At 65.1% G+C, this 57671-nt stretch carries 47 protein-coding genes and 2 tRNA genes (2 of these 49 cut by a window edge); 18 read left to right on the top strand and 31 right to left on the bottom strand.

Translation table 11 applies throughout. The features are described 5' to 3' along the window. The 6 genes from SOM61_RS07620 to SOM61_RS07595 form a co-directional block, all read right to left on the bottom strand. Positions 1-759, bottom strand: partial view of a DUF4118 domain-containing protein gene (locus tag SOM61_RS07620; protein ID WP_320473518.1) — the 5' end (the start) only. It extends 1950 nt beyond the left edge of the window; only the first 759 of its 2709 coding nucleotides appear in the window; its start codon is at positions 757-759; the stop codon falls past the left edge of the window. 3 nt (positions 760-762) lie between these two features. After that, positions 763-1347, bottom strand: coding sequence for a potassium-transporting ATPase subunit KdpC (gene kdpC, locus SOM61_RS07615; protein WP_320473517.1), 585 nt, complete (start codon positions 1345-1347; stop codon positions 763-765). Between the two features lie 9 nt (positions 1348-1356). Continuing rightward, entirely contained in the window at positions 1357-3456 is a 2100-nt protein-coding gene (gene kdpB / locus SOM61_RS07610) for a potassium-transporting ATPase subunit KdpB (RefSeq protein WP_320473516.1), read from the bottom strand. A 1-nt stretch (position 3457) separates the two neighbouring features. Then, positions 3458-5212, bottom strand: coding sequence for a potassium-transporting ATPase subunit KdpA (gene kdpA / locus SOM61_RS07605; RefSeq protein WP_320473515.1), 1755 nt, complete (start codon positions 5210-5212; stop codon positions 3458-3460). Further along, positions 5212-5301, bottom strand: a complete 90-nt coding sequence (gene kdpF, locus SOM61_RS07600; protein WP_320473514.1) for a K(+)-transporting ATPase subunit F — start codon at positions 5299-5301, stop codon at positions 5212-5214. Before kdpF ends, kdpA begins: the two co-directional genes overlap by 1 nt. A 209-nt stretch (positions 5302-5510) precedes the next feature. After that, positions 5511-6266, bottom strand: coding sequence for a TorF family putative porin (locus SOM61_RS07595; RefSeq protein ID WP_320473513.1), 756 nt, complete (start codon positions 6264-6266; stop codon positions 5511-5513). A 232-nt stretch (positions 6267-6498) separates the two neighbouring features. Between SOM61_RS07595 and SOM61_RS07590 the strand changes: the two genes are divergently transcribed. Beyond that, complete coding sequence (locus SOM61_RS07590) at positions 6499-8853, top strand: DUF4214 domain-containing protein (RefSeq protein WP_320473512.1); 2355 nt, start codon at positions 6499-6501, stop codon at positions 8851-8853. Between the two features lie 54 nt (positions 8854-8907). Here the strand turns inward: SOM61_RS07590 and rfaD are convergent, their stop codons facing one another. From rfaD to SOM61_RS07575, 3 genes are read right to left on the bottom strand one after another with little or no spacing between them, the layout of a single operon-like run. Beyond that, positions 8908-9918: an ADP-glyceromanno-heptose 6-epimerase gene (rfaD, locus tag SOM61_RS07585; protein WP_320473788.1), complete on the bottom strand. Its 1011-nt coding sequence runs from the start codon at positions 9916-9918 to the stop codon at positions 8908-8910. 28 nt (positions 9919-9946) lie between these two features. After that, on the bottom strand, positions 9947-10969 hold the full coding sequence (waaF, locus tag SOM61_RS07580) for a lipopolysaccharide heptosyltransferase II (RefSeq protein ID WP_320473511.1): 1023 nt from the start codon (positions 10967-10969) through the stop codon (positions 9947-9949). Between the two features lie 51 nt (positions 10970-11020). Further along, the gene (locus SOM61_RS07575) at positions 11021-12634 is read right to left on the bottom strand and encodes an ABC-F family ATP-binding cassette domain-containing protein (protein WP_320473510.1); all 1614 of its coding nucleotides are present in this window, start codon (positions 12632-12634) and stop codon (positions 11021-11023) included. A 187-nt stretch (positions 12635-12821) separates the two neighbouring features. On the opposite strand from SOM61_RS07575, the gene SOM61_RS07570 reads away from it, so the two are divergent. From SOM61_RS07570 to SOM61_RS07560, 3 genes are all read left to right on the top strand, one after another. Further along, entirely contained in the window at positions 12822-13223 is a 402-nt protein-coding gene (locus tag SOM61_RS07570; protein WP_320473509.1) for a DUF2946 domain-containing protein, read from the top strand. Between the two features lie 101 nt (positions 13224-13324). Continuing rightward, positions 13325-15487 (top strand): TonB-dependent receptor, encoded by a 2163-nt coding sequence (locus SOM61_RS07565; protein ID WP_320473508.1) that lies wholly within the window; start codon positions 13325-13327, stop codon positions 15485-15487. Positions 15488-15499: 12 nt separating this feature from the next. Next, positions 15500-17074 (top strand): PepSY domain-containing protein, encoded by a 1575-nt coding sequence (locus SOM61_RS07560; RefSeq protein ID WP_320473507.1) that lies wholly within the window; start codon positions 15500-15502, stop codon positions 17072-17074. 13 nt (positions 17075-17087) lie between these two features. On the opposite strand, the gene SOM61_RS07555 is transcribed toward SOM61_RS07560, so the two are convergent. The 5 genes from SOM61_RS07555 to SOM61_RS07535 form a co-directional block, all read right to left on the bottom strand. Continuing rightward, positions 17088-17894: a fatty acid desaturase gene (locus SOM61_RS07555; protein WP_320473506.1), complete on the bottom strand. Its 807-nt coding sequence runs from the start codon at positions 17892-17894 to the stop codon at positions 17088-17090. Between the two features lie 135 nt (positions 17895-18029). Then, entirely contained in the window at positions 18030-19343 is a 1314-nt protein-coding gene (locus SOM61_RS07550) for a VWA domain-containing protein (RefSeq protein WP_320473505.1), read from the bottom strand. A 66-nt stretch (positions 19344-19409) separates the two neighbouring features. Next, positions 19410-20975 (bottom strand): TerC family protein, encoded by a 1566-nt coding sequence (locus SOM61_RS07545; RefSeq protein WP_320473504.1) that lies wholly within the window; start codon positions 20973-20975, stop codon positions 19410-19412. Positions 20976-21084: 109 nt separating this feature from the next. Then, the gene (locus SOM61_RS07540; protein ID WP_320473503.1) at positions 21085-22437 is read right to left on the bottom strand and encodes an amidohydrolase family protein; all 1353 of its coding nucleotides are present in this window, start codon (positions 22435-22437) and stop codon (positions 21085-21087) included. 68 nt (positions 22438-22505) lie between these two features. Further along, positions 22506-23768 (bottom strand): CaiB/BaiF CoA transferase family protein, encoded by a 1263-nt coding sequence (locus tag SOM61_RS07535; protein ID WP_320473502.1) that lies wholly within the window; start codon positions 23766-23768, stop codon positions 22506-22508. Between the two features lie 147 nt (positions 23769-23915). Between SOM61_RS07535 and SOM61_RS07530 the strand changes: the two genes are divergently transcribed. Further along, positions 23916-25262 (top strand): MFS transporter, encoded by a 1347-nt coding sequence (locus SOM61_RS07530; RefSeq protein ID WP_320473501.1) that lies wholly within the window; start codon positions 23916-23918, stop codon positions 25260-25262. 3 nt (positions 25263-25265) lie between these two features. Here the strand turns inward: SOM61_RS07530 and SOM61_RS07525 are convergent, their stop codons facing one another. Both SOM61_RS07525 and SOM61_RS07520 read right to left on the bottom strand, forming a co-directional pair. Continuing rightward, positions 25266-26087: a sterol desaturase family protein gene (locus SOM61_RS07525; RefSeq protein ID WP_320473500.1), complete on the bottom strand. Its 822-nt coding sequence runs from the start codon at positions 26085-26087 to the stop codon at positions 25266-25268. A 99-nt stretch (positions 26088-26186) separates the two neighbouring features. Then, positions 26187-26948 carry a PEP-CTERM sorting domain-containing protein gene (locus SOM61_RS07520; RefSeq protein ID WP_320473499.1) on the bottom strand — a complete coding sequence of 254 codons (762 nt, stop codon included), beginning with the start codon at positions 26946-26948 and terminating at the stop codon, positions 26187-26189. Between the two features lie 585 nt (positions 26949-27533). On the opposite strand from SOM61_RS07520, the gene SOM61_RS07515 reads away from it, so the two are divergent. Then, positions 27534-28067: a DinB family protein gene (locus SOM61_RS07515; protein WP_320473498.1), complete on the top strand. Its 534-nt coding sequence runs from the start codon at positions 27534-27536 to the stop codon at positions 28065-28067. Here the strand turns inward: SOM61_RS07515 and SOM61_RS07510 are convergent, their stop codons facing one another. From SOM61_RS07510 to acs, 3 genes are all read right to left on the bottom strand, one after another. Further along, a complete protein-coding gene (locus SOM61_RS07510; protein WP_320473497.1) occupies positions 28068-29498 on the bottom strand; it encodes a diguanylate cyclase domain-containing protein in 1431 nt (476 codons plus the stop codon). A 227-nt stretch (positions 29499-29725) separates the two neighbouring features. Continuing rightward, positions 29726-29816 (bottom strand) — tRNA-Ser (locus tag SOM61_RS07505). A 257-nt stretch (positions 29817-30073) separates the two neighbouring features. Beyond that, entirely contained in the window at positions 30074-32074 is a 2001-nt protein-coding gene (acs, locus tag SOM61_RS07500) for an acetate--CoA ligase (protein WP_320473496.1), read from the bottom strand. Positions 32075-32330: 256 nt separating this feature from the next. Between acs and SOM61_RS07495 the strand changes: the two genes are divergently transcribed. The 6 genes from SOM61_RS07495 (at position 32331) to SOM61_RS07470 (ending at position 38022) form a co-directional block, all read left to right on the top strand. Then, positions 32331-32936 carry a TIGR00645 family protein gene (locus tag SOM61_RS07495; protein WP_320473495.1) on the top strand — a complete coding sequence of 202 codons (606 nt, stop codon included), beginning with the start codon at positions 32331-32333 and terminating at the stop codon, positions 32934-32936. Between the two features lie 38 nt (positions 32937-32974). Further along, positions 32975-34510, top strand: a complete 1536-nt coding sequence (locus SOM61_RS07490) for a fumarate hydratase (RefSeq protein ID WP_147935272.1) — start codon at positions 32975-32977, stop codon at positions 34508-34510. 13 nt (positions 34511-34523) lie between these two features. After that, positions 34524-35381 (top strand): glutamate racemase, encoded by an 858-nt coding sequence (gene murI, locus SOM61_RS07485; protein WP_320473494.1) that lies wholly within the window; start codon positions 34524-34526, stop codon positions 35379-35381. A gap of 94 nt (positions 35382-35475) precedes the next feature. Further along, positions 35476-35551: transfer RNA gene (locus SOM61_RS07480), tRNA-His, on the top strand. 64 nt (positions 35552-35615) lie between these two features. Continuing rightward, positions 35616-36284, top strand: a complete 669-nt coding sequence (locus SOM61_RS07475) for a pentapeptide repeat-containing protein (RefSeq protein WP_320473493.1) — start codon at positions 35616-35618, stop codon at positions 36282-36284. 169 nt (positions 36285-36453) lie between these two features. Next, entirely contained in the window at positions 36454-38022 is a 1569-nt protein-coding gene (locus SOM61_RS07470; RefSeq protein WP_320473492.1) for a sensor domain-containing diguanylate cyclase, read from the top strand. A gap of 18 nt (positions 38023-38040) precedes the next feature. On the opposite strand, the gene SOM61_RS07465 is transcribed toward SOM61_RS07470, so the two are convergent. The 8 genes from SOM61_RS07465 to SOM61_RS07430 all read right to left on the bottom strand — a co-directional run bounded on the left by SOM61_RS07465 (position 38041) and on the right by SOM61_RS07430 (position 46593). Further along, a complete protein-coding gene (locus SOM61_RS07465) occupies positions 38041-38451 on the bottom strand; it encodes a YXWGXW repeat-containing protein (protein ID WP_320473491.1) in 411 nt (136 codons plus the stop codon). Positions 38452-38654: 203 nt separating this feature from the next. Beyond that, positions 38655-38999 carry an energy transducer TonB gene (locus tag SOM61_RS07460; protein ID WP_208279792.1) on the bottom strand — a complete coding sequence of 115 codons (345 nt, stop codon included), beginning with the start codon at positions 38997-38999 and terminating at the stop codon, positions 38655-38657. Between the two features lie 94 nt (positions 39000-39093). Continuing rightward, positions 39094-40863: a methyl-accepting chemotaxis protein gene (locus tag SOM61_RS07455; RefSeq protein WP_320473490.1), complete on the bottom strand. Its 1770-nt coding sequence runs from the start codon at positions 40861-40863 to the stop codon at positions 39094-39096. A gap of 360 nt (positions 40864-41223) precedes the next feature. Further along, a complete protein-coding gene (gene dusA, locus SOM61_RS07450) occupies positions 41224-42258 on the bottom strand; it encodes a tRNA dihydrouridine(20/20a) synthase DusA (protein WP_320473489.1) in 1035 nt (344 codons plus the stop codon). 305 nt (positions 42259-42563) lie between these two features. Then, a complete protein-coding gene (locus tag SOM61_RS07445; protein ID WP_320473488.1) occupies positions 42564-42878 on the bottom strand; it encodes a hypothetical protein in 315 nt (104 codons plus the stop codon). A 177-nt stretch (positions 42879-43055) separates the two neighbouring features. After that, on the bottom strand, positions 43056-43859 hold the full coding sequence (locus SOM61_RS07440) for a DUF4198 domain-containing protein (RefSeq protein ID WP_320473487.1): 804 nt from the start codon (positions 43857-43859) through the stop codon (positions 43056-43058). Further along, positions 43856-44350 (bottom strand): EF-hand domain-containing protein, encoded by a 495-nt coding sequence (locus SOM61_RS07435; protein WP_320473486.1) that lies wholly within the window; start codon positions 44348-44350, stop codon positions 43856-43858. Before SOM61_RS07435 ends, SOM61_RS07440 begins: the two co-directional genes overlap by 4 nt. Before the next feature lie 26 nt (positions 44351-44376). Further along, the gene (locus SOM61_RS07430) at positions 44377-46593 is read right to left on the bottom strand and encodes a TonB-dependent hemoglobin/transferrin/lactoferrin family receptor (protein ID WP_320473485.1); all 2217 of its coding nucleotides are present in this window, start codon (positions 46591-46593) and stop codon (positions 44377-44379) included. Positions 46594-47027: 434 nt separating this feature from the next. On the opposite strand from SOM61_RS07430, the gene SOM61_RS07425 reads away from it, so the two are divergent. Next, complete coding sequence (locus tag SOM61_RS07425) at positions 47028-48068, top strand: proline iminopeptidase-family hydrolase (protein ID WP_320473484.1); 1041 nt, start codon at positions 47028-47030, stop codon at positions 48066-48068. 253 nt (positions 48069-48321) lie between these two features. On the opposite strand, the gene SOM61_RS07420 is transcribed toward SOM61_RS07425, so the two are convergent. The 4 genes from SOM61_RS07420 to SOM61_RS07405 all read right to left on the bottom strand — a co-directional run bounded on the left by SOM61_RS07420 (position 48322) and on the right by SOM61_RS07405 (position 52428). After that, a complete protein-coding gene (locus SOM61_RS07420) occupies positions 48322-49617 on the bottom strand; it encodes a PQQ-dependent sugar dehydrogenase (protein WP_320473483.1) in 1296 nt (431 codons plus the stop codon). Further along, positions 49614-50045: a DUF2231 domain-containing protein gene (locus SOM61_RS07415; protein WP_320473482.1), complete on the bottom strand. Its 432-nt coding sequence runs from the start codon at positions 50043-50045 to the stop codon at positions 49614-49616. Before SOM61_RS07415 ends, SOM61_RS07420 begins: the two co-directional genes overlap by 4 nt. A gap of 138 nt (positions 50046-50183) precedes the next feature. Continuing rightward, entirely contained in the window at positions 50184-51797 is a 1614-nt protein-coding gene (locus SOM61_RS07410; protein ID WP_320473481.1) for a GMC family oxidoreductase, read from the bottom strand. 178 nt (positions 51798-51975) lie between these two features. Beyond that, positions 51976-52428: a hypothetical protein gene (locus SOM61_RS07405; RefSeq protein WP_320473480.1), complete on the bottom strand. Its 453-nt coding sequence runs from the start codon at positions 52426-52428 to the stop codon at positions 51976-51978. 166 nt (positions 52429-52594) lie between these two features. Here SOM61_RS07405 and SOM61_RS07400 point away from each other — a divergent pair, with 166 nt between their 5' ends. From SOM61_RS07400 to SOM61_RS07380, 5 genes are all read left to right on the top strand, one after another. Next, a complete protein-coding gene (locus SOM61_RS07400) occupies positions 52595-53518 on the top strand; it encodes a hypothetical protein (RefSeq protein ID WP_320473479.1) in 924 nt (307 codons plus the stop codon). A gap of 77 nt (positions 53519-53595) precedes the next feature. Further along, a complete protein-coding gene (locus SOM61_RS07395; protein ID WP_320473478.1) occupies positions 53596-54693 on the top strand; it encodes a GAF domain-containing protein in 1098 nt (365 codons plus the stop codon). Between the two features lie 67 nt (positions 54694-54760). Beyond that, the gene (locus tag SOM61_RS07390) at positions 54761-55663 is read left to right on the top strand and encodes a FecR family protein (protein WP_320473477.1); all 903 of its coding nucleotides are present in this window, start codon (positions 54761-54763) and stop codon (positions 55661-55663) included. Positions 55664-55665: 2 nt separating this feature from the next. Further along, positions 55666-56547, top strand: a complete 882-nt coding sequence (locus tag SOM61_RS07385) for a Tll0287-like domain-containing protein (protein ID WP_320473476.1) — start codon at positions 55666-55668, stop codon at positions 56545-56547. Next, positions 56540-57671 carry the 5' portion of a serine/threonine-protein kinase gene (locus tag SOM61_RS07380; RefSeq protein ID WP_320473475.1) on the top strand. 275 nt of this gene lie beyond the right edge of the window, so only the first 1132 of its 1407 coding nucleotides appear in the window; the start codon lies at positions 56540-56542; its stop codon lies beyond the right edge, outside the window. Before SOM61_RS07385 ends, SOM61_RS07380 begins: the two co-directional genes overlap by 8 nt.

Here is a 57671-nt window from a genome sequence, read left to right as displayed (position 1 = left end):
GGTCTTCCAGATCGCGTCGATCGATTGCTGCTCGCGCCAGGCGCGCACGTCGCCCTCGACCCGGTCGGCGGTGCGGCGCAGCGCCAGCTCGCGCAGCGCGATCAGGTTGCCCTTCCTGAAAAAATTGCCGGCCGCGCGTTCGGCCTGCTGCGGCTGGTAAACCTTGCCCTCCTTCAGGCGCGCCAGCAGCGCGTCGGCCGGCAGGTCGACCATGATCACCTCGTCGGCCGCGTCGAACACGCGGTCGGGCACCGTCTCGGCGACGCGGATGCCGGCGATGCCGCCGACCACTTCGTTCAGGCTTTCCAGGTGCTGGACGTTGACCGTGGTGAGCACGTCGATGCCGGCATCGAGCAGTTCCTCGACGTCTTGCCAGCGCTTGGGATGGCGCGAGCCGGGCGCGTTGGAATGCGCCAGCTCGTCGACCAGGACGATGCCGGGCGCGCGTTCGAGCGCGGCGTCGAGGTCGAATTCATCGAGATGCCGGCCGCGATAGTCGATGCGCCGCCGCGGCAGCAGTTCGAGGCCGTCGAGCAGGCGCGCCGTCTCCACGCGACCGTGGGTTTCGATCACACCGACCAGCGGCGCCTTGCCTTCCGCCTGCAGTTTTCTCGCTTCCTGCAGCATGGCGTAGGTCTTGCCCACGCCGGCCGAGGCGCCGAAATAGATGCGAAGGCGGCCGCGCGCGGCGCGCCGCTCGTCCTCGCGCATCTGGGCAAGCAAGGCGTCGGGATCGGGTCGCTGTTGGTCGTGCGGCATGGTTCAGCGAGTATGCCTGCTTTCGGCGTCCAAGGCCATGTTCAGGGACAGCACGTTCACGCGCGCCTCGCCGAACAAGCCCAGGAAAGGCCGCTCGCTGTGCTCCTCGACCAGGGCGCCGACCCGCTCCGCCGGCAGCTGGCGCGCACGCGCCACCCGCGCCGCCTGGTAGCGCGCGGCGGCCACGCTGATCTCGGGATCGAGGCCGCTGGCCGAGCTGGTGACCAGGTCGACCGGCACCGGCGCCGGGTTGCCCGGATCGAGCGCACGCAGCGCCGCGATGCGGCCTTTGACAGCTTCTTGCAGGGCCGGATTGAGCGGCCCCTGGTTCGAGCCGCCCGAGCCGCCGCCGTTATTGGCCATCGGCGCGGTGGCCGAAGGACGGCCCCAGAAGTAGCCGGGCGCGCTGAACGCTTGTCCGATCAGGCGCGAGCCGACCACCTGGCCATCCTTCTCGACCAGGCTGCCATTGGCCTGGGCCGGAAACGCGGCCTGGGCCACGCCGGTGACCAGCAGCGGATACAGCACCCCGCAGGCCAGGGTGAGCGCCGCGAACAGCACCAGCGCGGGGCGAAGAATCGATTGCATGACAACTCCTTACGTCAGGTTGAAGGCGGCGAGCGCCAGGTCGATCAGCTTGATGCCGGCGAACGGCAGCAGCAGGCCGCCGAGGCCATACACCAGCATGTTCCGGCGCAGCAGCGCTGCGGCGCCGATCGCTCGGTAGCGTACCCCGCGCAGCGCCAGCGGAATCAGGAACACGATGATCAGGGCATTGAAGATCACGGCCGACATGATCGCGGACGCCGGGCTGGCCAGCCCCATGACGTTGAGCGCGTCCAGGCTCGGATAGGTGGCCACGAACATGGCCGGCACGATCGCGAAATACTTGGCGATGTCGTTCGAGATCGAGAAGGTGGTGAGCGCGCCGCGCGTCATCAGCATCTGCTTGCCGATCTCGACGATCTCGAGCAGCTTGGTCGGATTCGAATCCAGGTCGACCATATTGCCGGCCTCCTTCGCCGCCTGGGTGCCCGAGTTCATGGCCACCGCCACGTCGGCCTGGGCCAGCGCCGGGGCGTCGTTGGTGCCGTCGCCCGTCATCGCCACCAGTTTTCCTTCAGCCTGGTAGCGGCGGATCAGGGCCAGTTTCTCTTCGGGCGTGGCTTCGGCGATGAAGTCGTCCACGCCCGCCTCGGCCGCAATCGCCGCCGCCGTCAGTTTATTGTCGCCGGTGACCATCACGGTCTTGACGCCCATGCGGCGCAGCTCGGCGAAGCGCTCGCGGATGCCGCCCTTGACCACGTCCTTCAGCTCGACCACGCCCATCACGCGCGTCCCGTCGGCCACCACCAGCGGCGTGCTGCCGCGGCGCGAGGCTTCGTCGACGCTGCGCTCGACGTCGCCGGGCCAGGCGGCGCCCATGGCCTCCATATGCCGACGAATGGCCGAGGCGGCGCCCTTGCGAATGTGACGCTCCCCCAGATCGACGCCGCTCATGCGGGTCTGCGCCGTGAACGGCACGAACTCGGCGCCCATGGCTTCCATCGCGCGCTCGCGGATATTAAAACGGTTCTTGGCCAGCACCACGATGCTGCGGCCCTCGGGCGTTTCATCCGCCAGCGACGCCAGTTGCGCCACGTCGGCCAGTTCTTCTTCAGTCACGCCCGGCGCCGGCAGGAAGGCGGCGGCCTGGCGGTTGCCGAAGGTGATGGTGCCGGTCTTGTCGAGCAGGAGCACGTCCACGTCGCCCGCCGCTTCCACCGCACGGCCCGAGGTCGCGATCACATTGGCCTGCAACATGCGGCTCATGCCGGCCACGCCGATGGCCGACAGCAGGCCGCCGATGGTGGTCGGGATCAGGCATACCAGCAGCGCCACCAGCGCGGTGATGGTCACCGCCTGGCCGCTGCCCTGCGCCTCCACCGCGAAGATCGAGAACGGCAGCAGGGTCACGGTCACGACCAGGAATACGATCGTCAGGGCCACCAGCAGGATCGTCAGGGCGATCTCGTTCGGCGTCTTCTTGCGCGCCGCGCCTTCGACCATGCCGATCATGCGGTCGAGGAAGGTCTCGCCCGGGTTGGCCGACACGCGCACTACCAGCCAGTCGGACAGCACGCGGGTGCCGCCGGTGACGGCGCAGAAGTCGCCGCCCGATTCGCGGATCACGGGCGCCGATTCGCCCGTGATGGCGCTCTCGTCGACCGAGGCCACGCCGTCGACCACCTCGCCGTCCACGGGAATCACGTCGCCCGCCTCGACCAGGAAGAACATCCCCTTGCGCAGCTCGCTGGAGGCGCAGGCCTGCCACGGCGCGCCATGCTTGGGGTTGGCCAGCTTCTTGGCCGTCACGGTCTGGCGCAGGCTGCGCAGCGAGGCGGCTTGCGCCTTGCTGCGGCCTTCGGCCAGCGCTTCGGCGAAGTTCGCGAACAGCACCGTGAACCACAGCCAGACGGCGGTGGCCAGGATGAAGCCGGCAGGCGCTTCGCCCTGCCCGGCCAGCGCCTGCAACCAGAGCAGGGTCGTGATGATGCTGCCGATGTAGACCACGAACATCACCGGGCTGCGCAACTGGGTGCGCGGGTGGAGCTTGCGCAGCGCGTCGACCATTGCCGGCCACACCAGCGTCGAATCGAACAGGCTCAGTGAGCCACGTGGCGCCTGGGTGGGGTTTTGGGAAATCGAATTTTCCATATCATTCTCCGAACAGCTGGAGGTGTTCGACCACCGGGCCCAGCGCCAGGGCCGGGACGTAGTTGAGAACACCGACCAGCACGACGACAGCGGACAGCATGCCGACGAACATGAGGCCGTGGGTAGGCAGGGTGCCGGGGGTGGCGGGCAGCCGCTGGCGTGCGGCGAGCGAGCCGGCAATCGCCAGCACCGGCACGATCACCGCGAAGCGGCCGAACCACATCGCCACGCCCAGCAAGGTGTTATAGAAAGGGGTGTTGGCGGACAGGCCTGCGAAGGCGCTGCCATTGTTGTTGGCGGCGGACGTCAGCGCATACAGGATCTCCGAGAAGCCGTGGGCGCCCGGATTGGCCACGCCGACCGTGCCCGATGCCGCCGTCACGGCCAGCGCAGTGCCTAGCAAGACCAGGCAGGGCGTGACCAGGATGACCAGCGCGGCCATCTTCATCTCGTAGGCCTGGATCTTCTTGCCCAGGTATTCCGGCGTGCGGCCGATCATCAGGCCGGCAATGAACACCGCCAGGATCGCGAACACCAGCATGCCGTACAGGCCCGAACCGACGCCGCCGAAGATCACCTCGCCGAACTGCATCAGCACCATCGGGACCATGCCACCCAAGGGCATGAAGGAATCGTGCATGGCGTTGACCGCGCCGCACGATGCGGCCGTGGTCACCACCGCGAACAGGCTCGATGCGGCGATGCCGAAGCGGGTCTCCTTGCCTTCCATATTGCCGCCCGCCTGCAGGCTGCTCGCCACCTGGTCGACGCCCAGCGGGGTCAGTAGCGGATTGGCTTGCTGCTCGGCGGAGACCGCGGCGATGGCGGCGATGACGAACAGCAGCGTCATCGTCCCCAGCACGGCCCAGCCCTGGCGGATGTCGCCCACCATGTGGCCGAAGGCGAAGCACAGCGCGGCCGGGATCAGGAGGATCGCGATCATCTGCGCGAAGTTGGTCAGCGCATTCGGGTTTTCGAACGGGTGCGCGGAGTTGGCGTTGAAGTAGCCGCCGCCGTTCGTGCCCAGCATCTTGATCGCTTCCTGCGAAGCGACGGGGCCCATCGGGATGACCTGGGTATCGGCACGTGCCTCATTCGTTTCGACCGTATAGGTCACCGGCTCGAGCAGGCGCGCATCGACGTGGGCGGACAGGTTCTGCACCACGCCCTGCCCGGCCAGGAACACGGCCAGGATCACCGACAAGGGCAGCAGCACGTACAGCGTCGAGCGGGTCAGGTCGACCCAGAAGTTGCCGATCGCGCTGCTCGATCGCGCGGCGAAGCCACGGATCAGCGCGAACACGACGGCCATGCCGGTGGCGGCCGAGAAGAAGTTCTGGCCAGCCAGGCCCACCATCTGGGTCAGGATGCTCATGGTCTGCTCGCCGCTATAGCCCTGCCAGTTGGTATTGGCGACGAAGCTGATGGCGGTATTGAAGCTGGAGTCCGGGCTGACGTTGGCCATGCCCTCAGGATTGAGCGGCAGCCAGGCCTGCATGCGCTGCAGCCCATAGACAAAGATTGCGCCGACGGCATTGAAGGCGATCAGCGCCAGCGCGTAGGCCTTCCAGTCCTGGGCGGCCGTGGCAGCAGGGCCGGCCAGGCGGTACAGCGCGCGCTCGACGCCGGCGGCCCAGCCCAGGCCCGGCACTTTTCCGTCGGCGGCGACGCGCGCCATGAAGCGGCCCAGCGGCCAGGCCAGCGCCAGCAGCACCAGCAGGAAGACGGCAAGGAGGACGATGAATTCGGTGGTCATCACAAGTCCTCCGGCTTGAACAGGGCCACCAGCAGGTAGACCAGCAGCGCGGCGGCGGCCAGGCCGCCGATCACGTAGGAGAGATTCATGGCTTGCCTCCAGCTTGTGCGCAACCGGCCACCAGCAGGCAGGTCAGGCGGACGAAGATCAGGAGCGCGCCGAGGTAGATGAGGTCCATGGACGTTCGCTTTCAGCGTTGTTGTTGTATGGTCGAGCGTAGTGGCGCCGCCCTAAAAACGGGATAAAAAGACGGCGGCGCCGTGTAAACGAGATGTAAACGGGGCTGTAAACCGGGGCTTCAGAAGGTGCGGCTGACGGTCAGTTGCAGGGCGTCGCGGCCGGTGAACTTGCCATTGACCGGCGAGGTGTAAGCCGATTTGTTCGCGTTGGTGCCGAGATAAGCGACGCTGATCGTGGCCAGGTCGAACGAGCGGCTCACGCCGACCTTCCAGTCGGTATAGTCGGAAGCCGGGTTGTTCTTCACTTCCTGACGGCCGGCGTGCAGCTGCAGGGTGAAGCCGTTGCCGACGTCGAGATTGGCGCCGACGTCCAGGTAGCCGCTGTTCTCGCTGTCGACGAAGCCGAACAGGTTGGTCGTCGCATGCGAATACTTGACATAGGCCGGGCCGTAGCCCAGCTGGGCATACGCTTCGGTGGTGTGGGCATTGACCCAGCCCGGGAGCCGGCCCATGCGATTGTCCGGATAAAAATAGCGCAGCACGCCGACGTCGTACGTCAAGCCGGCAGACAACTCGCCGCGCTTGCCGCCATACACGTCGATCTCTACCTCGCCATCGCCGCCGGCGTCCTCGACCCATTTGATGGTCGAGGCCCAGGCGCCGACGTACCAGCCGGACGCATGGACGTAGTCGACCCCGCCCTGCAAGGCCGGGCGCAGGCGGGTCTGGGAGATGGCGCGGTAGCGGTAGTCGGAGGTGACGGCGGCGTTCCAGCTAATGGTGGATGCCGGTGAGGCGTCCTGGATTGCCTCGGTGGCGTGGGCGCTGCCTGCGAGCGCCAGCATGGCTGCCAGCGCGTGAATCGGTGCTTTCATGTTTTTATGCTGTGGTTGATAGGATCCATGAAGCTTATCGAGTCGGGCGTAAAAAACGGATAGAAAGACCGGCGGCACCTGTAAATGCCGCGTAAACCTTCATCACCTGACAAATCGGTGCATCTCATGCGAATCGCATGCGATTTCCTATAGTCAACTTTAATTACTGCAAGCATACTTCCGGTTTATCTTCGACGAGACCGGAATGATGCTACGAACACTTGCCAGACCCTTGGCGCTAGTCCTGCTGGTCCTTTCCGGCTGCGGTGGCGAGACAGACACCCAGGCCCCGGCGTCCATGGCGGGCGCGGCCAAGTCGGTCGCCAGGTCCCATGCGCAGTTGGGTACGCCGATCACGAACGACCAGGCGCTAGCGGCGCAACGCCTTGCACCGGGCCTGTTCCGCGAGCAAAAGGAATCGGCGCGGGTCGTCGGGGACGGCGTACCGTTCGCGATCGACACCAGGGACCGGGAGCAGGTCCGTCTCTACTTCCACCAGGTCTACAGCGAGCCGACGCCGGCGATGGGCTGGACCGGCGACCGGGTTACCGGCGTGCCGGGGACGACCACGCCGGCCTTCAAGGCCGCGACCATCCAGCGCCTGAACTGGTTCCGCGCGATGGCCGGCCTGCCGGCCGCAGTCAGGCTGTCGGAGGCTTCGAGCGCCAAGGCGCAGCACGCGGCGCTCATGATGAGCGTGGCCGGCCAGCTGTCGCACTATCCGACGCCAGACTGGAAGTTCTACACACCGCAGGGAGCCGAAGCCGCGGCCTCGTCCAACCTGGCCCTTGGGGGCGCAGGTCCGGACGCGATCGACCAGTACATCAGGGACGCCGGCGCCAACAATGCCGCAGTCGGCCACCGGCGCTGGATCTTCCAGCCGAATTCCCGCACGATCGGCACCGGCGATGTGCCTTCCGCCACCATCGACGGGAAGTACGCCTGGGCCACCAACGCGCTATGGGTAAGCGATATCGACTATACGGCCGTCCGGCCGGTCGTGCGCGACGGCTTCGTTGCCTGGCCGAACAGCGGATACGTGCCCTACTCCACTGTTTACGAACGCTGGTCGCTGTCCTATCCGAGGGCCGACTTCAGCCGCGCGAAGGTCACGATCACGCGCAACGGCGTCCCGGTCGTCCCCGTCATCGAGCCGCTCGACACGAACTTTGGCGAGAATACGATCGTGTGGAAGATGCCGGATAACGACGAGACGGGCACCCACGCGCGCCCCGACGCGGACGTGCGCTATCGGGTCAGCGTCTCCGACGTTATAGTGGACCGTCGGGCGCGCAGCTTCGACTACGACGTGACGGTATTCGATCCCTCCATCCCAACGCCAGGGCGGCTGCTGCCTGTGGCGTCGGCGCCGGCCCTGGTGCCTCCTGCTCAACCGTATGCCGTGCGGATCGGCGCACTGCCGGGCGCCACCGCCTACACCCTTTCCGCCTATTTGCGTTCACCGCTGGCGGGCAGGCAAGCGGCGCCGTTCGACGCCGCCACCTGGACCACGGCCAATAACGGCGGCCACGCCATCCTCGACGGGGGCGCCCTGCGCTTCTACGTCGACGATGGCGCATGGGGTGTCCAGACCGCCACGCTCGAGAAGCCCTTTTACGTACCGGCTGGCGCCGGCCAGATCCTGGTTACCAGGTCCATGAGGGCGGCGACCGCGACGCAGAAGTTCATGGTGCAGATATCGGACGACGAAGGCGTCAGCTGGCGTGACGCCTACAGCGAAACGGGACGCGCCTCAGGGACGCCTGTGACCGGCGTGGTGCGGGTGGACTTGGGCGCGTATGCCGGGAAGTTCCTCAGGCTGCGCCTCGGCTCGGACGTCAAGCATAGTGCCTATATCGGCCCGAGTAGCGGCTGGACCGTTACGGACATCGCATTCGAAGGCGTCGACGAGCTGACCCAGGGCCGCCAGCAACGCAACGCCAGCGGCGAATTCTCGTTGTCCCCGGCTCGTCCAGGTAACTATCTGCTGCTGCCGCGCGTTGAGTTATATGGAATGGTCGACTCCGATCCGGGCACACCGGCCCTGGTCACCGTGGACGGCGCCGTGCTGACCGGCCCGCGCTCGTCCTACGCAATCAGCCGCAGCAATGGCGTGCTGACCATCGTCGACAACACGGGCCGTGACGGCACCCAGACGGTGCGCGACCCGTTCCGGATCGATTTCACCGACATTACGCTGGCCTTCGATGCCGACGGCAATGCCGGCAAGGCCTACCGCCTGTACCGCGCCGCCTTCAACCGCAAGCCGGACAGCGGGGGACTGGGCTTCTGGATTCGCGGGCTGGACGGCGGCCTGACGCCGGAAAACATGGCCAGGGCATTCGCGGGCTCGCCCGAATTCGCCAGCCTGTATGGCACTGCGCCGACCCACGACCAGGTCATCACGGCCTTGTATCGCAACGTGCTGCACCGCGCGCCGGACCAGGGCGGCGCCGCCTTCTGGCTGCAGAACCTGGCCAACGGCATGCCGCTCGAGCAGGTACTGGTCGAGTTCAGCGAAAGCCCCGAGAACAAGCAGCAGGTGGCGGCCGAGATCGACCTCGGCATCGCCTATACCCGCCAGTAGCAGCGATGGTGGTCCGGCGCGCCGGCGCGATGCCGGCGCTGCTCCCATCCTGGATCAGCGCGCCGGCTGGGCGCGCAGCCAGTCCATATACTTCGCCACGCCGGTCGCCACGTCGGTGAACGGTTCATCGTAGCCGGCCGCGCGCAGCGCCGAGATGTCGGCCTGGGTAAAGCTCTGGTACTTGCCCTTGAGCTTGTCGGGGAACGGCAGGTATTCGAGCAGGCCGCCATCGATGATCTGCTGCAGCGACAGCGCCGGCTTGCCCTCGTTGGCCAGGGCGTTGACGGTGGCAACGGCCAGGTCGTTGAACGGCTGGGCGCGGCCGGTGCCGAGGTTGAAGATGCCGCGCTTGTCCGGATTATCGAGGAAGAACAGGTTGACCTTGACCACGTCTTCCACGTAGATGAAGTCGCGCATCTGGGCGCCGGCCTCGTAACCCTCGTTGGCGCCGAACAGCCTGACCTTGCCGTCCTTCTGGAACTGGTGGTACTGGTGGAACGGCACCGAGGCCATCGTGCCCTTGTGCCCTTCGAGCGGACCATAAACGTTGAAGTAACGCAGGCCGACCACCTGGCTGCCGGCGTCCTGGCCCTTGGCCTGCCAGTAGCGGCGCAGGTACTGGTCGAACAGGAATTTCGAGTAGCCGTAGACGTTGAGCGGGCGTTCGAGCGGGCGCTCTTCGCGGAACGTGGTGCCGGCGCCGTAGACGGCGGCCGACGAGGCGTAGATGAAGGGAATGCCCTGGCGCTGGCAGAATTCGAACAGGGCGACCGTGTAGTCGTAGTTGTTCTTCATCATGTAGCGGCCGTCGGTCTCCATTGTGTTGGAGCAGGCGCCCTGGTGCAGCACGGCGGTAAACTTGTTGTCGAATTCGCCCGCTTTCAGGCGCACCAGGAAGTCTTCTTTGTCGGCATAGTCGGCGATCTCGGCGTCGACGATGTTGTGGAACTTCTCGGGCCGCGACATATTGTCGACGGCGAAGACGCTGAACGGCTCGCGCTGCGACAGCGCATGCACGAGGTTCGCGCCGATGAAGCCTGCTGCGCCGGTAACCAGAATCATAATAAGGTCCTCTTCAAATTGGCCCGCGCCCTCAGGCGCCGGCAAGCATGGGTTGCAAGGGCTGCCACACGTCGGCCGGCAGGATCTGCTTCATGCAGTTCTGGTGCCCTAGCGGGCATTCGCGCTGCTGGCAGGGCGAGCATTCGATGTGCAGCCACAAAATCTGCGCCAATTGCGACAGCGGCGGCGTGTGGCGCGGGTCGGTTGGGCCATAGATCGCCACCACCGGCCGCCCCAGTGCGGCGCCGATGTGCATCAGGCCCGAATCGTTGGTGACCACGGCCGCCGCGCGCGAGATCAGCGCGATCGCTTCGGAGAGCGACGTCGAGCCGGCCAGGTTGTGCGCCTGCGGCACGATGGCCGTGATCTCGTCGCACACCGCGCGGTCCTTGGGAGAGCCGAGCAGCAGGATCTGCGCGTCCGGCCGGTTGGCCAGGATGGTCCGGGCCAGCTCGGCGAAGTAGGTCGATGGCCAGCGCTTGGCCGGGCCGAATTCGGCGCCCGGCGCGAAGGCGACCAGCACGCCCGCCGGCAGATTCAGGCGCGCGATCGCGGCCTCGGCTTCGCCCGCGGCGACCGTCATGGCCGGTTCCGGCAAGCGTTCCGGCCGCGGCAACTGGCGCACCGGCGCGTCGGCCAGCGCCTGGTAGAACTGGGCCATCGGGCGCGGCGCCGCCTTGTCGTCGTGGTGCATCACGCTGACCAGGCCGTAGCGCATCTCGCCCTTGTAGCCGACCCGCCTGGGGATCCCGGCCAGCCAGGGGATGAGCGCGAATTTCAGGGTATTGGGCAGCACGTAGGAGTCGGCATAGCCGCGCGCCTTGAGCATCTTCGCGAAGGCCTTGCGCTCCTTCCACTGCAGGGCGCCGTGCTTGAACGGTGACTCGATCACGGTGTCGACTTCCGCCATCGCGCGCCAGACCGGCGCCACCCAGGTCGGGGCCAGCACGTCGATCGGCCGCCCTGGCGCAAGCTCCTTGAGCCGGCGCAGCAGCGGCTGGGCCATCACGGCGTCGCCGATCCAGTTCGGGGAAATCACAAGGGTGCGCAACATGGTGTTCTTCAGGTGGTGTGCCAACCCACGATTATAGCAATCGCGGCCGATTCAGCATTCCTCGAGGCGCCAGCCAGTGTCCAGCGCGGCCAGGCGGTGGGTCAGCCCGATGCGCTCCAGGAACACGCGGTCGTGCGACACCACCACCAGCGCGCCGCGATAATCGCCCAGCATCGCCTCCAGCGCCGCCAGCGACGCCAGGTCGAGGTGGTTGCTCGGCTCATCCAGCAACAGCAGCGCCGGCGGCGTGTCCGCATACAGGGCGCAGGCCAGGGCCGCTTTCAGGCGCTCGCCGCCGCTCAGCAGGCCGGCCGGCTGGGTGATCGTGCGCGCGTCCAGGCCCAGCTGGACCAGCCAGGTGCGCAGCATGTCCTGCCCGGCGCTGCGGTTCACGTCCAGCAGCTGGTCCAGGGTCGGGCGGCGCGGATCGAGGCTGCCCAGCTGCTGGTCGAGGTAGGCCACCTGCGCCGGCAGGCTGCGCTCGCCCGCGACCGGATCTAGCCGTCCTGCCAGCACCTTGAGCAAGGTCGACTTGCCGCTGCCGTTCGGGCCGACCAGGCCCACCCGCTGGCGGCCCGTCAGGATCAGATCGATGCGGGCCAAAGACGGCGCGACCCAGGGCAAAACGACCGCCTCGAGCTGCGCAACACGGCGCCGGGCCGCGCCTTCGACGCCGGCAGCGTGGATGCGCACGTCGGCGTCGGCGGCGACCCGGTCAAAGGCCTCGCGCACCCGCCCAGCCTGTTCCGAGCGCGCCGTATCGTGCTGCTGGCGCAAGCGCCCGGCGCTGCCCTCGCTACGGTCCTTGCCGCGGCCGAGCAGGATGGCGGCCTGGTTGGCTTCTTTTGCATCGCGGTTGCCGCGCGCCTGGCGCCGGTCCTGGCGTTCGCGCTGCGTGCGCCGCGCCTCGTCGTCGCGCCTGAGTTCCCGGCGCGCGTGCTCGAGCGCGCCCTGCGCCGCCGCTTGCTCCTGGCGGCGCGCTTCTTCATAGAACGCGTAATTTCCACCATAGCTGCGCAGGCCGTCGCCGGAGAGTTCGACGATGCGTTCCATGGCATCGAGCAGTTCGCGGTCGTGGCTGATCACGAGCAGGCCTTTAGGCCAGGCCCGCAACTGGCGCAGCAGGGCCTCGCGGCTGGCGCCATCGAGGTGGTTGCTCGGCTCGTCGAGGATCAAGAAGTCTGGATCGAACAGGGTGGCGCCGATCAGCGCCACCCGCATCGCCTCGCCGCCACTGAGCGCGGCCACCGGCGTGTCGAGGTCGACGTGCGGCAGGCCATGCGCCTGGCAGGCCTGGCGCAGGCGGGCGGCGATGTCCCAGTGCTCGCCCACGGCATCGAAATCGCGCGGATCGACGCTGCCGGCCTCGATACGCGCGAGGGCGGCGACGATCGCCTCGATGCCGGCCAGCCCGGCTACCGACGCCGCCCCGCCGCTGCCCGCCTGCTGCGACAGATAGGACACGCGTCCGCTGCGCAGGCACTGGCCGGACGTGGGCGCCAGTTCGCCGGCCAGCAGGCGCGCCAGCATCGACTTGCCCACGCCGTTGCGTCCCACCAGGCCGGTGCGGCGCAGGTCGAAGTGATGATGCAGGTTTGAAAACAGGGCTCTGCCGTCGGGCAGATACAGGGAAACGCCGTCGAGCGCTAGAATGGTATGCGTCATATGCAAGACTCCAAGGATGCCTGGACACTTCCACAGCCTGGCTGGGAAGACCGAAAAAAAATGGCATCGATGAGGTATTACACGCGCGCGCTCCTTGGGATTAGCGACCGATAGTAACAGGATTGGTCGAGCAGGACAAATTGCCCACCCGTGCGCACCGCCGCGTCAGCAGGACTATAATTTTCACATGCACAGGCTCCGAACAACCCGAACGCTGTATGGCTGGACCGTCCTCCTGGCGTTCCTGTTCGGCCTGTTCGTGCCTGCCATCTCGCATGCGGTGGCCCACGCCACCCAGCAGCCGGCAGCGGCCTGGATCACCGAGATCTGCAGCGCCAGCGGCGCCCGCCATGTGATGGTGATCGACGATGCGGCGCAAACCGACGCGCCGGCCGTGCCGGACATGTCGCACTGCGAGCTGTGCTGCTCGCATCAGCTCCCGCAACTGGCCCCGCCAATGCAGAGCGTGCCTGTGCTTGCCCTCGACCGCGAGCGCGATCCCTACCCTCCCCTGTTCTACCGCGCGCCCCGCGCGCAGCACGCCTGGACGCCCTCGCAGTCGCGCGGGCCGCCGTCTTCGCTTTCCTGATTCGCCCCTAATACGACGATGTCCGGCGACGCATGCGATGCGTCGCCGGCAGACCATGCGCGACGCCGCGAAGGTGCGGCCTTGCGTGAACAGGATACGCAATGAAGACACACTTACACATCCGCAGGATGGCGCTCGCCATCGGCTGCGCCCTGGCCGCCTTGCAGGCCCAGGCCGAAGACCGGTTCGATAAGCAGTTCGAGCACATACCTACCGTCGAAGTCACCGCCGAGGCCCCGCGCGCCAACGGCCTGCTCAAGCTCGACACCCCAAGCACCACCGGCAGCCGCCTGGGCCTGAGCCCGCGCGAGACGCCGGCCAGCATCACCGTGGTCGACCGCGCCCTGATCGAGGTGCGCGGCGCCCAGGACACGCAAGAGATCCTGCGCGCCATCCCCGGCGTCACCGCCCACGATGCCCCCGGCAATATCGGCGTCAGCTACCGCGGCTTCGGCAGCGGCTCGGTCAGCCAGCTGTTCAACGGCATCAACGTGCAGTATTCCATCGCCGCGCGGCCGGTCGACAGCTGGATCGTCGACCGCGTCGAGGCCATTGGCGGGCCATCGAGCTTCCTGTTCGGTTCCGGCGCGGTCGGCGGCACGATCAACGTCATCACCAAGCTGGCCGAGACGCGCGAGTTCGCCGAAGGCCGGCTGCGCCTGGGTTCCGACGAGCTGAAGGAAGCCTCGGTCGGCCTGAACCGCCGCGTGGGCGAAGGCCATTACGCGCGCATCGACGTCAACCACCGCGACAGCGGCAGCTGGGTCGACGGCGTCGACCGCCGCGCGACCCAGCTGGCAGCGTCCCTGCGCTCCGATTTCGGGCGCGGCTTCACGCATACGCTGGCCTATGAATTCCAGCAGGAAGACGTCGACCGCCCTTATTGGGGCACGCCGCTGTTGAATCCGATCAAAGGCGAACTGCGCGTCAACGAGGCCACCCGCTTCAAGAACTACAACAGCAGCGATGGCGTCTACGACCAGCGCGTGCAGTGGCTGCGCTCGATCGGCGCCTGGAAGGTCAGCGACGCCCTGCAGCTGACCAACACCTTCTATGTCTACGACGCGCTGCGCGACTACCGCAACGTCGAGAACTACCGCTTCAATCCATCGAACACGCAGGTCATCCGCTCGGCCGCCCTGCTCCAGCGCCACGACCAGACCCTGGTGGGCGACCGCATCGACGGCGTCTACCGCGGCCGCATCGGTGAACGCCGCAGCGACTGGGCGTTCGGGCTGGACTTCAGCGTCAACCGCCAGACCCGCTTTCCGAACAGCCAGTCGGCCACGGTCAGCAGCGTCGATCCCTACGATGTCGTCACCGAGCGCTTCTTCGACGTGCCGAACATGACGCCGGGGTTCCGCCCCGACCGCGACAACGAGGTCAAGACCACGGCGCTGTACCTCGAGAACCGCACCGCGCTGCTGCCGACCCTGAACCTGGTCACCGCGCTGCGCCACGAGCGCATCGAACTCGACCTGGTCAACCGGCGCGCGGTGAGCAATACGGCGCCGGCCCGCTTCGCGCGCGACTACCACCCGACCACCGGACGCCTGGGCCTCGTGTGGGACGTCACGCCCGGCATGAACCTCTACGCTCAATATGCGACGGCCGCCGACCCGCCGTCGGGAACGCTGTCCACCGCCTCGTTCGCCGACGTGATCAACAACAGCGACCTGACCACCGGCCGCCAGGCCGAAGTCGGCACGAAACTCGATTTCTGGCAGGGCAAGGGAACGGCGACGCTGGCCGCCTATCACATCACGCGCAAGAACATCGCGACCCCGGATCCGGTCAACAGCAACCTGACGATCCTGGTCGGCGAACAGTCCTCGCAGGGCGTCGAGCTGGCGCTGGGCCTGCAGCCGACGAAACGCCTGGCGGTGCAGGGCAACTTCACCTATGCCGATGCCGAGTACGAGCACTACAACCAGGGCGGCGTCTCGCTGGCCGGGAAGACGCCGATCAATACGCCGAAGACGGTGTCCAATGTCTGGGCCTCGTACGCCCTCACCCCATCCGTGCAGGCCCACCTCGGTGCGCGCCGGGTCGGCAAGGTGTACGCCGATGCGGCCAACACCCTGTACTGGCCGTCCTATACCTTCGTCGACCTGGGCCTCTCCTGGCGGATCGACCGCAGGCTGGTGCTGGACGCGCGCGTGCGCAACCTCACCGACCGCCTGTATGCGGCCAATGTCAGCAGCACGATGGCGTATCTCGGCGCGCCGCGCACGGCCGATGTGTCGCTGCGCATGGCCTTCTGACGGGAGCGCGCGATGGGATCACGATTGAAACGCTGGCTGTTCCTGGTCCACCGCTGGCTCGGCATCGGCATCTGCCTGCTGTTCGCGATGTGGTTCGTCTCGGGCATCGTCATGATGTATGTCGGCTATCCCAAGCTGACCGAGGAAGAGCGCCTGGCGCACCTGCCGCGGCTGCAAGTGGACGCGCGCCTGCTGGCCCCGGCCCGCGCGCTGGCAACGGCCGGCATCGCCGGCCCGCTGGACGAGCTGCGCCTGGCAGCGTCCAGCGGTGGGCGTCCGGTGTATGTGGCGACGCCGGCGCGCGGCGAGGTCCCGGCCGGCCGCAAGCCGCCGCCCAGGGGCAGCGGCGCGGTCGTGATCGATGCGGCGAGCGGACAGCGCCTGGGGCCGGTGGACGAGGCGCATGCCATGGCCACTGCCGCCGCCTTTGCCGCGCCGGGCGTGAAACGCGATTACCTCGGCACGATCGACGAGGACGCGTTCACCCACTCGCGCGCGCTCGATCCGCATCGTCCGCTGCACAAGGTGGAACTGGGCGACGCCGAACGCACCCTGCTCTACATTTCGAGCCGCAGCGGCGAAGTGGTGCGCGACGCGACCCGCAGCGAGCAGCTGTGGAATTATGCGGGCGCCTGGATCCACTGGCTGTATCCCTTCCGCGGCAATGCCTTCGAGCCCTACTGGACCGACATCGTCAACTGGCTGTCCATCCTGGGCATCGCGATGGCGCTCACCGGAACCGTAGTCGGCATCATGCGCTGGCGCTTCCGCAAGCCCTATCGCAGCGGCGCGCGCACGCCCTATCCGCAAGCCATGATGCGCTGGCATCACATCACCGGCCTGCTGTTCGCGCTGGTGACAATCACCTGGATCTTCAGCGGCCTGATGTCGATGAACCCGTGGCGCATCTTCGACACCGGCGCACCGCCGCTGCGCATGGAGGCGCTGCAGGGCGGACCGCTGGTGCTGACGAACGACGACGCCACGCCGCAGGCGCTGCTGGCGGCGTCGAACGGCAACGTGCGCGAGCTGCGCTGGACGCGGGTGCTGGGAGAGAACCGGGTGCTGGCCCAGGCCGCCGCCGGCGCGCCACAGGTAATGGGCAGCCACGACGGGCGCGCGGCCGTCCTCGATGCGGCGGCGCTGGTTGACGCCGCATCCCGCCTGCTGCCGGCGCCTGTGGCGCGGGTCGAGCAGTTGCGCGACTACGACCTCTATTACTATGCGCGCGATGCGCACACGATGACGGGCGGCGGCATGAAACCGCTGCCGATCCTGCGCATCGTGTTCGACGATCCGCATGCCACCTGGCTCCACCTCGACCCGCACACCGGCGCGGTGCTCGGCCGCCTGGACAGCGGCAAGCGCACCAGCCGCTGGCTGTTCGCGATGCTGCATTCCTGGGATTGGCTGCCGCTGCTCGAGCGTCGTCCGCTGTGGGACCTGGTGCTGATCGCGCTGAGCCTGGGCGGGACCCTGCTCAGCGTGACGGGCGTGGTGATCGGCTGGCGCCGGCTGGGACGTAAACTGCGCGAGGGGCGCCCCGCAACAATCGTGGGCGCGCCTCGCGGGGAGCTGACCGGCTAGATGAGCATGGCGCCTACTGGCCGGCGGCGCCCGCCGCGTGGCGGCGCATGCGCGGCTCGTCGCCGGCCGGCAGGTGGTCGACGTGGTTGATCTTCGCCAGGCGCAGGAAGGCCAGCACGCGCAGCACCAGGTAGCCCGAGTCGAATTCCCACCACTTCATCGACAGCTTGGCCGACGCCGGGTTGGCGTGGTGGTTGTTGTGCAGCTCGGCGCCGCCGAAGATGATCCCGATCGGGAAGAAGTTGCGCGAATCTTCCTTGGTCTCGAAATTGCGGTAGCCGACCACGTGGAAGATGCCGTTGATGAAGCCCGACGCCCAGAACGGCAGGATCGACAGCTGGAACAGCCAGATCAGGACGCCGTGCGCCGGACCGAATACGAGTAATTCCACCGCCAGGAACAACAACGCGCCACGGAAGCGGTGCCTGGTATACAGGTGCTCGTCCATCCAGTCTTCCTTGATGCCGACCCCATAGGTTTTCACCAGGTCGGCGTCGCGCGCCGCCTTGCGGTACAGGAGGGTGCCCTTGCCCAGGATGGTCCACAGGCCGTGGATGCGCGGGCTGTGCGGATCTTCCTCGGTATCGCACTTGGCGTGGTGCTTGCGGTGCACCGCGACCCAGGCCTTGGCGGTGACGCCATAGGTGGTCAGCCAGATCCACATGCGAAACAGCTGGCACAGGACCGGATGGAAGGTGACGGCGCGGTGGCTGCGCGAGCGGTGCAGATACAGCTCGCTGGCGAAGACGGTCATGATGTACGACCCGGCCATGGTCAGCGCGACGCCCATGGGGCTGAGCTGGATGAATCCTTCGAACACGGCATTCTCCCTGTTGTTGTGTTGATCAGGGCTTGGACGTCCTGATATTGCAGAGAGATTAACGTGTCCCGGACGGGTTCAAATCGATGAGAAGAACGGTATTTACCCTGTATTTACCCTTCTTTGCCTCGACCATCAAGCGATCAGGCCACGCTGGCGCGCTTGACTTACCCACTGCGGGTATTCGTTCATCAGGAGGTCGTACAGCGCGCCGTCGGAATGCTCGTCGGGCGAGGCCACCGAGAAGAAGTCGGCGTTGTCGATCAGGCGGCCATCGAGTTCGTCCAGCTTTTCCAGGAAGGGAAAGTCCGAGTCGGCAAAGTTGGCCAGGGCCTTGGCTTTCGACTTGCGGCCCTTGCCAATGCCCATGAACTGCCAGAAGATCGGTTCGTGGCTGGCCCAGCGCAGCTGGCGCTCGGTCAGCGGCTTGTCCGAGGTCGAGCCATCGGTCACGAACATCACGTACACCGGCACCTCGGCCTTGACCGCGGCCTTGCGCTCGCCGCCCCCGCCGTCCGGGAAGTAATGCCGGCGCACCGCCTCTAGCGCGGCGCCGTAGCGGGTATCGCCCTCGAGCGGATGCTTGTCGATGATGCGCATAATGTAGTTCGACCAGTTCGAGAGACCCATCGGGGCGCCCCGGTGCACGTTGCGGCCGAACAGGAAGACGTCGATCTCGCCGTCATCGTCGAAGCGGCAGCCCAGCGCCAGGATGCGCTCGGCGAACTGCTGCACCAGGCCCTTGCGGTACAAGGTGCTCATCGACCCGGAGATGTCCAGCACCAGGCAGACCTTGGCCCGGTGTTGCCCCAGACCGGCCTTTTCCAGCGACACCGCCGCCGACTTGACCAGGTTGACTAGCTGCGGCGCAGCTTGCGCGACGCGCTTTTCCAGGTCGACCGCAGCGGCGCGCGGTGTGACAGGGGCCGGCGGCGAAGGTGGCGCATCGGCGACCGCGCCGCCGAAATGCCGCACCAGCGCATCCAGCCCGCCGTTGAAGCCCTGGCCGACGGCCATGAAGCGCCAGCCGCCATCCTTGCGATACAACTCGCCCAGCATGACCGCCTTCTCGTTGGCGAAATCACGGCCGCTGAAGTCGAAGCGCGCGAATTCGCCCTGCGGACCGGCGAGGCGCAGGCTACCCGCCTGCAGTTGCGACATGAGCGCGCCGCCGTCGGTGCTGGCCACGATGCTGAGCCGTTCGACCCAGGCCGGCAGGCTGGCGAGCCGGAAGCGGAAGCCCCCCGCGTCGACGGCGACGGCGCCACAAGGCGTCGCCGCTTGGTTGAAGAAGGTCATGTAGCGCTCGTCGGACAGCTTGCCGCCGGCGTCGAGCGCGAAGCAGGCGAAGTCCAGCGCCAGGCCCTGGGCCGACAGGCCGGCCTGCAGGACGCCGTCGGGAGCCGATTGCGCCAGGGGCAGGCGCTCGCCGCGTTCCAGCTGTTTCATGTCAGCCTCCAGTCAGGTTGAACGCGTGGACGGAAAATCCGTCCACCCTACGATATTACCGTTCGTTCAGCTCTTTTCGGGCGGCTGGTCGTACCCGTCTTCGATCCGGGTCACGATCACGGTCGCGATGCGGCGCTCCAGCACCTGCGCCACCTCGAACCGGAAGCCTTCGATCTCGACCGCGTCTCCCACCTTCGGCAGGGTACCGAAGCGTTCCAGCATCAGGCCGGCCAGCGAGGTGTAGTCGTCGGTGTCGCCCACCAGGGCGTCCACCTCGAGCACCTGCTCGAGGTAGTGCAGGTCGGCGCTGCCGTCGACGCGCCAGCGGCCCGGCGCCAGCGCATGCACCACCGGCTGCTCGTCCTCGTCGGGGAACTCGCCGGCGATCGCTTCCAGGATGTCGATCGGCGTCACCAGGCCCTGCAGGGTGCCGTATTCGTCGGCGATGATCACCAGTTGGCCGTGCGAGCGCTTGAGGCGATCCATCACCTTCAATACGCCACTGCCATCGGGCATGATGATCGGCGTGCGGATATGGGCCGCGTCGATCGCGCCGTGCAGAGTCAGGTCGGCGATCAGGTCCTTGGCGCGCGCCACGCCGATCACTTCGTCGAGCTGGCCGCGGCACACCGGGAAGAAGCCGTGCGGGGTGGCCAGCAGCTGGGCGCGGATGCTGTCGGCGTCATTCTCGATATTGATCCACGAGATGTCCGAGCGGTTGGTCATGATCGAGCGCACCGAGCGCTGCGACAGGCTCAACACGCCGCTGACCATATTGCGCTCTTCGGCCTCGAACGCCGGTTCCTCGGCGGCTTTCGCCTCGGCTTCCGGTTCGTCGTGGTGGTCAGCGCCACGCTTGCTGCCCAGCAGGCGCAGCACGGCGTCGGCGGTGCGGTCGCGCAGCGGGATGTGCGCCTCTTGCTTGATGAAGTTGCGGCGCGCCAGCTGGTTGAAGAACTCGATCACCACCGAGAAGCCGATCGCGGCGTACAGGTAGCCCTTCGGAATATGGAAGCCCAGGCCTTCGGCGATCAGGGAGAGGCCGATCATCAACAGGAACGACAGGCACAGCACGACGACGGTCGGATGCGCATTGACGAAGCGCGTCAACGGCTTCGAGGCGAACAGCATCACGCCCATCGAGATGATCACGGCGGCCATCATGACGCCCAGCTGTTCAACCATGCCGACGGCGGTGATCACGGCGTCGAGCGAGAACACGGCGTCGAGCACGATGATCTGCGCCACCACGGCGGCGAAGCTCGCGTATTCACGCTTGCCGCTCTGGACGTGCGATTTGCCTTCGACGCGTTCGTGCAGTTCGATGGTCGCTTTGGCGAGCAGGAAGATACCGCCGATCAGCAGGATCAGGTCGCGGCCCGAGAACGACAGGGTGGCGATGGAAAACAGGGGTGCGGTGAGTGTGACCAGCCACGAGATCATCGTGAGGAGGCCAAGGCGCATGATCATGGCGAGGGACAAGCCGAGGAGTCGTGCCTTGTCGCGCTGATGCGGGGGAAGTTTGTCCGCCAGGATGGCGATGAAGATCAGATTGTCGATGCCGAGGACGATCTCAAGCACGACAAGGGTGAGCAAGCCGACCCAAATATTTGGGTCCATTAGCCATTCCATTGTAGAGTTTTGTAGTTAAGGAAGGGGAATTGTACGCGATCGTGCAGCCATCGACCGAGATTGGCGATGGAGCGGCGCCGAAAAACGACGCCGTTCCGACAACATCGGCTCAGCGCCCTGCCGCCTGTTCGCCGGCGCCCGCCGCCGGCACGCCGCGCAGCCACAACGCATTGATCTTGCGGGTGTTGCGGATGTCGTCCAGCGGATTGGCGTCGAGCACCAGGATGTCGGCCTGCTTGCCGGCGGCAAGCGTGCCACGCTCCCTGTCGATGCCCAGGATGGCGGCGTTGCCGGAGGTCGCGGCCTGCAGCGCCTGCATCGGGGAGAGGCCGGCCTGGGTCAGGAGTTCGAGTTCGCGGTGCTCGGCAAAGCCCTGGATGCGCGGGATCGTCGCGCCCGAGTCGGTGCCCATGCCGACCTTGATGCCGGCCTTGTGCAGCGCCAGCGCATTCGCTTTCGCATTGGCCAGGTCTTGCTTGCTGATCTGCTTGACCTTGTAGGCCGGGCTGGCCAGCCATTCGCCCACGCCCGGGTCGAGCGCATCCCTGAAGAAGGCCGTGCGCATCCAGTCCGGCTTGTCGGCATACACGAAGAATGCCTCGTCGAGCTGCAGGGTCGGGATGTAGGCGATGTTCTTCTCTTTCATCAGGGCGATCAGTTCGGCGTCGACCGGCTTGTCGCGCACGCTGTGGCCGAACAGGTCGACGCCGTCGCGCGCCAGGCGCTTGGCGTCTTCCAGGTAGTAGACGTGGGCCACCACCTTCAGGCCGCGCTTGTGCGCCTGCTCGATGACCTTACGGTACAGGGCCGGGTCCATCTTTTTGGTCTTGCTGTCACCGAAGTCGTCGACCCAGATCTTGACCAGGTCGGGCTTCTGCGCGGCCAGCTTCTCGAAGTCCTTGCGCACCGCTTCGATCGTGGTCGGGCGGTAGACCTGGTCCATGCCCATGGCGATCGGCGGCGCGCCGTGCGGGACGCCGAAGCCGTGGCCGGCGGTGACGATGGTGGGCAGCGCCAGCTTGCCGGCGCGCTGGTCGGCGCGCATCTTGTAGATGAAGTCGTGGTCGGTGCCGAACACCGCCACCGTGCCGACGCCGTAGCGCGCATACTTTTGCAGCTGGCGCGTGACGTTGGCTTCGTTGATCTCGCCCGCGCCGGACTTGGCGCCGTTGGTGATGCCCAGGTGGGCGTGGCCGGCGATCAGGGCCGGCATCACGGTCTTGCCGCGCAGGTCGACGACTTTCGCGCCGGCCGGCGCCTTTGCACCACCCGGCTGCACCGCCTCGATGCGGCCGTCGCGGATCACGATGCTGCCGTTCTCGATCGGAGCCCCGCCCTGGCCGTCGATGATGCGGGCGCCCTGCAGGACGGTAGTCTGTGAGGCCGGCTGCGCCATGGCGCTGGCGCCGACAAGTAAAGACAGGGCGCTGGCCAGCGCAGTCAACAGGGTCGGGAGTCGCATCGGGGTCCTTTCATCGATATGGTGAACCCGGCAATGTTAGCCCATCGACATGAGGCGCGACGGACGCTTCAGATCACGCCGTCGCGCGCAAGGCGCTCGAGCTGTTCCTGACTGTAGCCGAGCAGGCCGCGGTAGACATCGCCGTTGCTGGCGCCGAGCATGACGGCCGGCTTGTCGAAGCCAGTGAACGCATCGGACATGCGGATCGGCAGGCCGCCGGCCACGACGTCTTCCACCGCCCCGTACACCGGGTGTTCGAGCCTGGCGGTCTCGCCGCGCGCCAGCAGGCCGGGGGCGCGCATCGCGTCGGCCGGATCGCGCACCGGGCCGTTGGGCACCCCACAGTCGCTCAGCAAGGCAGCCGCCGTGCCGGCGTCCATGGTGCTGGTCCACGCGCCTACCATCTCGTGCAGCACGGCGTGGTTGCTCACCCGCGCCGCGCGGCTGCTGAAACGCGCGTCCTCGATAAGCTCCGGGCGGCCCATGGCGCGAAACAGCCCGGCGGCGAAGGCATCCTTCGGCGCGCTGATCGCGATATGGCCGTCGGCCGTCGGGAACACGCCGGACGGCGCCAGGCGCGCCAGCACATTGCCGGAGCGGGTGGCGTGCCCCAGCCGGCGCTCCATCTCGAAAGGCTCGGCCGCCACCAGCGCGCTCATGGCCCCCAGCAGCGAGACGTCGACCTGCTGGCCCTGCCCTGTCTCGCGTGCGCGCAGCACGGCGGCCAGGGTGCCGATGGTGGCGAACAGCGGCGCGGCCTGGTCGCCGATGGGAATGCCGACCCGCACCGGCGCTTCGCCTTCGGCGCCGGACGCCATCATCAGGCCGCTCATGGCCTGGATCACGATGTCCACCGCCTTGTTCCGGGTCGGATCGGCATCCGGACCGAAGCCGCTGATCGAGGTGTAGACGATCTTCGGGTTCACTTCGCGGCAGCTCGCGTAATCGATGCCCAGGCGGCCGGTCACGCCAGGGCTGAAGTTCTCCACCACCACGTCGGCGCGGCGCACCAGGTCCATGAAGATGGCGCGCGCGTCGGGATGCTTCAGGTTGAGGGTAACGGCCTCTTTGTTGCGGCCGCGGTCGAGGATGGCGATTGACAGGTCGTCGTCGTGTTCTGGCGTGGCCTTGACGCCGTCGCGGCCCAGGAACAGCGAGTTGCCGCGCGCCGGGTCGGGACTGTTGGGGTTTTCGATCTTGATGACCCGCGCCCCCAGCCCCGCCAGCAGCAGGGTCGCATAGGGACCGGCCAGCATGGTGGTGAGATCGAGCACCGTGACGCCCGCGAGCGGGCCTGGCTGCTGGTCCGGATTATCCGGCTGGTGTTCCATGGCGACGCCCTTTCACGGCAAGTGCTGCAGGTGGTGTGCGGACAGTCTAGCGCACCACGGGGAATCATCGCCATGGCGACCGATTCGGTGTAGAGTCCGGCCAGCCGGCACGCAGGCGATCGTGGATAACAATAACGGAGACCCACCATGCAGCAGCACGACCGCGCCGACGGCGCCGTCAACGTCCAGGACTTCCTGAACGAACACCGCTTCTCTTCTTACCAATGGCTGATCTTCGGCCTGTGCTTCTTGATCGTGCTGCTGGACGGCTTCGACACCGCGGCGATCGGCTTCATCGCGCCTTCGCTGGTGCAGGACTGGGGCGTGACGCGCCCCGCCCTGGCGCCGGTGCTCAGCGCCGCCCTGTTCGGCCTGGCCGCCGGCGCCATGGCGGCCGGGCCGCTGTCGGACCGGGTCGGCCGCAAGCTGGTGCTGGCGTCGTCAGTGCTGCTGTTCGGCGCCGCCTGCGCCTGGTCGTCGTTCGCGAGCGGCCTGACCGAACTGGCCATCCTGCGCTTCGTCACCGGCCTGGGACTGGGCGCGGCGATGCCGAACGCGGTGACCCTGATGAGCGAATTCTGCCCCGACCGCAAGCGCGCCCTGCTCACCAATGCGATGTTCTGCGGCTTCCCGCTCGGCGCCGCCCTGGGCGGCTTTCTCGCGGCCTCGATGATCCCGCTGTGGGGCTGGCGCAGCGTGCTGCTGCTGGGCGGCCTGGCGCCGCTGCTGGCGGGCCTGCTGATCATCCTGCTGCTGCCGGAATCGGTGCGCTTCCTGGTCGCGCGCGGCGCCGGCCACGAACGCATCCGCGCCATCCTGCGCCACATCTCGCCAAGCGCCGACGCAGCCCGTGCCTTCGTGACGCGCGAGGCCGCGCCCGTGACCGACGCCGGTGGCGGCGTGAAGGTGATCCTGTCGCGGCCCTACCTGGTGGGCACCCTGATGCTGTGGCTGACCTACTTCATGGGACTGGTGATCTTCTACGCGCTGATCAACTGGATGCCGCTGCTGCTGCGCGACGCCGGCCTGTCGGCCAAGGACGCGACCCTGGTCTCGGCCCTGTTCCCGCTGGGCGGCGTGGGCGCGGTGCTGGCCGGCTGGCTGATGGACCGCTACAACGCCAACGCCATCATCGCGGCCTGCTTCGCGCTCACGGCAGCCAGCATCTTCGCCATCGGCCAGAGCGCCCATGACCTGGCGCTGTTGATGGCGGTGGTGCTCGGGGCCGGGCTGGCGATGAACACCGCGCAGGCATCGTTGCCGGCGCTGGCGGCGGCCTTTTACCCCACGCGCGGCCGCGCCACCGGCGTGGCCTGGATGATGGGCATCGGGCGGCTGGGCGGGATCGCCGGCTCCTTCCTGGTGGCGGAGCTGGCGCGGCTGCGCTTCGGGATCGAGGGCATCTTCGGGATCGTGGCAGTGGCCGGGGTGGTGGCCACCCTGGCGCTGCTGGTCAAGCTGGCAGCGGAACGCGCGGGCAAGCGGCCGGCCTAGATCTCAGTCGGTGACCGGCGCCGCCTTGCGTACCGGTAGCATCGGCTCGAGCAGCTGACCGCTCAGCGTGGGCGGGCACGGCGTGTCGGTCCCGACCTCGGCCGGCCAGTGCTTCGGCAGGTAGTGGCTGCCGAACAGGCGGTCCAGGAATGGCAAGGTCGACGCGTAGTTGCGGTTGATGTGGTCGTGGCGGCTGTGGTGCCAGTGGTGGAAGGCCGGCGTCGTCACCAGCCATTCCAGTGGCCCGAAGCGCCAGCGCAGGTTGGCGTGGATGAAGAAGCCCCACACGATACCGAGCGCGATCAGCAGCGCCGGCGTGCCGCTGCCGGCCATGCCGGGGCTGGCCAGGCCGATGGCGTACAGGGGCACCAGGCCGAACAGCCGGGTGATCACCATATCGACCGGGTGGCTGCGGGTATTGGCCAGGAAGTGCATGCGTTCGGTGCTGTGATGCAGCGCGTGGAAGCGCCACAGCCAGGGAATCTCGTGGCTGAGGCGGTGCCCCCAGTAGAACCCCGTCTCGGCGATCACGAAGGCCAGGCCGATGCGCAGCGCCTGCGGCAGCTCGGCGACGGCAGTCTTGAGCGCGGCCGGCACCAGGTAATGGGCGGCGGAGGCCAGCAGCGCCATCGGCACCGTCAGCACCAGGACCGGCACCAGGCTGCTGATGAAGTAATAAGCGAGATTGTGGCGCAGTTCAGGATTGGGCTGCTCGTGGCGCACGCCGAACCAGCGTTCGAGCGGCACGAACAGCGCCGTCAGCAGCATGAGCCAGATGCCCAGCCGCAGTGCGGTCATGGCGAATTCGGCGAAGGTGACGTTCATGGCGGATGCGGCGATGGTGGGAACGGTGTCGCGATGCGGAGGTTGCCGCCGGACCGGCGGCGCCCGGCCGCAGTAGGCTGCAGCCGGTGGAGTGGCTTATCAGGCCTGGCCGCCGCTACGGCTGCGGCGGCGGGCCGTGAAGCCGATCATGCCAAGGCCGCCCAGCAGCATGCCCAGGGTTGCCGGCTCTGGCACTTCGGCATTCAGGGCGACGTTATCGAGCAGCATGAACGGCGGCGCGCCGGCGCCGCTGCCGTGGACCAGGAAGCTCAGCCATTGGCTGGCGCTGGTTGCCGTGAAGGTCATGCTGGCGGTCTTCCAGCCGCTGAAACCGCTGTCCACGATGCTCAGCAAGTCGGAATTCTGCTTGGCGCCGCCGAAATCGACTTCCCAATAATTGTTGTTGTTCGGGCCACGCTCGATGACCTGCTGGGCCAGCGCGAAATCGAAGGTCAGCGTATAGCTGTCACCGATCGTCAGGCCGTTGACCTGTTGCTTGAGCGGGCCAGGGAAATACATCCAGTCCGAGGCGAAGAAATTGCCGCCGGTTGGAGAGGCGGAGTAACCATTGCTCAGGCCAGTCGTGCGGTATTTGTCTTTCAACCAGATCGCGGACTTGTCGGTGTTGGCAATATCGCCATTCAGGACGAAGTTGTAGCGACCGTCCCTGCCATAGCCGCTTTCCCAGTGTGTCAGGGTAGTACGATCGGCGCGTGTCGTGGACGTGCCACCGGCGAGCTGCTTGTTGCCGCCGTTGGTGGTCTCTTCGAAATTGCCGTTCTTGATGAAGTTCGCATGGGCGGCATTGGTGCTCAGTGCCGAGACGGCCAGCAGGGCCAGCAGGAATGGTTTGATGCGCATGTGCGGACTCCAGAAAGTGATGAATGGCGGTGAGTAAGCGCCGGCGTTTTCTGGGCCGGACGGTGGCTGACGGGACGAATTAGCCCGCCATGCCGATATGCTGGGTGCGTATAAGATTGATAACGATCAAGAATTATTGCACTGAAAATATTTTATCAGATTCGCGTTCGTTGAAATTCAATATTCAATTCACAAGAATGCTTGCCCTAAGGTAATACTTTTACAATTTCTAATCTGCAAGAGTTCATGAGACCGCTGTGTTCTGCCGGGAAGCCTGGAGATACAGGCTGTGGGCACGATCATGGGAAAGTCCCGTACTGCAAAAGGTGACATCTACATCGCAGGGGCGCATGTCAGGCTGTTAAGGAAGACGAATTGCACAGCTCATTGGACGAATAGCGCGGCTGCAAAAAAACAACAGTTAGTCACTATCCCGCAGCTATGCCCAAGCACAATCGAGGTTTTGTTTCGCAATTCCCGCAGGGTGGGACATGCTGGCGCTGGAGCGGCATCGAAGCTTTCGTCTGCCAGGGCGCCTGGTCGAGAGCCGCTTTTACCCCTGCCAATAAGAGGACACCAAGAAGCATGCCCACACGGGAAGACATCGTTCTATTAGCGTCGTACAACGCCTCGATGAATACCACGGTGTATGCCGCCGCAGCGACCTTGCCGGCGGACGCACTGAGCGCCGACCGGGGAGCCTTCTTCGGCTCGATTCTCGGCACCCTGAATCACATCGTGGCCGGAGACACCATCTGGCTGCAGCGCTACCAGAGGCATCCGAACACCTTCCGCGCGCTCGAGCCAATGCGGGGTATCGCGACGCCCGGCGGACTGACGCATGTCTACAGCAACGATCTCGCGGTGCTGCAAGCGCATCGCGCGCGGCTCGATGCGATTATCGACGCGCTGGCGGCGGAATTATCGGACGACGACCTGGCGCAGCCCGTCTCGTACAAGAATTCGCGTGGCGCATTCCGAAAAAAATTCGGTAGCCTGCTGCTGCATTTCTTTAATCATCAGACGCATCATCGCGGCCAGGTCAGTACACTGTTATCGCAGTCGAACGTGGACATCGGCGTGACCGACCTGGTTGCATGGGTCCCGGATGAGTGCTGATCAGGCCCCCTGCTCCATCGTATCGATATAAAACGCCTGGCCATTCTTCCCCTGCACCTTGATGTGGTACATGGCGACGTCCGCGCGGCGCATCAATTCATCGAACGTTTCGCCGTCGTGGGGAAACACTGCGATGCCGATCGAGGCCGAAATCGTCACCTCGTTCCCACCGAGGTCGAATGGCAGATTGAGGCATTCCAGGAACTTGTCGGCGACCACGCGCGCGTCGTCACGGATATGCAGGTCGGGAAGGACCACGGTGAATTCGTCTCCACCCTGGCGCGCAAGCGTGTCGCCCTTGCGCAGGCACCCTTTCAGCCGCGCCGTCACCTGCCGCAACAATTCATCCCCCTTGTCGTGACCCAGCGTGTCGTTGACCAGCTTGAACCGATCGAGATCGATGAACATCGCAGCCAGTTCGGTCTGGTTGCGCCTGGACTGGATGATCGCCTGTCCGAGGCGATCCCTGAATAACAGGCGGTTCGGGAGATTGGTCAGGACGTCGTGGTAGGCCTGGTGAAGGATGATGGCTTCCGCCTGCTTGCGCGCCGTGATATCGCGGGCGATCCCGTAGGTGCCCATGTATTTCGATCCGCCCGGCTGCGCATGGTCCATGTGCATGCCGACCGCGTTGAGCGACACGGTGATCGTTCCATTATCGAGGTTTTCCGAATGGGGCGGATTGGACCGGCATGTCATGCGTAGTTCGACGTCGCGCGACGCCCGATCGCCGGAGCGCCGCTCATTGAATGCATAGCGCGCCCGGGCGAAGTCTTCCTGGTGCACGAGCACAGAATAATGCTGGCCAATCAGTTCACGGCGATCGTAGCCCAGCATTTGGCAGGCCCGGTCGTTGACGAAGGTGAATCGTCCCTCGGGCTCGACCATGTAGATGAGATCCGGCGAGGTGTCGACCAGGTAGCGGTAGGTGCGCTCGGACAGCTCGAGCTGATAGGCGATGTCGCGGTTGCTTTGCCTGAGACGGCGCTGGGTCAGAACGTGGTCGATGGTCTTGAACAGATCCTGTTGGCTGAATGGCTTGCGCAGAAAATCATGTGCGCCGCGCCGCATTGCGCCGATCGCGGCGTCGATCTGGACGTTTCCGCTGATGACGATGACATCGGTTTCGATGCAATGGTGGTTGATGAAGTCCATGACGTGGTGGCCGTCCATGTCTTCCAGGTGCAGGTCCAGCAGGACCAGGTCATAGCGGGTGTCGGACAGGCATGCCAATGCGCCGGCGCCGGAGCTTGCCGTATCGATGTCGAAATGGCGCTGGTGGAGCAGCTCCCGTAGCGACGCGAGCATGCGAGGCTCGTCGTCCACGAGCAGTAATTTAGTCGACTGGTTCGCTGCGGCAATCGGCAAGTGGGGGGCGGCAAATGAATTATCACCGATCGTGAGGCGCGATTTTCTCGGGAATAGATTCATGTCTCTATGGGCCTAGCGGCTCACATGTTTCAATGGAGCATCGCCAGGATGAAATATGTTTAGGGAGGTGGTCTTATGCTTTATACATTAACACGGTCGGGGCTGTTCAAATACAAATTGACAACTCTTAAAGTCAGTCGGTGACAATTTCTTTAACGCAATATATGCTTGTGGATATAGGTAAAAAAAAGAAGGCCACCCGAGGGGTGGCCTTCTTCTTGTATTCCTGGCGGAGAGAGGGGGATTCGAACCCCCGGTAGGCTATGAACCTACACACGCTTTCCAGGCGTGCGACTTAAACCACTCATCCATCTCTCCTGATGGGTCGACGTGGGAACCCCACGAAGCCGCCTATTATAGCAAGTATTCCCAGCAGTACAAGGACCGCAAGGAGGATACCTTGCTGAACGCGTGGACGGCGAAGCCGTCCACCCTACAATGGCAGTGCGTTGCCAGTGCGGCCACTAACCTTCCCCGTCAGCACAAAAAAAATGCCCGCCCCTCTCCCGAGTAGGCGGGCAAGCCTTACGTCAGCCTTGTGGGCTGCCGCAGGCAGGTTGCTCAGTGATTGTAGCTCAAGCCGATTCCTTCAACTGCTCCAGAATGGCCGGATTCTCGAGCGTCGAGACGTCCTGCGTGATGTTCTCGCCCTTGGCCAGCACGCGCAGCAGGCGACGCATGATCTTGCCGGAGCGGGTCTTCGGCAGGTTGTCGCCGAAGCGGATCTCTTTCGGCTTGGCGATCGGACCGATCTCCTTGCCCACCCAGGCGCGCAGCTCGTTGGCCAGTTTTTTCGCTTCCTCGCCGGTGGGACGTGCCTGCTTGAGCACGACGAAGGCGCAGATCGATTCGCCGGTGGTCTCGTCCGGACGACCCACCACTGCCGCTTCGGCCACGATCGGATTGGCCACCAGCGCCGATTCGATTTCCATCGTGCCCATGCGGTGGCCCGACACGTTCAGCACATCGTCGATGCGGCCGGTGATGGTGAAGTTGGCGGTGTCCTTGTTGCGGATCGCGCCGTCGCCGGCCAGGTAGTACTTGCCGCCCAGTTCTTCCGGGAAGTAGCTGGTGCGGAAGCGGTCCGGGTTGTTCCAGATCGTGCGGATCATCGACGGCCATGGACGCTTGACCACCAGGATGCCGCCCTGCCCGTTCGGCACGTCGGCGCCGGCTTCGTCCACGATGGCGGCCATGATGCCCGGCAGCGGCAGCGTGCACGAACCCGGCACCATCGGCGTCGCTCCCGGCAGCGGGGTGATCATGTGTCCGCCGGTCTCGGTCTGCCAGAAGGTGTCGACGATCGGGCAGCGCTCCTGGCCCACATTGCGGTAGTACCACATCCAGGCTTCCGGATTGATCGGCTCGCCGACCGAGCCGAGCAGGCGCAGACTGGACAGGTCGGAGTTCTTCGGATGCACCTTCTCATCCAGGTCGGACGCCTTGATCAGCGAACGGATCGCGGTCGGGGCCGTGTAGAAGATGCTGACCTTGTGCTTCTCGACGGTCTGCCAGAAGCGGCCGGCGTTCGGGAAGGTCGGCACGCCCTCGAACACGACTTGGGTGCCGCCGACGGCCAGCGGGCCGTAGGCGATATAGGTGTGGCCGGTGATCCAGCCGATGTCGGCGGTGCACCAGTAGACGTCTTCGGGTTTCAGGTCGAAGGTCCATTTCATCGTCAGCGCGGCCCACAGCAGGTAGCCGCCGGTCGAGTGCTGCACGCCTTTCGGGGTGCCGGTCGAGCCGGACGTATAGAGGATGAACAGCGGATGTTCCGCATCGACCCATTCAGGCGCGCACTCGGCCGACTGGTCTTGCACCAGCTCATGCAGCCACAGGTCGCGGCCTTCCTTGAAATTGATGTTGCCGCCGGTGCGCTTGTAGACGATGACGTCCTTGACGGTGTCGCAGCCGCCCAGGCTCAGTGCCTCGTCGACGATGGCCTTGAGCGGCAGCGATTTGCCGCCGCGCTGCTGTTCGTCGGCCGTGATGACGGCCACGGCGCCGGCGTCGATGATGCGTTCCTGCAGCGACTTGGCGGAGAAGCCGCCGAACACCACCGAGTGGGTGGCGCCGATGCGGGCGCAGGCCTGCATCGCGGTCACGCCTTCGACCGACATCGACATATAGATGACGACGCGGTCGCCCTTCTTGATGCCGCGCGATTTGAGCCCGTTGGCGAATTTGCAGACGCGTTCGTGCAGCTCGCGGTAGGTGACCTTGGTCACCGCGCCGTCGTCCGCCTCGAAGATGATGGCGGTCTTGTCGGCATTGCCGTTTTCCAGGTTGCGGTCGAGGCAGTTGTACGAGGCGTTCAGCTGGCCGTCGGCGAACCATTGATAGAACGGCGCATTCGATTCGTCGAGGGTCGAGGTGAACGGCTTGTGCCAGTCGAGGTTCTCGCGCGCCAGGCGGGCCCAGAAGCCCTCATAGTCGCTGGCGGCTTCGGCGCACAGTTTTTCGTAGGCGGCCATGCCGCTGATGGTGGCGTTGTCGGCAAACTCCTTCGGTGGCTGGAACACGCGGTGCTCCTGCAGGCCCTGGGTTTGCTCTTGAGTGGTCTCGTTCTCGGCCATACTAGTCTCCATATTAATGTAGTAGGTTATGCCAGATACCATAGGGGGGCTCGCTTACTGAGCCCTTACATGGAAACCCCTGCGGCGGGTGCGTATTGACTGCCTTGCCCGCTCTTGTGTGCCCTTATTCTAACGCCAGCCGTTGCAAAGCGTGCAAGCGGGCCTCGTGTGCCAGCGCGTGCCGCACCCCATCCAACGGCGCCGGTGTAAAATGCCGAGCTGAATTTTTTTCGCATCCCCCTGGAGTTTCATCCCGATGTCCGACCTGCCGCCCAATCAGCCTGTCCGCAAGCTGACCCCTCTGAACAACCTGATTTTCGCCAGCCGCTGGCTGCAACTGCCGCTTTACCTGGGCCTGATCCTGGCGCAGTGCGTGTACGTATTCCATTTTTGGGTCGAGCTCGTCGACCTGATCGGCGCCGCCATGGGCAACGCCGATTCGCTCAAGCACATCATCGATGCCGTCAGCGTGCCTGGCGCGGCGCGGCCTACCAGGCTCAATGAAGTCACCATCATGCTGGTGGTACTGGGCCTGATCGATGTGGTCATGATTTCGAACCTCCTGATCATGGTGATCATCGGCGGCTACGAAACCTTTGTCTCGCGCATGCACCTGGAGGGCCACCCGGACCAGCCAGAGTGGCTGTCGCACGTGAACGCCTCGGTCCTGAAAACCAAGCTGGCCATGGCGATCATCGGCATCTCGTCGATCCATTTGCTGAAGACTTTCATCAACGCCGCGTCGTATGACGAGAAGACGCTGCTGTTCCAGACCGTGATTCACTTCGCATTCCTGCTGTCGGCCATGGCGATCGCCTACACCGACCGCATCGTGATGACGACTCACAACGGCAAACACTAAAACTATTACATTCCTGGTACTCCTGAACGAGAGCGAACATGGCAACCGTGATTACCCAAGACGACCTGATTGAATCGGTCGCGGCAGCACTGCAGTACATCAGCTACTACCACCCGGCCGATTACATCCAGCACCTGGCGCGCGCGTATGAAAGCGAGCAGAGCCCGGCCGCGAAGGATGCGATCGCCCAGATCCTGACCAATTCGCGCATGTGCGCCGAAGGCAAGCGTCCGATCTGCCAGGACACCGGCATCGTCAACGTGTTCCTCAAGATCGGTATGGGCGTGCGCTTCGAAGGCTTCACGGGTTCGGTGACCGACGCCGTCAACGAAGGCGTGCGCCGCGCGTACAACTTCGCCGACAACAAGCTGCGCGCCTCGATCGTGGCCGACCCGCACTTCGAGCGCAAGAACACCAAGGACAACACCCCGGCCGTGGTCCACATGGAACTGGTCGAAGGCGACACCGTCGACGTCAAGGTGGCGGCCAAGGGCGGCGGCTCGGAAAACAAGACCAAGTTCGTCATGCTCAACCCGTCCGACTCGCTGGTCGACTGGGTGCTCAAGACCGTGCCGCTGATGGGCGCCGGCTGGTGCCCGCCGGGCATGCTCGGCATCGGCATCGGCGGCACCGCCGAAAAAGCGATGCTGATGGCGAAAGAGTCGCTGATGGAAGACATCGACATGTACGAGCTGCGCCAGCGCGGCCCGAACAACAAACTCGAAGAGCTGCGCATCGAACTGTGCGACAAGATCAACGCGCTGGGCATCGGCGCCCAGGGCCTGGGCGGCCTGACCACCGTGCTGGACGTGAAGATCAATATGTACCCGACCCACGCGGCCTCCAAGCCCGTGGCGATGATCCCGAACTGCGCCGCCACCCGCCACGCCCACTTCGTGCTGGACGGCTCGGGCCCGGCCTATATCGAACCGCCAGCGCTGTCGACCTGGCCTGACGTGAACTGGACGCCGGACACCGAGAAATCGAAGCGCGTTGACCTCAACACCCTCACCAAAGAGGAAGTCGCGTCCTGGAAGCCGGGCCAGACCCTGCTCCTGAACGGCAAGATGCTCACCGGCCGCGACGCCGCGCACAAGCGTATCCAGGACATGCTGGCCAAGGGCGAGTCGCTGCCGGTGGACTTCACCAACCGCGTGATCTATTACGTCGGCCCGGTCGATCCGGTCGGCAGCGAAGTGGTCGGCCCAGCCGGTCCCACCACCGCCACCCGCATGGACAAGTTCACCGACATGATGCTGGAGAAGACCGGCCTGATCTCGATGATCGGCAAGGCCGAACGCGGCCCGGCGGCGATCGAATCGATCCAGAAGCACAAGTCGGCCTACCTGATGGCGGTCGGCGGCTCGGCCTACCTGGTCTCGAAGGCGATCAAGTCCGCAAAAGTCGTCGGCTTCGAAGACCTGGGCATGGAAGCGATCTACGAGTTCGACGTGACCGACATGCCGGTCACCGTCGCCGTCGATTCCACCGGCACCTCGGTCCACAACACCGGCCCGAAAGAATGGTCGGCCAAGATCGAATCGCTGAAAGGCGTGCCGGTCACCGTCGCCTGATTCGAACCGGATCATGACCCTCCCCGACGCTCCGGTTGGCATCTTCGACTCGGGCGTCGGCGGCCTCTCGGTGCTGCGCCACATCCAGGCGCAGCTGCCGCACGAACACCTGCTCTACCTGGCCGATACCGGCTTTGCCCCCTACGGCGACAAACCCGAAGCCATCGTCGTCGAGCGCGTGCTGGCGATCGGCGATTTTCTGCTGGCGCGCGGCGCGAAAGCGCTGGTGGTCGCCTGCAATACCGCCACCGTGGCGGCCGTGCGCGAACTTCGCTCGGTGCACCCCGGCCTGCCCATTGTCGGCGTCGAACCCGGCCTCAAACCCGCCGCCGCCCTCACCCGCACGGGCAAAGTCGGCGTACTGGCCACCGAGCGCACCCTGAATGGCGCCAAGTTCCTGCAGCTGCGCGACCAGATCCACCGCGATTCCGGCGCCGACTTCCTGCTGCAGCCCTGCGTCGGCCTGGCCGACCAGATCGAGTTCGGCGAACTCGATTCGCCCGCCACCAGCGCGATGCTGGAACGCTTCATCATGCCGCTGCTCACCCAAGGCGCCGACACCCTGGTGCTGGGCTGCACCCACTATCCGCTGGTGCGCGCCTCGATCGAGCGCCTGTTGAAAAACGCCGGCCGGCCGGACGTGGCCCTGGTCGACACCGGCGACGCGGTGGCGCGCCAGCTTGCGCGCCTGCTCGCCGCCGGGGGACTGCTACGCGCGCCGGGCGCCATCCCTGCCAGCCTGACCGGTTACACCAGCGCCAGCGCGACAGCGCTGACGGCGGCGTTTCGCAGCCTGCTGGGCATCGACTCACCGGTGCATGAGGCGCAGGTCGCGGTCCCCCGTGACTGGCAAAACGGCCGAACGATTTAAAGTTGCCACTTTTTTTGCGAGGCTATATAATCATGCTCTGCCTCGGCAATGACGAGACAGTAAGTAGCAAGACAAGCAGTAATGTAGTTCAATGGTGGCTGTAGCTCAGCTGGTAGAGTCCAGGATTGTGATTCCTGTTGTCGTGGGTTCGAGCCCCATCAGCCACCCCAAGTATTCATCAAGAAAGGTCACCCGCTTCGGCAGGTGGCCTTTTTTGTTTTCCGAAGGATCCGCATGCACATCACCGGACAAACCCTCTCCCGCGCGGACGTCGAAGCGGCATTGCCCCAGGCTCCACTCGTCTTCCAGGAATGCGACCTGGACGGCGCCGACCTGTCGCGCCTTGACCTGCGCAACTGTACCTTTACCAGCTGCAGCATCGCCGAGACCTCGTTCTACGCCGCCAAGCTGGGCCAGACCGCCTGGCAACGCTGCCGCGGCCGTCAGGCCGACTTCGAAGCGGCCGACCTGACCGACGCCCGCTTCCAGAGCTGCGACCTGAACAACAGCAGCTGGCGCCGCTCCCACCTGGCGTCCCTTGCCTTCAAGGGCTGCAAGCTGACCGGGGCCAATTTCGAGGAGGCGGCCCACCTAGGCCTGGCGTTCGAGGATTGCCTGCTGGTGGGCGCCGACCTGCGCCGCATGTCGTTCCGCAAGGCCAAACTGATCCAGCTCGACTTCGGCGACGCCGACCTGGCCGCCTGCGACTTTCGCGACGCCGTGTTCGAAGGCGGCAGCCTGCGCGGCGCCAACCTGAAGCAGGCGCGCTTCGACAATGCCGACCTGCGAGAAGCCGACCTGGGCGGCATCACGCTGGCCGACGTCAAGCTGTTCCAGGGCACGTGGATCACGCCGCGCCAGGCTGCCGAACTGGTCAGCGAACTCGGCTTGCGCGTAGCCTGAATACTCTTTACATTTGGCAATATCACCACGAAACAGATGTAAAAAGACACAACTTAGCGGCCGGATAATGATTGATGTGCGACAATTGGTGAGTTTTCTATAGGAAATTCGAGTCGCCTTCCTTGAATGCCGGATTGCAGGCATCGCGCACCGGCGGCTCCCCCGATTTATGCCAGACAAGCGTACCGCCCCCGAGATCTCCCGCCTGACCGCCGAAAAACGTCCAGCAGTGCGCAACGCCGTGCTGTTCGTGGCCGCCCTGTGCCTGCTGTTGCTGACGATACAGGTCTCGGACGGCTGGCGCGCGCGCAAGGAGCGCCTGGCCGAGGTGGGCATCGCCACGACGAATATGTCGCACGCGCTGGCGGCCCAGGCCGAGAGCGCGGTGCGGGTGGTCGATACCGTGCTGGCCGGCGTGGTTGAGCGGATCGAAAACGATGGCATGGCGGGTGCGGGGCGCCCACGCCTGCAGCTGCACCTGAAGAATATGGTGACCCAGGTCGACGAGCTGCATGGCTTGTTCGTGTTCGGCGCCGACGGCCATTGGCTGATGACCTCGCAGGACCGCATTCCGCTGTACACCGTCTACGACCGCGAGTATTTCCAGCACCACCTGAACAATCCCGACCGCTTCATCCACGTCGGCAAGCCGGTACGCAGCCGCTCCAGCGGCGAATGGGTGCTGCCTGTCTCGCGCCGCCTCAATAATCCGGACGGCACGTTCGGCGGCGTCGCACTCGGCACGATCCGTATCGATTACTTCTCCACCCTGTACAAGACCTTCGACGTGGGCAGCAATGGCGTGATCATGCTGACCCTGGACGACGGCACCCTGATCTACCGCCTCCCGCACAGCGAAAAGCTGATCGGAACCGATATCAGCAACGGTCCGGTGCACCAGATGTACCGCAGTTCCGGGCCGGCTGGCACCGCCATGCTGCGCTCGAAAATCGACGGCATCGAAAGGCTGTACAGCTATCGCCATCTGGAGACCTATCCGCTGATCGTCGCCACCGCACAGTCAAAGCAGAACATCCTGGAAAAATGGCTGAAGTCGATGCTCGGCCAGGCCCTGATCACGCTGGTCGCCATTGCATTGCTGCTGTATTTCGGCCGGCGCCTGGTGCGCCAGATCGTCATCCGCGACCACCTCGAGCACGAGCTGGTGCAGGCGCGTGAACTGCTGCAGGAACATAACCGCGCGCTGACGGTCCTGGCCGACCACGATAGCCTGACCGGCATCGCCAACCGGCGCCGCTTCGAGGAAGCCCTGGACGTGGAGTTCGCGCGCGCAAGCCGGAGTGGCGCGCCGCTGTCGCTGCTGATGTTCGACGTCGATTACTTCAAGCGCTATAACGACACCTATGGCCACGTGGCCGGCGATGCCTGCCTGCGCCAGGTGGCGCTGGCGCTGCAGGAAAGCCTGGTGCGGCCGGCCGACCTGGTGGCGCGCTTCGGCGGAGAGGAATTCGTGGCCCTGCTGCCGGATACCGATCCGGCCGGCGCCAGGATGGTGGCCGAACGCATCCGCCAGGCGGTGATGGCGCTCGGGATCCCGCATGCCGGCAATGGCACCGGCGTGGTGACCATCAGCGTGGGCGTGTACACCAGCGGCGCCGGTGGCGGCATGGAGACCGACAGCCCCACCGCGCTGGTGGAGCGGGCCGACGCCCTGCTCTATCGGGCCAAGCAGTCGGGCCGCAACCAGGTGTGCGGCGGCGATCTCGCCGCACCCTGAGCCGGGGGCCCGCCTGCATCAATAGCGGTAAGGGTTGTTCGGGCGGGCGTCGTGGCGGTTGGGGACGCCGTCGCGATCGCGGTCACGGTTGCGGTACGCGGCCACCTGGCGCGACTGGTGCCAGCCGCCGCGCTCGAGATGCCAGCCATTACGGTCCTGGCGCCATTGCGCGCGCTGGTAGGCATAGCCCGGACGCACTTTCTCCCAGTGGCCGGCGACCCAGTCGTGACGGCGGCCGTTCCAGTCCCAGTAACCCGACACCCATTCAAAACCGCGGCGCGCGGCCGGCACGGCTTCGCGGCGGGGCGCTGGCGGCGCCTTCTTGATGACGATCACTTCGGCCCGCGGATGAGCGGCCTGGGCCTGCACTGGTGCGAATGCTGCACTGCCGATCAGGATGGCGGCGGCGGTAGCGAGGATGGTTTTCATGGTGCTCTCCGTTTCGGTTGGTGTGAAACCACTATAGCGAGACGGGACGCCAAAAAGATGAACTGAAGGAAGTCTTTACAGTCGATACATGCCGCTACAAACTTGTAACAGCGAAGGGAGAAGCGGAGGAGGAGGATGAGGAAAAGCGGGCGCTGCAAAAACACAGCCGGCGATGGAAGCCGGCTGTGTAAAGGGGGAAGGTATTAGTCCAGCTTGAAGGCGTAGTCGACCTTGGTCCAGGTCTGGGCTGGCGCGCCATCCTTGGTGCCCGGCTTGAACTTGCACGAGGTCAGGCCCTTGACCAGTGCGCGGTCCAGGTTCTTGAAGCCGCTCGACTTGTCGATCTTCGATTCCGCCACGGTGCCGTCCGCGTTGACCAGGAACGATGCCGAGGTCGTGCCCTGCTCTTCGTTCATCAGCGACGACTTCGGATATTCGATGGTGCATTTCTTCGGATCGAACGACGCCGGGGTTTCGGCGGCGAAGCTGGCGCTGGCGGCAGCGGTGAGGGTCAGTGCAACGAACAGCTTGGCGGACAGGTTTTTCATGATTTCCCCAAATAAGGTTTTTAAGAGTTAAATGTCGTGATGCGTGCTGCGCGCCGCCCGACTGGCCAGCGCATGACTGCTTAGTAATAAGTACTTAGAATTCTTCCCACTCGTCGTTACCGGCGGTGGCAGCTGCCTTTTTCGGCTTCGGCGCAACTACCGCCTCGTCCGGATTCACCGCGGCGCTGGCGGCGGCCGGCTTTTTAGGAGCCGGCGGTGCGGAGCGCTTGGCAGCAGGACGGACCACCACCGCGGTGGTGGTCGCGACTGGCGCCTGCGCCTCGAATTGGAACTGTTCACCCTCTTCCAGCTTGAAGATGCTGACCACCCGGGCCAGTTCGCCGGCCTGGTCTTGCAGGCTCTGGGCGGCCGCGGCGGCTTCTTCCACCAGCGCGGCGTTTTGCTGGGTCATGCCATCCATCTCGATGATCGAGGTGTTGACCTGGGCGATGCCGGCGCTCTGCTCGGCGCTGGCGTTGGCGATCTCGCTCATGATGTCGGTCACGCGCTTGACGCTGGACACCACTTCATCCATCGTCACGCCGGCCTGGCCGACCAGTTTGCTGCCGCGATCGACTTTCGACACCGAATCGTCGATCAGGGTCTTGATCTCTTTGGCTGCCGCAGCCGAACGCTGGGCCAGGTTGCGCACTTCGGAGGCAACGACCGCGAAGCCGCGGCCCTGTTCGCCGGCACGGGCCGCTTCGACTGCCGCGTTCAGCGCCAGGATATTGGTCTGGAAGGCGATGCCGTCGATCACGCCGATGATGTCGGCAATCTTGCGGGCCGAGCCATTGATCTCACCCATGGTGCCCACCACTTGCGACACCACCTCGCCACCCTTGCTGGCGACGTCCGAAGCGGCCGCGGCCAGCGCGTTGGCTTCACGGGCATTGTCGGCGTTCTGCTTGACGGTCGAGGTCAGCTGTTCCATCGCCGAAGCGGTCTTTTCCAGCGAGCTGGCCTGCAGTTCGGTACGCGACGACAGGTCGATATTGCCGGCAGCGATTTCACGCGAGGCGGTGCCGATGGTTTCGGTGCCGCGGCGCACCTGGGCCACGATATCCACCAGGCTGTTACGCATTTCTTTCATTTCGACCAACAAGCTGCCGCGGTCCGATTCCTTGGTGTCGATGGCGATCGACAGGTCGCCGTGGGCGATGCTGCCGGCGATCTTGGCAGTGTAGCCAGGCTCGCCGCCGAGCTGCTTGAGCAGGCTGCGGGTGATCACGACAGCAGCCGCCACACCCAGGACCACGGCCAGGGCCAGCAGGACCAGCATGAAGTTACGGGCATTGTCGAACGCCGCTTCGGCATCGGCCTTGGTCTGGGCGTTCTGTTTTTCTTCCTGGGCAGCCAGCGCGTTCAGCGCGTCGGTCCACTTGCGCTGCACCGGACGCACTTCGCGCACCATGACGCGGGTAGCGTCCATGGCGTTGGCGGCCAGATACAGTTCGGTAGCGCGGGCGATCGCCGGCATGGCGGCGGTTTCATGTTCCTTGATCTGGCCCAGCAGCGCCTTTTCCTGGTCGTTGCCGTTCGATGCGAACAGGGCGGTCAGTTTGCGCTGGGTTTCGTTGTACTGGGCGGTCTGTTCCTTGAACTTGGCGATCTCCGGTTCCATGTCGGCAGGGTCGGCCATCAGGGTCAACACGCGCAGCGACTGCAGGCGATCGTTGACGTTGTTGCGCATCTCGATCACGAGGCCGGTCGACACATTGCTCACGCTGACCACGTGGTCAAGGCGATCCTGAATCTGCGCCATGCGCAGGATACCCACTACAGCAACCGCTACCAGCAGCACCAGGATCAGTGCGAAACCGAGGGCCAGACGGGTACCGACCTTCATGTTGTTCAAATTCATTCGTGTTTTCCCTGTAACTTTATTGATCGAAACTCGCTCGGAGAGACAAGCGCCGTGCGAAGCGCATCTGAAATCGGTGTTTCTGCACGATTTCGAGTGTTTCCGACAGGATAAATCAAGATTTCATGTCGCTAGTCAGAAAATCTCTTGCTCGACCGAATTGTTTCGGCACAACAACAGGCTTGATACAGTGCAACATTGGAACAGGTCTGCATTATGGAACGACTATTTCCACACAGCAAGCAATTTTGAAACTTGTATGGTTGTTTAGACAATCAAACGTATCGATTTGTCGACAAGAAATAAAAAAAGGCGTGCCTTGGCACGCCCTTTTGTTACTTTTGGATAGATTGTCGGCATCTAGGCTGCGGCTGGCATCCTGGCAGCCGCCTCGAGCAGCAGACGCGCATCGCCCAGCGCCAGCTTCTTCGAATCGGACAGGGTCTGGCGGAAAGAACGGGCGCCCGGCAAGCCTTGCATCAGGCCCAGCATGTGGCGCGTGATGCTGTTGAGCTTCAGGCCCAGCGGGCCGTACCGGCGCAGCTGCTCCTCGATGTACGGGATCATCGCTTCCAGCACCTCGACCCGCGAGCGCGGGCGACCGGCATCGGTGTCGCCATAGAAACGGCGGTCCCAGTCGGCCATGGTCCAGGGGTTGTGATAGGCCTCGCGGCCCAGCATGACGCCGTCGACGTGCTCCAGGTGCAGCGCAATCTCGTCGTCGCTCTTGATGCCGCCGTTGATCAGGATCTCGAGGTCAGGGAATTCGCGTTTTAACTGGTAGGCCACGGCGTAGCGCAGCGGCGGGATCTCGCGGTTTTCCTTCGGCGACAGCCCTTTTAACACGGCATTGCGGGCGTGCACGATGAAGGTCTTGCAGCCGGCGTCGGCGATAGTGCCGACGAAATCGCGCACGAAGCCGTATTCCTCGTCGTAATCGATGCCGATGCGGTGCTTTACCGTGACGTCGATCGAAACCGCGTCACGCATCGCCTTCACGCAATCGGCCACCAGTTGCGGCTCATTCATCAGGCAGGCGCCGAACGCGCCCTTCTGCACCCGCTCGGACGGGCAGCCGCAGTTGAGGTTGATCTCGTCATAGCCCCATTGCTCGCCCAGCTTCGCGCTTTTCGCCAGGTCGGCCGGATCGCTGCCGCCCAGCTGCAGGGCGATCGGATGCTCGATGTCGTCGTAGCGCAGGTGGCGCTCGACGTCACCGTAGACCAGGGCGCCGGTGGTGACCATCTCGGTGTACAGCCAGGTATGGCGGGTGATCTGGCGGTGGAAGACGCGGCAGTGGCGGTCAGTCCAGTCCATCATGGGGGCAACCGAGAGGCGGCGCGAGGGCTGGATGGGGGCTGGGGCGATGCCTGGGATGGTCGAAGTGGTGCTCATGCTGGGAGGGAGTGGTCGCCAGTAAAAGGACGACGGATACTGTCGGGAACCCGCAATGATAAGCCAAAGCTACCCGGACCGCACGTTTGGTGCGGAACAGTTTTGCAAACGCCTTACTAGCAAACCGTCCGCTGTAGTGCGGCCGGCCTGAGCACCAACTTCCAAACTTACTACCAGGTCAACCCAGGCAATATGGAATGTCGAGCTCGTGTCCGAATGTCAGACATGCCCCTACCCGTGGCCCAAGCAGGCTCTAAAGAACTGAGCGCGAGCTGTCGGATGTGCGCCCGTCCAGCGAACGTTGATTAACTCTTTTCCAGTCTGCGCAAAAACACGGACATTTCTTTTTCCGTCTGCTTATCACGATTTCTTTTTGCCGCCTCGATTCCACGCCGCCAGGCTTCTCCGGCCCCGATGAGATCGTTCAGGCCGAATCTTGCCTTTCCCAGCAGTTTCCACGCAGCGGAATAGTTCCCGTCGATCGCGAGGCAGGCTTCGAGATGTTGTCCAGCCTGAAAAAAATCATTGTTATCGATATAGAGTTTGCCGAGACCGAACCGCAACAGGGCACTATCGCGTCCACCAGCCAGCATCTTTTCAAGCACCTTTACATCAGCCATTCACATGTCCTTTTTCGAAACGAACAGGACCGATCGATGACGATCGGCATGCTTGAAGACCCAACTTCGACAGCATGCAGCCAGCCATGGCTCGGCTTCCCGTTCCTGATTTACGGACGTTATAAAGGCTCAAGCGCACTTGAGGTCAAGTAACACGCAGAAAGAGCAGTCAGCCAATCATTGATCCAACACGCGGAAAGTCAATGTGTAATTATGACCGTAGCTCGGCGCAGCAGCACCGGCCGGTGCGGGTGCCCGGTGCCGGATCAGCGCGAGATAGATACCCGGTTTCGCCAACGGCAAGACGGCTTTCCCCTGGGAGTCGGTCGAGATGCTCTGCACGGTGCTCTGGCTTGCCAGGTCCATCGGCGAGCGATAAATGCTGACCTTCTGGTCCACCAGTGGTTTGCCATCGAACTGCACGATGAACTCGAATTTTTCGTCGACAACCAGGTCGCTCGGATGGGTGATGGCGACGATTTCCAATCCCTTACCCACCGGCGCCAGCGCTTTCACCGATGGCTTGTCGGCAGTGACGTAGGCCTCGGAAATCGACAGCGACTGGTAATGGGCCAGCAACTTCGCATCGGCAGGCATGACCTGCTGTGGATCCCGTGCAGACTCGGTCTTGCCGTTGCGCTCCCAGGTGCGAAACACGGCGCCCAGCCGTGGGCCTGTGCTGAGGCGATACGTCCCCTTTTCGCCGGGAAGTACTTGCTCCGCTACCGTCCGCTGCTTGAACTGATGGATGTCGCCGAAGGGAATGCGCTCCCCCTGCGGCGTGACGATCGAAAATGCCGTGCCGCCGAACGCTACGTCTGAAACGAAGAACTTTTCAGTGAACCCCGCCTCGACACCAATCGAGCCCTTCGGCTGAACGTCGAAGTTATTTGGCAACAAGAAGGGCGTATGCGCGTGAGCTGCGCCGGCCACGAGCCCCGCTGCCAACAGCAGCGCGCGCAGTGATGTGGCGGGCATCATGGCTTGGCTCCGTCTGCCTGATCGACCTTGCCGTCGCCGTTCTTGTCGTTTTGCTTGAAGGTCTTGTCGGCGATCGCGATGTCTTCTTCCACTGTCAATTTGCCGTCCTTGTCGGTGTCCAGGATCTTGAAGCGCACGTGCGCCTGCTTGATCGAGCTGGCGTACCGTTCGTCCTGCGCCTTGCCGGCGTATTGCTGCTTCAGGCGGCCTTCGTATTCGGCCACGTATTCCTCTTCGCTGAGCCAGCCGTCGCGATTGACGTCGGCCGCCACGAAGCGCTGCTTGCGTACCGTGTCGTATTCTTGCCGTGTTACGACTCCGTCGCGGTTGGCGTCGTAGCTACCCATAAATGCCGCCAAACCGTGTCCGCCAGCGGGCGCCGTGGGTCCCTCTGCTGCCCCCACTGGAGCGGAAGCGGTCATTGCCACGACCATGACGGTCATGGCGAAACGGAACCCGTGCGTGCCGGGCTGGATATTCTGCTTTTTCATGCGTGCCTCGTTTGTGTTGAATAAAATTAGAACGCCATGCGCAAGGACATGGCCACCGTGCGGCCCGGTTCGGTCAACAGTTCGATATCGCGCCGGTCGCGCGCGACAGAAGGCTGCAGATTGCGCGAGCTCGAGTAATCCCAGTAACGCTTGTCGCCCAGGTTGTAGAAGCCGGCGTCGAGGCGCACGTTCTTGTGAACCTGCCAGTAACTGACCAGATCGAACGTGGCACGGCCCGGCACCCGGAACAGCGCCGTGGTGGAATCGCTCAAAGCCGGTCCGGCGTTGGTGTAGGCATCCCGGTTGGTCGCCACGGCCTGCTTGCCGGCGACGAAAGTGCCGACCAGATTCAGTCCCCATGCTTTCAGTGGCGCGTCGTAACCGGCGCCGATGACCGCCTTGCGTGGCAACACGGAATCGAGTGGGACATCCTTGTCGCCGGCGTAATTCGATTTTGCGGTGCCGCGACTCAGCCCCAGGGCCCAGGTCGTATAAAACCCCTTGGCGTATGGACTCCATTGTCCGTGTTCGAGCCGGGTGCTGAGTTCAAAACCATAGATCTTGGCGTCGTCGCGATTGTCCGCCTGGTAGATTGTGCCGATGTGCGCGGGCACATTCGTGAACATGCTGGGGAACGCGGCGCGGGCGTAGCGCGTGTAGGCGATGAAATCCTTGTACTTCGTGTAGAACACAGACGTCTGCAAGGCCATTCCCGGCGTCGGCTTGCCCTTGATGCCGAGTTCGACGGCATCGCTGGTTTCCTCTTTCAGCGCGCGGTTTCCGACCAGCGCATACTGGTTGCCTGTGGCGTAATTGCTGGCAAGGTTCCAGGTGCCGAAGATCTCGCCGGCCGACGGCGCACGTCCGCTGCGTTTGTATTGCGCATACGCCAGCACGTTCGGCATCATCGCGTAGCTCAGGCCGAGACTCGGGCTCCAGATGGTATTGCTGGGGCTCCCGTACATCTTTTCCACGTCGGCTGGCGTCAGGATGCCCGTAGCAAAATTGCCCAGGTCACGCATCTTGATCCTGACATAGTCGCCACGCACGGCCGGCGTCAGCACCAGGCGACGCCCTCCCAGGTCGAAGCTGATATCGTCTTGTAAGAACAATCCCGCCCGCACAGTCGTCGTGTCAGGCTGCGGCTTCATATAGCCGGCGACATTCCACGGCCGCTCGACGTCCTGCGTCGATGCATTGATGCCATAGCTGAGATAGTGCCGATCCAGCCGCTTCGTGACCACGCTCGACACGCCCCAGGTCGCCGTCTCGTTCTCGGAAACATTACGCACACTGGCGTTGGTCGACAATGTCGTCGTGTCCGTCGTGTCTTCGGTATCGGTGCTCTGGAAATACAGTCGCGAATCCGCCTCGTCGGCCCAGCCGTTGTTTGGCCTCCATTGATGCGTCAACTGCAGCGTGTTGCGAGCGGTCTTGCTGTGCTGCTGAGAATTTTCGGTGATGAAGCTGCTGTTCGTATCCCAGCCATGGAACGATGTGTCGTTCCTGCGCCGGTACAGGTCGGCGGACAGCTCGAGTCGATTGGCGGCATCGATGCGCAGTCCGCCCTTGAGCAGGAAGGCGTCGGAATCCCAGTCGTTGGGCATGCTGTCGACGACATCGCTATTGTTCCGGGTCGCGTGCCCGTCGCGGCGCGAGTAACTGACCAGGCCGTCCAGGTTGCCGCTTCGGCCTGCCGCAGTCAGGCTCTCGTTCCAGGAGCGGTCGGCCGAGTCGTAGCCAACTTTGCCACCGTAGTAATGAACCTTACTGCCGCGCAGATAGTCATCGGCGGATTTGGTTTTGAAGCTCACCGCCCCGCCGATGCCGCCTGCCGACCGCTTGGCCGAGGTAGTGCCGAACAGGATGTCGGCCGAGGAAAACATTTCGGGATCGATGAAGTCGCGGCCGACACCGAAAGTATTGGCGCCCACGCGGCTGACGTACGGACGGCTGGTGGCGTCAGGCATTTCAATGCCATCGATGTCCATCCCGACACGATTGCCCTCGATGCCGCGGATGTTATAGCCAGTGCTACCAGACCGGTCGAAGGTGCTGCGATTGCGCGTCGTGCCCGACGCAGTACCGGGGGCGGAAACCAGCGGCTGGTTGCGCACCACGTCTTTCAGATTGTTGGCTCGCTCGAGGTCGGCGCCACTGACCGTCGCGGTGGTCCCTGCGTCAGTCGATGCCTGCCCGACGATGTCGATCCGGGGCATGGTTTCTGCGACGCCGGAAGGCATCTGGACATCCTGGTGGGCAAATGCGGGCGTCATGAGCAAGGCGGAGATCGCGCAAGCCAGGACGGCACGTTCTGGAAGCGGCGTCGGTCGATGGGCCCCAAACAGGCCCCGCTTGGGGCTTGAACCCTGTACGGCGTATCTATTCATGTCATCTCTCTCAGGCGAATAAGTAGCCAGCTACCTCCTCTCTTCTTGCAAGGCTTTCTAGCTGGAAAAACAATTATATGTTTAATGAGAATGATTGTCATTATCATTCGTATTATTATTCGCATTTGAGCTTTCCGCATCTCCGCGCTGGTTGCATCGAAAAACGCCATGCTCAGCCATACGAAGATTCGATTTCACTACCCGCCCCGCATGCCTCACCATGCCTGACTCGAAATAACACCGCCGCCCCCAGGGGCATTCCCCCGGCATCTTGACTGACACCTGACATGAAAAACATCCTGATCGCCTGCCTCCTCGCAGGCCTGGGCCTGGCCAGCGCCAGCGCCGCCGAACCATCCCGGCAACAACAGCAGCTCGCCAAGCAGGCCCTCCCCGGCGTGCGCATGATCCCGATCCACACGCCCAAAGGCGATTTCAAGGTCTGGACCCGGCGCATGGGCGACAACCCGACCGTCAAGGTGCTGCTGCTCCACGGCGGTCCCGGGTCTACGCACGAATACTTCGAAACCTTCGACAACTACTTCCCAGGTGCGTCGATCGAGTACTACTACTACGACCAACTGGGGTCATGGTTCAGCGATCAGCCCGAAGACCCGTCGCTGTATACCGTCGAGCGCTTTACCGACGAAGTGGAGCAGGTGCGCAAGGCGCTCGGCCTGGACAAGGACAATTTCTACCTGCTGGGGCATTCCTGGGGCGGCATCTTGGCCATCGAATATGCCCTTGCCCACCCCGGCAAGCTGAAAGGACTGGTGATCTCGAACATGATGGCCAGCGCGCCGGCCTACAACGCCTACGCGCAAAACGTGCTCGCGCCGCAGATCGACCCGGCCGTGCTGGCCGAGGTGCGCAAGCTCGAGGCCGAGGGCAAGACCGACGATCCGCGCTATATGGAACTCCTGATCCCGCATTTCTACGAACGCCACATCCTGCGCAGGCCGCTCGCGGAGTTGCCCGAACCGGTGCTGCGCAGCTTCGGGCATATGAACCAGAAAATCTACAAGCCGATGCAGGGGCCGAGCGAGCTGGGCGTCTCGGGCCTGCTCGAGAACTGGGACCGCTTCGACGACCTCGAACGGATCGACGTGCCCACACTGGTAATCGGTGCACGCTACGACACCATGGACCCGGCCCATATGAAAAAGATGGCGCAACGCCTGCCGCAGGGACAATTCCTGTACTGCGAGAACGGCAGCCACTCGACCATGTATGACGACGCCGGCTGCTACTTCGATGGCCTGCTCAAGTTCCTGCGCGGCGCACCCGCACGCACAGCGGCCAAGCCGCGCTCCCTGCGCTCCTACTAAAAGACCGCAGCGCGCGAGCGCACAAAAAACGTCGGCATTGCCGGCAATGCCGCTAAGTTAAGCTAGCCGTCAAATACGTCGTCCCCGCGCAGGCGGGGACCCAAGCTCTGCAAACGTGTCGAAACGCTTGCAACTTAGGTCCCCGCCTGCGCGGGGACGACGTTTTGATGCTAACTCAAGAAGACTTTTACCTTAACCTAACGCCATTAACGGCATTGCCGAAGCAACGCCGCCGTTCCTATTTACTGACGCATCAACGGTTGCGGCTCACCCGCCACACGGTATTGGCCAGGTCGTCCGCCACGATCAGGGCCCCCTTCGGATCGACGGTCACGCCCACCGGCCGGCCGCGCGTCTTGCCTTCCTCGGTACGGAAGCCGGTGACGAAATCGATCGGCTCACCGGCCGGACGGCCGTTGGCGAATGGCACGAAGATCACCTTGTAGCCCACCGGCGGATTGCGATTCCAGCTGCCGTGCTCACCAACGAAGGCGCCGTTGGCGAATTGGTCTCCCATCACCGGCGACGAGAAATGCAGGCCGAGCGCGGCAACGTGCGAGCCCAGGCTGTAGTCCGGCTTGATGGTGGCCTTGACCTTTTCCGGGTCGCTCGGCTTGACGCGCGGGTCGACGTTCGGGCCCCAGTAGGCGTAGGGCCAGCCATAGAAGCCGCCTTCGCGCACCGAGGTCAGGTAATCCGGCACCAGGTCCGGCCCCAGCTCGTCGCGCTCGTTGACCACCGACCACAGCTGGCCGGTTTCCGGGTTGATGGCCAGCGCCGTCGGATTGCGCAGGCCCGTCGCATACGGTTTATAGGTGCCGGCAGTGGCGTCGATCTGCCACACCATGGCGCGGTCGACCTCGGCCTCCATGCCACGCTCGGTGATATTGCTGTTCGAGCCGATGCCGACGTACAGGTAACGCCCGTCGGGGCTGACGGTCATCGCCTTGGTCCAGTGGTGGTTGATCTCGGAAGGCAGCTTGGTGATCGTGGTCGGCGCGCCGCCGGCCTTGGTCTGGCCTTCCTGGTAATCGAAGCTCACCAGCTCGTCCTGGTTGGCGACGTAGATCTTGTTGTTGGCAAACGCCAGGCCATAAGGCGCGTTCAGGTTCGCCGCGAACACCGTCTTGAGCTCGTATTGGCCATCGCCGTCGGCGTCGCGCAACAGGGTCAGGCGGTTGCCGCTCTTGACCTTGGTATTGCCCTTGGCCTTGATGTAGCCGGCGATCACGTCTTTCGGCTTCAGTTTCGCGGCATTGCCGCCACGGCCTTCGGCCACCAGGATGTCGCCGTTCGGCAAGACCAGCGTCTGGCGCGGAATTTGCAGGTCGGTCGCGATGGCCGTCACGCTGAAGCCTTCGGGCACGGTCGGCTTCTGGTCGCCCCATGGCGACGGTTCGGCGATCTTCATGCTCGGCAAGATGCCGCGTTGTGGATCCGGCAGTTGCGGATCGGCGCCGCGCGACAGCGTCTTGGCGCCCTCGCCTTCGGTACATGCAGCCAGGAGCAGGCTCACGCCCAGCACGACCAGTGTGTTCGATCGCTTCATGGCGCACCTCCCACGCGGGAGTTGAGGCCGACCCATGCCGCCAGGCAGGCCAGGACGAAGACGATGACGGACAGCACCAGGCCGGCAGGCATTACGGCCCAGGCATCCTTGGCGTGCTGGAAGGCGTTGAACAAGCCCAGCGCCCAGGTGGCCAGCAGCAACAGGAAGTAGGTCAGCACATGGCCCTTCTTGTGCGGCGCCCGGATCAGGTTGACCAGCGCGAATACCAGGGCCAGCCCGCTGAACAGCTCGGCGCCGGCGATCAGCCACGACGCAAAATTGCTCCACTGGATCTGGTAGGTGTTGTAGTAGGCGAGATCGCTCAGCAATGCGCCGAGGAAGAGCGAGACGCTGCCCGCAAGCAGGATGGTATGAAGCGTGCCCGGCGGGGTGCGGTATGCCGGGTTCGCTGTAACGACAGTCGACATCGGATTGTCCTTGATAGTGATTGATGTTATCCAAATCATATCGAGTAGGCCGATGTCCTGGCGCATGGTTGAGCCAATATTTACTCTTGGCCACCTGCACGCCGGGCGCCATTGCCCCGCGTGCAGGCGAACCGGCCATCAAATGCGGTACTTGGCCTTGATCATATCGGACGCACGCTCGCCGATCACGACGCACGGCGCCATCGTGTTGCCGGTGGTGATACGCGGCATGATCGACGCGTCGGCGATGCGCAGGTTCTGCACGCCATACACTTCCAGCTTGCTGTTCACCACCGACATCTCGTCGCGGCCCATCTTGGCGGTGCACGACTGGTGCCAGTAGGTGACGGCGCCGTTGCGGAGGAACCGTTCCAGTTCGTCGTCGCCCAGGGTGCCCGGCATGGCTTCGCGCTTGACGATGCGCTTGAATGCAGAGGCGTTGCCCAGTTCGCGGCACATGCGCACGCTGGCCTTGGCCGCTTCCAGGTCGTCCGGGTCCGACAGGGTGTTGGCGCGGATGATCATCGCATCGTTGACATTGGGGCCGGACAGCAGCAGCTGGCCGCGGCTCTTCGGATGCGCCAGGCCGGCGAACATGGTCCAGCCGTGCTCCGGCACGCCGCGCGCGGCATTCTCCGCGCTCGGCACCGGGAACTCGACCTGGCAGTGCAGCATGTCCGGCGCGTCCAGCGAAGGATCGCTCTTCCAGTACAGCGTCGCTTCCGAACCGCCGTTGCCGACTTCCTGCGGCTCGCTGTATTCCCAGATGCAGCCGAAGGACACGTGGTCCTGGTGATTCTGGCCAACGCCCGGCAAGTGCTGGCGCACCGGGATGCCGTGACGCGCCAGTTCGCTCGCGGGACCGAGGCCCGACTGCATCAGCACCTTGGGCGTGTTGACGGCGCCCAGCGACAGCACTACCTCGCGCTCGGCGCGGAACTGACGCGGCTGGCCATCCAGGACGACGTCGACGCCGACCACCTTGTCGCCGTCGAATAGCAGCCTGGCCACCTGCGCATTGGTGAGCACCGTCAGGTTCGGCTGGGCCATGCGTGGGTAGGTGTAGGAACGGAACACCGAGCGCCGCTTGCCATCCTGGACGATCAGGTCGTTGATCGCGGCGCCGCCGTCGCCCTCCATCATCGCGCCGTTCGGGCTGTTAAAGGTCGGCACGCCGATCGAACGGGCGGCTTCCAGCATCAGGGTCGCGGTCGGCTTCGGATCGCGCGCCGGCCCGACATACATCGGACCGCCCTGCCCGCGGCGGCTCGGGTCGGCCGCGCCATGCCAGTTTTCGATGCGGCGATAGACGGCCAGCACCGATTCGTAGTTCCACGCGTCGTCGCCCGCTTCGGCGGCAAAGTAGTTCCAGTCGGCGCGGTGGCCGCGCGCCCACACCATCACGTTGATGCTGGAGCCACCGCCCAGCACCTTGCCCATGTTCATGGGGATCGAGCGGCCGTTCAGGTACGGGTTCGGTTCGGCCATGAAGGCCCAGTCGCGCTCCGTGCCCAGGTTCAGCGGCCATTGCGCCGGCTCGATGACGCTGGCCACTTCATCGCTGCCGCCTGCTTCCAGCAGCAGCACCTTCACGTCCAGGTTCTCGGCCAGGCGGGCCGCCACCACCGAGCCGGCGGAGCCGGCGCCACAGACGATGAAATCGTAAGTCGTCCTCAAGGCCTCGCGCTGCGCGAGCTGGTTGCGCTGGACCGCTTCGGCGAATGCGCTTTCATTGGTAGTCGTATTGTTCATGATGGGGTTCACTTTTCTGAAATGGCGCCTGGCCCGGATCGGCGTTCACGGCGCAGTGGTTGGCACCGTTCACATCCGATGCATCTTTCCGATTATATCGATTATGACGATTCTATCGATTCAAACTCGTGATGGCTGGCTATCGATTTTCCTGATGGCCGGCTGCGGGCCAGCCGAGTCAGAAGTCGCGCTGTTGCGACTCGTCCAGCGGCAGCATGTAGGTCCTTGGCCCCATCCTGGTGCCGTAGCCAGGATGGAGATAAGGCGTCCCCGAAGAGCCGACCGGCCCGCTGGAAGGCGCACGGCAGACATCGCCTGCTCCATTGCTGGACGGGATCTGGCATACGCTGCCACGGCCGCCCGCCACGTCCGCGTCGGCCGGAGCTTGCGCCAGATCGGGCTTGATGCTTGCCGAGGCCTGCTTACGCTCTTCGGCCCGCAGCGCCGCATGCATGCTGGCGCTCTCGTTCTTGGCGACGATCGTGGCGCGGTCGTCTTCCGGCGATGGGGAGACTTCCTGCGGATCGATCGGGAATACTGCGGCCGCTGCGATACGGGGAGCGGTGGACGACAGGGCGATGGCGACGATCATCGAGGCGAACAGGGTCGCGTGGCTGCTTGGTTTCATCATGGTTCAGGTTTCCTTTTGTAGTAGCCTCCGGCATCAGTGCCGGCGGCCCAACGAATTACGCGCATCGGCCGCGATCGGACGCAGGTCCGCATCCGACAAGCCCACTCAAGGCGTAGGTAAGATTGAAATTCCACCAGAGAGAACACAACGAGAAGAGAGGCAGAACATGCAAACACGCGTAGTGGTGCGAATCATCGCCGCCCTGGTCATCGCCAGTGCCATGTTCCCGGCAGCGCACAGCGCACCACCGACGGCCACGCTGACCAGCCGGATTGCAACGCCGGGGCCGGACGTCATCGGCCATTTCGAGGCGGCCGGCATGCGCTCGGTGCGCCCCCACGTGCTGACGCCGGCCGAGCTGGCGCAGGTGGAAACAGCACTGGCCAGGCTGCCGGCGCTGCACCGGCGCGTGCTGGCAACCAATCTGCGCCACCTGGGCTTCGTCGATGGCGTGCCCGGACAGGGCACGGCGCTGACCTCGAAGGTCGGCGACACGATGCAATTCGACCTCACCGTGCGCGCCAGCGCACTGCGCGAATCGCTGGCCGAATTCCTCACCACCAAGGAGCGCCGCCTGTTCGAAGCCGATGGCTCGGGGCAGTCGGTGAGCTTCGAAGCAAATGGCGCCGACGCCCTCACCTATCTGCTGCTGCACGAGGCGACGCATATCCTGGACATGTCGCGACAACTCACCGACAAGCCCGGCAATGCGTTCGGCAGCGGCATCTGGCAAGCTTCCGGCAACGATGGCGTCACGCTGGCGCCGCACCTGGCCGCGTCGCCCGTCGCCGCATCGAGGTTCCGCGGCGCCGGCCTGATCCCGGCCGGCCGCGCGCGCGCCACTTACGATGCGCTCGCGAACTCGCCCTTCGTCAGCCTCTACGCCACCGCCGCGCCGGCGGAAGACCTGGCCGAACTGATGGCCTGGCATGTGGTCTCTCAACACCATGGTCACAAGATCCGGCTCACCGTGCGAGATGCCAACGGCGCGCTGCTCGCGCATTACGAACCCATGCAATTCCCGGGTGTCAGGGCGCGCCTGCCGCTGCTCGACCGGTTGCTGAGCGAAGCGAAGCCGGACGCCTCCTGATGGCGCCCCTACCGGCCGCGCCGTTCGAATGGGTGCGCATGCCACGCGCGGTCCCCGCATCCGATATAGTTACGGCAATGAATACACCAAGCTCTCCGATCCTGACGACGCCGCAAGCGGCCAAGATCCTCGGCGTCTCGTCGCGCACGGCGCAGCTCTGGATCGAGAGCGGCGTGATTCCCTCCTGGAAGACGCCCGGCGGGCACCGGCGCATGTTCGAGTCCGACGTGCTCGCGGCCCTGGCGGCCAATGACGAGGCGCGTCCCGGCAGCCGCCGGGTGCTGGTGCTGGCTCCTGCCCGCGACCATGCCGGCTGGGAGCACGCCCTGGCCGCGCTGGACGTGGCCGACGTCGCCTGCACCGACAATCCGGTCGCCGCCGCCGTCGCGCTGGGGGCGAACGTGCCCGACGTGTTCGCGGTGCAGGTGGACCAGCCAGGCGACCTGGCTCCGGAGTTCCTGTCCACCCTGCACGCGCTGCCGGCGCTGAACCGGCTGCAGATCGTGATCGCCACCCGCCTGTCGGCCGGCACCGTCGCCTCCATCGTCGGCCCGGCGCTGACCTACAAGCACCTGCTGCTCGACGGCGCGCCCGGCCAGCTCACGCGCGAACTGGTGCGCCACACGGCCATGGCGCCACTGACGCTGCGGCCCTTGCCGCCAGCGCTGCTGGACGCCCCGTTCCCGGTAGGCGCCGACGAAGGCAGGCGGCTGCTGGCGGTGCACCGCGCCGCCATCCTCGACAGCGCGCCGGAAGCGGCGCTGGACAATATCGCGCAGATCGCCGCCCTGAGCCTGGCCGCGCCAGTGGCCCTGATCACGGTGCTCAGCGAAGACCGCCAATGGTTCAAGGCCAGGGTCGGCCTGGACCTGCCCGAAACGCCGCGTAGCTGGGCGTTCTGCAACTACACGCTGATGGGGAGCGGCGTGTGCGAATTGTCCAATCTCGACCGCGACCCGCGCTTCGCCGACAACCCGGCGGTCGCCGGCGCGCCGCATTTTCGCTATTACGCCGGCGCGCCGATCGTCGACGAGCAGGGGTTCGCGCTCGGCTCCCTGTGCGTGATCGATACCCAGGCGCGCACGCTCGACCCGGTCCAGGCGCAGATCCTGACCCGGCTGGCAGAACAAGCGTCGGCCGAGATCGCGCGCCGGGGCCGCGGACAAAAACGCTGACATCCTGCATCCAGAAGCGCGTTGCGCGCGTAAGTCGGCGTAGGATCCCACTACCCGACCCACGCCCATGCACCCATTTCCCCCATTTCGCGGCCTGTCGCGCCGGCCGCGATGGGACCTCGTCCTGTTCGTGTCCATGCTGGGCGCGCTGGCTCAGCTGTATCCCGCTGCGCCGGCCCTGGCCCAGAACGCCCTCGTCTCGCATGCCGAACAGCCGCCGCGCCTGATCCGCAAGACCACCGTCTACCAGGCGCCGGCCGGCGTGCGCCTGCAGGCCGGCGACATCGTCGAATCGACTGCCGGCACGGTCCAGATCGAATGGTCCAACGGCGCCCGCTTCGCGCTCGGCCCGGCCAGCAGCGTGCTGGTGCTTGACGCCGGCGCGGCGCCCGCGGCCAGCCTGCTGCGCGGCTGGGGCAAGTTCGCCGGCGGCGCCCCGCCGGGCGGACGCCTGGCGCTCGATGCCGGCCTGCTCTCACTACCGGCCACCGGCGCCAGCGGCATCATGCGCCTGGTGTCCGAGGGAACGGAATTGTTCGTCGAGAGCGGCGCCGTCGCCGTCAACGACAACGGCCCTGGCGGCGCGCGCGCCGTCGCGGTCGGCCGCGAACAGTATGCGGCGCGGCTGTCCACGCGCCCGCTCGCAGTCGCCCCGCGCGCGCCGCGCCTGTTCGTGCAGCAGCTGCCGCGCGCCTTCCTCGACCCGCTGGTCGGGGTCGCGGCGCGCGCGCGCGCCGCCGAACCGAAGGCGCAGCGCGAGATCGCCGCCTTTGATATCGCCGCCTGGCGCGACGCCAACCCGCCATTGCGCCGGCGCCTGGTCGCGCAGTTCGCCGCGCGTCTCGAGGACGCCGTGTTCCGCAACGAAGTCGAAGACCTGCTCGCCGACCAGCCGGAGTGGCGCGATGCGCTGCGCCGCCAGCGCGCGGTCAAGACCCGAGCCAACACCCCGCTCAACCACCTGTTCTGACCATGAAGATCCGTTCGCTCGCCGCCAAGTTCAACCTGGTCTTCCTGGCCGTGTCCGTGTTCGGCTTCTGCGCCGCCGGCGTCGTCACCGATGCGATGCTGGCCGAGAATGCCCGCGAAGAGACCCTGCAGCACGCGCGCCTGCTGATGCAGGCCTCCGACGCGGCCACCAAATACACCAGCGCCCACGTCACGCCGCTGCTGGAAAACCGCCTCAAGTTCGAGTTCCTGCCCGAGGCGGTGCCGACCTTCGCCGCCATCGAGCACCTGAACCAGCTGCTCAAGGCCTATCCCAACTACGGCTACAAGCAGGCCACGCTCAACCCGACCAATCCGCGCAACCGCGCCGACGAATTCGAAAAGCCGCTGGTCGAGCGCCTGCGCGCCGAGCCGCAGACCGCCGAACTGGTGGGCCAGCACGTCGTCGCCGCCGGGCCGGCGCTGTATGTCGCGCGGCCGATCCGCATCCGCGACGCGGCCTGCCTGGCCTGCCATGGCAAGCCCGAGGATGCACCGTCCACCATGCGCGACATCTACGGCAGCGAGCGCGGTTTCGGCTGGAAGCTGGGCGAGACCGTCGGCGCCCACGTGGTGTCGGTGCCCATGGAGGTGCCGCTGGCGCGTGCGCGCACGCTGCTGCAGACCTATATGCTGTCGCTGCTCGGGATCTTCGGCTTCCTGTTCGTCGCGCTCAACGTGATGGTGCACCTGTTCGTCACGCGCCGTATCGGCCAGTTGTCGCGCGTCGCCGATGACGTCAGCCTGGGGCGCGCCGACGCCGCCGCCATCGACACCCGGGGCGGGGACGAGCTGGCCGGTCTGGCGCGCTCCTTCGACCGCATGCGCACCAGCTTGAACAGCGCGATGAAAATGCTCGATGAGTGAAGTCGATGCGTTTCCGCGCCAGATCGGCAAGTACCGCCTCGACGCCATCCTCGGCCGCGGCGCGATGGGCGTGGTCTACCGCGCCTTCGATCCGCTGATCGAACGCACGCTCGCGCTCAAGACCGTCCAGCACCGCCTGGGCGACGCCGACGGGGCGGAGGAACTGCTGCGGCGCTTTCGCACCGAAGCCCAGGCCGCCGGCCGGCTAATGCATCCGAACATCGTGGCGGTGCACGAATACGGCGAAGCGAACGACCTGGCGTATATCGCGATGGAATTCGTCGACGGTCGCCCGCTGTCGGAAATGTGCGGCGTGGAGGCTTGCTCCCTGCCCCAGGTGCTGGCCTGGATGCGCGACCTGCTCGCGGCGCTCGCCTATTCGCATGCCCACGGCGTGGTCCATCGCGACATCAAGCCCGCCAACCTGCTGGTCACGCGCGACGGCCGCATCAAGGTCGGCGACTTCGGCATCGCCCGCATCGAGTCGTCCACGCTGACCCAGACCGGCGCCATGCTCGGCACGCCCAGCTATATGTCGCCCGAACAGTTCCGCGGTGAAGCCATCGACAGCCGCAGCGACCTGTTCTCGGCCGGCGTGGTGCTGTACCAGCTGCTGACCGGCCAGCGCCCGTTTTCCGGTTCCACCGCCGCCGTGATGCAGCAGGTGCTGACCCATAGTCCGGCGCCGCCGTCGCGTCTCAATCCCCTGCTGCCGGGCGCGCTCGATGCGGTGGTCATGCGCGCGCTCGCCAAGACGGCACAGGCGCGCTTCGCCGATGCCGCCGCCTTCCTGCAGGCGCTGGAGACGGCCGGCGCGGCAGCCGCGCCGGATGCCGACGCGACCGTGCTGCTGTCCGCGCCCCCGGCCCTGCCAACGACAGCCGCCGAGCCGTCAAGGCATGGCCTGACGGCCGACCTCACGGCCTGGAAGCTGGCCGTGCTGCCGCAACTGGAAGCCTTGCTGACCGCGCAGATCGGTCCCGTCGCGCGGCTCCTGCTGCGCCGGATCGCGGTCGACGCGCCGGATTTTTCCACCCTGGGCGAGCGCCTGCTGGAGCAGATCCCCTCGCCCGCCGCGCGCGCCGATTTCGCCACTAGCCTGGCGGCGCTCGAGCGGGAGTTGG

This window comes from Massilia sp. CFBP9012, assembly GCF_034045115.1.
Lineage (GTDB): Bacteria > Pseudomonadota > Gammaproteobacteria > Burkholderiales > Burkholderiaceae_D > Telluria.
Note: the sequence above shows the minus strand (reverse complement) of the source record. Positions and strands in the feature narration are given on the sequence as shown.

What these genes read in the sequence shown, in the direction of transcription:
- kdpC (WP_320473517.1), bottom strand. Translation starts at nt 1,347, where the DNA reads ATGCAATCGATTCTTCGCCCCGCGCTGGTGCTGTTCGCGGCGCTCACC.
- kdpB (WP_320473516.1), bottom strand. Translation starts at nt 3,456, where the DNA reads ATGGAAAATTCGATTTCCCAAAACCCCACCCAGGCGCCACGTGGCTCA.
- kdpA (WP_320473515.1), bottom strand. Translation starts at nt 5,212, where the DNA reads ATGACCACCGAATTCATCGTCCTCCTTGCCGTCTTCCTGCTGGTGCTG.
- kdpF (WP_320473514.1), bottom strand. Translation starts at nt 5,301, where the DNA reads ATGAATCTCTCCTACGTGATCGGCGGCCTGGCCGCCGCCGCGCTGCTG.
- SOM61_RS07595 (WP_320473513.1), bottom strand. Translation starts at nt 6,266, where the DNA reads ATGAAAGCACCGATTCACGCGCTGGCAGCCATGCTGGCGCTCGCAGGC.
- waaF (WP_320473511.1), bottom strand. Translation starts at nt 10,969, where the DNA reads ATGTTGCGCACCCTTGTGATTTCCCCGAACTGGATCGGCGACGCCGTG.
- SOM61_RS07575 (WP_320473510.1), bottom strand. Translation starts at nt 12,634, where the DNA reads ATGACGCATACCATTCTAGCGCTCGACGGCGTTTCCCTGTATCTGCCC.
- SOM61_RS07570 (WP_320473509.1), top strand. Translation starts at nt 12,822, where the DNA reads ATGCACAGGCTCCGAACAACCCGAACGCTGTATGGCTGGACCGTCCTC.
- SOM61_RS07565 (WP_320473508.1), top strand. Translation starts at nt 13,325, where the DNA reads ATGAAGACACACTTACACATCCGCAGGATGGCGCTCGCCATCGGCTGC.
- SOM61_RS07560 (WP_320473507.1), top strand. Translation starts at nt 15,500, where the DNA reads ATGGGATCACGATTGAAACGCTGGCTGTTCCTGGTCCACCGCTGGCTC.
- SOM61_RS07550 (WP_320473505.1), bottom strand. Translation starts at nt 19,343, where the DNA reads ATGAAACAGCTGGAACGCGGCGAGCGCCTGCCCCTGGCGCAATCGGCT.
- SOM61_RS07545 (WP_320473504.1), bottom strand. Translation starts at nt 20,975, where the DNA reads ATGGAATGGCTAATGGACCCAAATATTTGGGTCGGCTTGCTCACCCTT.
- SOM61_RS07540 (WP_320473503.1), bottom strand. Translation starts at nt 22,437, where the DNA reads ATGCGACTCCCGACCCTGTTGACTGCGCTGGCCAGCGCCCTGTCTTTA.
- SOM61_RS07535 (WP_320473502.1), bottom strand. Translation starts at nt 23,768, where the DNA reads ATGGAACACCAGCCGGATAATCCGGACCAGCAGCCAGGCCCGCTCGCG.
- SOM61_RS07530 (WP_320473501.1), top strand. Translation starts at nt 23,916, where the DNA reads ATGCAGCAGCACGACCGCGCCGACGGCGCCGTCAACGTCCAGGACTTC.
- SOM61_RS07525 (WP_320473500.1), bottom strand. Translation starts at nt 26,087, where the DNA reads ATGAACGTCACCTTCGCCGAATTCGCCATGACCGCACTGCGGCTGGGC.
- SOM61_RS07520 (WP_320473499.1), bottom strand. Translation starts at nt 26,948, where the DNA reads ATGCGCATCAAACCATTCCTGCTGGCCCTGCTGGCCGTCTCGGCACTG.
- SOM61_RS07515 (WP_320473498.1), top strand. Translation starts at nt 27,534, where the DNA reads ATGCCCACACGGGAAGACATCGTTCTATTAGCGTCGTACAACGCCTCG.
- SOM61_RS07510 (WP_320473497.1), bottom strand. Translation starts at nt 29,498, where the DNA reads ATGAATCTATTCCCGAGAAAATCGCGCCTCACGATCGGTGATAATTCA.
- acs (WP_320473496.1), bottom strand. Translation starts at nt 32,074, where the DNA reads ATGGCCGAGAACGAGACCACTCAAGAGCAAACCCAGGGCCTGCAGGAG.
- SOM61_RS07495 (WP_320473495.1), top strand. Translation starts at nt 32,331, where the DNA reads ATGTCCGACCTGCCGCCCAATCAGCCTGTCCGCAAGCTGACCCCTCTG.
- SOM61_RS07490 (WP_147935272.1), top strand. Translation starts at nt 32,975, where the DNA reads ATGGCAACCGTGATTACCCAAGACGACCTGATTGAATCGGTCGCGGCA.
- murI (WP_320473494.1), top strand. Translation starts at nt 34,524, where the DNA reads ATGACCCTCCCCGACGCTCCGGTTGGCATCTTCGACTCGGGCGTCGGC.
- SOM61_RS07475 (WP_320473493.1), top strand. Translation starts at nt 35,616, where the DNA reads ATGCACATCACCGGACAAACCCTCTCCCGCGCGGACGTCGAAGCGGCA.
- SOM61_RS07470 (WP_320473492.1), top strand. Translation starts at nt 36,454, where the DNA reads ATGCCAGACAAGCGTACCGCCCCCGAGATCTCCCGCCTGACCGCCGAA.
- SOM61_RS07465 (WP_320473491.1), bottom strand. Translation starts at nt 38,451, where the DNA reads ATGAAAACCATCCTCGCTACCGCCGCCGCCATCCTGATCGGCAGTGCA.
- SOM61_RS07460 (WP_208279792.1), bottom strand. Translation starts at nt 38,999, where the DNA reads ATGAAAAACCTGTCCGCCAAGCTGTTCGTTGCACTGACCCTCACCGCT.
- SOM61_RS07455 (WP_320473490.1), bottom strand. Translation starts at nt 40,863, where the DNA reads ATGAATTTGAACAACATGAAGGTCGGTACCCGTCTGGCCCTCGGTTTC.
- dusA (WP_320473489.1), bottom strand. Translation starts at nt 42,258, where the DNA reads ATGAGCACCACTTCGACCATCCCAGGCATCGCCCCAGCCCCCATCCAG.
- SOM61_RS07445 (WP_320473488.1), bottom strand. Translation starts at nt 42,878, where the DNA reads ATGGCTGATGTAAAGGTGCTTGAAAAGATGCTGGCTGGTGGACGCGAT.
- SOM61_RS07440 (WP_320473487.1), bottom strand. Translation starts at nt 43,859, where the DNA reads ATGATGCCCGCCACATCACTGCGCGCGCTGCTGTTGGCAGCGGGGCTC.
- SOM61_RS07435 (WP_320473486.1), bottom strand. Translation starts at nt 44,350, where the DNA reads ATGAAAAAGCAGAATATCCAGCCCGGCACGCACGGGTTCCGTTTCGCC.
- SOM61_RS07430 (WP_320473485.1), bottom strand. Translation starts at nt 46,593, where the DNA reads ATGCCTTCCGGCGTCGCAGAAACCATGCCCCGGATCGACATCGTCGGG.
- SOM61_RS07425 (WP_320473484.1), top strand. Translation starts at nt 47,028, where the DNA reads ATGAAAAACATCCTGATCGCCTGCCTCCTCGCAGGCCTGGGCCTGGCC.
- SOM61_RS07420 (WP_320473483.1), bottom strand. Translation starts at nt 49,617, where the DNA reads ATGAAGCGATCGAACACACTGGTCGTGCTGGGCGTGAGCCTGCTCCTG.
- SOM61_RS07415 (WP_320473482.1), bottom strand. Translation starts at nt 50,045, where the DNA reads ATGTCGACTGTCGTTACAGCGAACCCGGCATACCGCACCCCGCCGGGC.
- SOM61_RS07410 (WP_320473481.1), bottom strand. Translation starts at nt 51,797, where the DNA reads ATGAACAATACGACTACCAATGAAAGCGCATTCGCCGAAGCGGTCCAG.
- SOM61_RS07405 (WP_320473480.1), bottom strand. Translation starts at nt 52,428, where the DNA reads ATGATGAAACCAAGCAGCCACGCGACCCTGTTCGCCTCGATGATCGTC.
- SOM61_RS07400 (WP_320473479.1), top strand. Translation starts at nt 52,595, where the DNA reads ATGCAAACACGCGTAGTGGTGCGAATCATCGCCGCCCTGGTCATCGCC.
- SOM61_RS07395 (WP_320473478.1), top strand. Translation starts at nt 53,596, where the DNA reads ATGAATACACCAAGCTCTCCGATCCTGACGACGCCGCAAGCGGCCAAG.
- SOM61_RS07390 (WP_320473477.1), top strand. Translation starts at nt 54,761, where the DNA reads ATGCACCCATTTCCCCCATTTCGCGGCCTGTCGCGCCGGCCGCGATGG.
- SOM61_RS07385 (WP_320473476.1), top strand. Translation starts at nt 55,666, where the DNA reads ATGAAGATCCGTTCGCTCGCCGCCAAGTTCAACCTGGTCTTCCTGGCC.